This is a genomic window from Leptolyngbya sp. UWPOB_LEPTO1 (assembly GCF_017302695.1).
Classification (GTDB): Bacteria; Cyanobacteriota; Cyanobacteriia; order Leptolyngbyales; family Leptolyngbyaceae; genus Leptolyngbya; species Leptolyngbya boryana.
Map to the genome: position 1 here is coordinate 57672 of NZ_JAFLCJ010000005.1, position 55912 is coordinate 113583.

Genomic DNA, 55912 nt, shown 5'->3' on the forward strand with positions numbered 1-55912 from the left:
ACTCGCGATTCTGCTGGTTGTTTCGTCCTGGTTGGGAATCGCATTCGCCCGATCCGGGCTGGACGTGCGATCGTTCCAAAAAGAAGGAGTTCCTCTGCTATATCTCGCTCCTCAAGGGGCAAAGACAATTCCAGGAGTCCTTGTGGCACACGGGTTTGCAGGTTCTAAACAGTTGATGCTCGGCTATGGGCACGTCTTGGCTCATGCGGGTTATGCGGTCATGCTCTGGGATTTTGACGGGCATGGCGCAAATGGAACGCGCTTAGAGCGGTATGAGCTGCAGCAGAATCTGGAGAGGGCGTTGCAAGCTCTCCTGGAACAACCCCAGGTTGACCCAGGTCGTCTGGCACTGCTAGGGCACTCGATGGGCAGCGGGATTGTGATGAATGCTGGGATTCGCGATCGAGAACGCTTTGCTGCAACGGTTGCAGTTTCTCCAACGGGAGCGAATGTTAGTCCCCAATCTCCGCGAAATCTGCAACTACAGGCAGGGAGTGGAGAGGGGCGATTTGTGGGTAATGCCGAACGATTGCTGGCACAAGCTGGGGGAGAAAACACGAATCTGGCAACAGGGCAGGGGCGGGAATTAGTTGTGATTCCGGGTGTGGAACATATCACCATCTTGTTTAGTGATGGGAGTCATCAGTCAGCCCTCCGTTGGCTGGATGCAGCATTTGGCAGAACCAATAATAGCCAGTATCGCGATCGCCGCATGGCATGGTACGGACTACACCTGTTAGGTTGGTTAATCGGATTAGCCGCAATCTCACCTCTTCTAACTCACCCTCCATTCATCCCCACAAAAATAGCTCCTATCCGACAATGGACAGGCTTGATCGCTGCACCACTGGCGGCAACGGCAGGGTTAGTACTGCTGAGTCAGCGGTTTGACCTCCAGAACTTGGGTGGCGTTCAAGTTGGTGGAGCGGTTGGGGTCTGGTTTTTGATTGCCGGGTTAACCTGGCTGGGAATACTGGCGCGTCTACCTCGCCCTACCCTGCGTGCCGTTGGGCTAGGAATTATGCTGTTTGTCATTCTCTGGATTGCCTTTGGTGCAATGGCGCAGGTGGTTTGGCTTCAATGGTGGCTGATCCCCATTCGGCTAAGAGTGTGGTTGCCCGTGGCGATCGCCTGTTTCCCCTGGTTTCTGGCAGCGGGAATTGTGCAAGAAAATATTGGGGTAGGTAAACGCCTTCTCTGGTGGCTGGGGCAGAGCATCGTTTTGATTGGCGGCTTTGTGTTGACGCTCAATTTCTTACCTCAATTAGGATTTATGTTTTTGCTGTTGCCACTATTTCCGCCACTGATGGGGATCTTGTCTCTGCTTGCTGGTTTGTTCAACCAAGTATGGGTCTACGCGATCGGCTCTGCTTTATTCTTCGGTTGGTTATTGGCAGCGGGTTTTCCTCTTTCTGCCTGACCTGTATACTTTCAAATTCTCCCTTGAAAGCCAGTCTCTCTTGCAGCGATTTGGTTACAGTAAGAAAGAAAGTTATTCTCGTATCCCAATGCAGTCTTTAACTGGACTTGTCGTTCTTATGTCCCTGCTACAGGGCTGTGCTTCCGCCCAGCCTTTCATTGCTATGAGTGATTCACCAAACCCTTTTCATTCTCAGTCACTAAAGGCAGCCAATGTTGCAGCAAACCCCGATCGTTCCCAAAGAATTGAATTTAAGCTGAGCGACTATCAATGGCAAAACCGCATCTTGCTGGTCTTTGCCCCCTCAACCGATTCATCTCAGTATCGCCAACAAATGCAGGTATGGCAGGCGGATGAAGCAGGGACAGGCAATCGCGATCTGAAGCTGGTGCAAATTTTGGGAACTGGAGAGAGCCAGGTTGATGGGCGATCGCTCAATTCAGCATCGGTGGAAAAACTAAGACAACAGTTTGGGATTACCCCTGAGGAGTTTGCAGTGATTCTGGTGGGTAAGGATGGTACGGAGAAGCAACGGAGCCAAACTCCACTTGATTTAGCAGGGCTGTTTCGCACGATCGATGCGATGCCCATGCGTCAGCAAGAAATGCGTTCTCGACAATAGCCATTGGCAGGAATGCTGTTGCGATGTTTGATCAGTCTTCTGCCCGTCCCTAGGATGTTGTCCTTTACAGTGTCAGTGGCTTTGTCGGCTTCCATCAATGATCCCTGCGACAATACTAACCCTTTGTTTTCCTGTTCAATGCGTTGTTCTAAGATGGCTTCAATTTCGCTATCTGCCGGAAAAGATTGAGTCGTCGTCATATCCTCAAGCTCCCTTCCGCCAGGCATTTGAGAATTCGGCATAAGACATCTGCTGAGCGCAGTATGACAATAATTTGTGGCACTCATGCAGTTGCACTCTAGATTGATTGAAAATTGAAAGATCTATGTCTGTAAACAACAAGCTTAATTGATAGACGACATGGCTTAACTGGTTTTCCAACATGACTTCTTTCAAATCTTCGACAACTCGTTTATGGTGAGTTGGAATCTTCTCGTTCAAAAGAATTTGCAACAAGCAGTCGATCGCTCCAGGATGTCCAGGTTGGAGCGTTGCCAGTCGATAGGCAATTCGCCGCTGATTCGCCCAGTCTTTTGCTGTTAATAATCGTTGTTCTAATGTACTAATGAGGTGTTTTAGATCTTGCTGATTAGTTGTTTTATTTTGATGTTTTTGACTTGTTTTCTCAGACCTTCTCATTGGCTGAAGTACAGCATTTGCAACAGTGTTTTGTGGGTCAAGGATGATTAAGTTCTCTGCGGTTCGCAGTCGCAATGTGGCATTTTCAGTTGAGTGAATGATCTGCTTTAGAGTAGCGATCGCTCTCCCATGACCAGGATTGATTTTGCCCAGACTATAAGCGGCTCTCCGGCGAATATTGTCCTCCTGGGTTGATTCCAGAATCTCCTCCAGAGCAGTAAGCACAATCGGATGACTTGGCTCGATTCTGCCCAGGCTTTCAATTACTTGTAATTTCAGAGCTTCACTCTGTAGAGTGTCAATGAGTTGACGCAGGGCAGCGATCGCCATTGAATTACCTGGATCAAGCGTTTTACCCAGGGTGTAAGCTGCCTGCCAACGAGTAAAGGGATTTTCGGCAATCTGGACAAACTCCTCTAGAGCCGAAGTTGCAAGCTGGCGATCGGTTCGCAGCAACGCGATTCTGGCTCCTTCACAGAGGGAAGCAGGAAATACCCCAAATCGCCATTGGAGAAGTTGAGCCAGGATTTTTGAGGCATGACCAGATTGGGGAAACTCTGCCAACCCTGCCGCCGCCAAGCAGTAAGCTCGATGGGAATAAAAACCGCCACAGCGATCGTCAAAATTCATGAGAGCTGTGATGAACGCCTCTTTCTCAGCAACAGCAATATCCGTTCTCCCCAACCAGAGTAGAATCACCTCTCGCCAGGACGCATGAAAGACTGGAAAATCGTGAGCCGGATCAAAGAAAAACTGCCAATCTGAAATGGCTTGTGCGGCGAAATATTCCTGGAATGTGGTGTGGTAAAAGGCGTAAATCTTCTCGCCTGTGGTCACTGAAATTCCAACCTGGTTAAGCCAACCCAGTTGTAATGCCAGAGTCATTAAGTCTAATGACCCTGCAAATGCAATTTGAGCGAAGGAATGGGACAGTCGAAAGCGCGTTTCCCTTTGCAACAGTGCCCGCAGCGCAACCTGCCCTAATGCTTCATTGAGTTGCTGCCGCTGGGCGATCGTAGTGGGAAAGCGATCCTGCTTCCATTCATAGAGTGTTTCGACAAATTGCCGATAGAGCAGGGATTTTGTTTGCGGTAATGCTCCTTGAGCTAGTGACCAGGAGCGGCAAAGCAAGGCTAATCGGAGAGGATTTTTGACCGCATCCCTGACTCGCTTTCGCTGAGGGTTGTTCAATTCTTGTTGCAGGCGATCGCCCAACTCCAGATGATCCTGAAACCAGCGATCGATGAACTGACCCACCTGATCTTCATCGGTTCCAACTCGATAACTGAAACTGCGGTTGCAGTAAACTGTAAACCCATCAAGGGCATTTTTACCACTGTCCCAAACATTCGAGCGGCAGGTCAGCATGATATGAGCATTGGCAATCCATCCTCGCAGTTGACGGGCAAGGCTCGACAGTGCGGTTGTCGCATCCATCGCCATCTCATCGATCGCATCCAGCAATAGCCACACTCGCCCCTGCTCAAACTGTTGGGCAAATGCTTCTTGAAGCTCTAGAGGAACACTGATCTTCCCGGTTGCCTGCTTCAGCCAGTCCTGTAAGAGGTAGTTCTCCAATGTCGCTCCCTGCAAATCTGCCAGTGAAATCCAGATAGGCAGTACCCCCTGCTCTAGAAGCCAGACGGCGATTTTTTGAAGTAGCGTCGTTTTACCTGCACCCGGTTCACCTACGATCGCGATTCGTTGTTTTTCGAGCGATCGCAGACGGTCAAAAAACTCCTCTAAAGAGAGGGTGTCTTCTGGCTCGTCTCCGTCCTCAACAGGTGAACCGACTGATGAGCGATCAGCTTTGCGATGCCGCTGCTTGCGTTCGATCAAGCCTAGGGGAAGATAGAGTTCATCCAGGTTGAAGGTCATACCATCGCTGACCGTCAATGGATTAATCGTCAACCGTTCGTATTGCTGTAATTCCAGACTGTTACGGCAAAGTTGCCACCAGAAATCTTGCCTATCCGCTCCCGAAGCTTCTGGTTCTATCGGTTCCTCGCCTGTCACCTGCTTCGATTTCTGGGGGCGGCGTTTTTCCCATTCCTGCTCGAATTGACGCAGATTGGCTGGGCGATCGCTCCGCTTGTGCCAGAGGTTAAGGGTGAAGTGCCAAACTTCAGATCCACCCTTGTTGGGGCGATTGTCGTCTAGGATCTCTAGAAAATCCTCAAATCGCCGCAATGCCTCCTTGATCTGTTCGCCATTCAGCGGAGATTTCGCCAGGTTAGTCAAAGCCTCTAAGAACCGAACCTTTGTTCGCACCACTAACCGTTGCTCGGTCTGCCAGTGGGTCTGAATCTGCGATCGCAGCCCATCCAAAGCCACCTCATCACAGTCCAACTCGTCGTTTGCGTAGTCGAGCAGGGTTGTGAACAGGTGAAGCGATCGCTTTTTGGCTTCAGGTCCGTAACTGGGGCGTGCCATTGTTAGGAGAATCGGAATTTGGAGACAAATTGAGAATATCTCACGGTTCTAACTCACATTTTCCCCCAGAAGCCAGGGGAATTCCTCCGGTTCCACCATTCCCCTAACTTCAAGTCTTCTGTGGAGGAAGCCTTTCAGCCGTTTTTATGCCAATTCGCCTGGGGGAAGATGAACTGCCTATTCTGGATTCATCAAAGGGAAAGGAAACGAGAGAACGCTTCTCACCTCCTACCCTCGACTTTCAACCCTGTGGCGGCTAGCTCAATCATAGAGCGCCAACGATTGCCCGAAAGGGACGCAGATTGAGGGTTATCGCTTTGGACGACTTCCCCCTTAATCGCCGGAGATGCGGGTGCAACCCCCGCGCCGCTACACCAAACACTGGCAGGTAGTTTAACAGTAGAACGCCTAAAACATCCTTATTCACATCTTGCCCGAAAGGGACGACGAATGAGGGTTATCGCCTTCCAAGCGGGTGATATGGGTGCAACTCCCATCCTGCCAATTTCCAAATGTTGCCCTGACGGGCTGAAGGAGATTGTGATGACTTACAAGTTTTTTGTCCAGAACAAGACGCAAACACCGCAAAGCCAGCCGATTCCTGGTCGGGAAGCAGACATGATTCAGGGACGTTCCGATGGTTGGATGTTCAAAGCCGACCTCTGGAATGTGCTGCGTCGCTGCCTGTTGATTGGAACGGCTCAAGGGGCTTATTACGCAGGCAAGCAGGAGTTGACGGGTGAATTTGTCGAAGTCTTGAAACAGGCGATCGCTCTCAATCCCGATCGCGTTGCCTCAGAGATCCTGTATGCCAGCGATGGACGGGCAATCAATAACAGTGCGCCTCTGTTGGCACTGGTGTTGCTATCAATGGGTGAGACAGTTGAAGCAAAGCACGCTTTTCAATCGATCTTTCCCCAGGTGGTAAGAACGGGAAGCCACTTCTACGAATGGTTGAGCTACACCAAAGCAATGCGCGGGTTTGGAAAGATTGTCCGAGAAGCGGGTAAGTCCTGGTTATCAAACCCTGATGCAAAAGGGTTAGCATATCAACTGCTGAAATATCAGCAGCGCCAGGGCTTTTCTCATCGGGATGCGCTGCGGCTGTTTCACGTTAAACCTCCCACGGAAGACCACAACCAGCTATTTCAGTGGGTCATTCAAGGTTGGGAGAACCTACCGCAAGAAATTCCCTCGGATGCTCTGGCGCAAATCTGGTGGTACGAGTGGCTGAAGCGCAATCCGGGGAGAACTCAGGAGGCGATCGCCAAAGGTCGGTTAACGCATGAAATGGCAGCCCCCGTGGGCAAAATGGACAAGCGGGCATGGCAATTGCTGTTCAACGATATGCCGATCGGCGCAATGCTACGAAATCTGGGATCTTTAACCGAACTGGATGTGTTGACGGCTGACAACCGCGACAACCTGAAGCGAGTGGCAAAAGTCCTTAACAGTGCGGAACATTTGCGAAAAGGACGTATTCACCCGATCGATGTCTTGAAAGCCCTCAAGACTTATCAATCCGGTGGACAGTTAGGACGCAGTCAGAAAACCTGGCAACCTGTTCCCCGCATTGTGGATATTCTGGAGCAAGCTCTGGAACTCTCCTTTGAGGTGATGCAGCCAACGGGCAAGGTGTTTCTACATGCGATCGATGTTTCTGGTTCCATGTCTTACTACAGCGTGAGTTCGATCGGACTGACCTGCTGTGAGATTGCAACCACGATGGCACTGGCAACGGCAAAAGCTGAACCGCACTACGTCATTCGCGGATTTGCCAACGACTTCCGTGACCTGAAAATTACAGCACGGGATTCGTTTAGCGATGCGATCTCCAAAGCGAGCAACCAGAATTTTGGTGGGACGGATGCGGCAGTCGCGTATGAGTGGGCAATCAAGCACAAGTTCAAGGCAGACGTGTTCTGCTTCTGGACGGACTGTGAAAGCTGGGCAGGACGCAAGCATCCGAGTCAAGCATTAGCCGAGTATCGCCGTAAGGTGAATCCTGGGGCAAAAGCTGTTTACGTCACCCTGGCTCCCTACAATATCTCGCTGGTTGATCCAAAAGATTCAATGTCGTGGGATATTGCCGGATTTGATCCAGGAACACCTCGATTAATTCAAATGATTGCAGCAGGAGAGCTTTGACTTGCTTAAAGTTGGGAGTATTTTTTCAAGTGAAAGTACTCCCAATTTATGGTTCAAAATGATGAGAAATAGGGAAGCTAAGCAGATACTAGATTTTTAGTAATCTGCTCGAAAATTGACTTAAACTTATGCTTCGCGTTATCAAACTCTGGCACCTGCCAATCCGGGACACAAGCGCAATCCAGTTGTTTCGCATTCAGGTAAACCGGGTAGCGAACTTCAATTTGTAACGCTTCAACTTGCGGCATCTGACCGTAATGCCGTGTGATATGTCCACCACTAAACGCCTTATTGCGAACAACCTGATACCTCTGTGAGCAAAAAGCAGTTTCAACGACAGAAATGAAGTGTTCAGAACAGGTTGCCCCATTTCCGTTCCCCAAACAGACTTCATCCTCAATTAATCCAAGGAAACTGTGTAAATCCAGCAAATATACCTTGCCAAATTGCTCAATCTGTTCGTTCAGCAAAGTTTGAAGCTGTTGGTGATAGGGGCGATAGTATTGCTCCACTCGCTGTTCAACCTCTTCTCTTGAAGGCGGAGTTCGATAAATTGCGGTGTTGAACGCAGTCTTTTCAGCAACGACCGATTGCCAAAAGCTACCAAAGAGCGGTTCGCGGAGCGATCGATTGAGGTCAACTACGTAACGGCTATAGACAGCTTGCAGGACAGTAATGCCTAAACGGGGCAGAAAATCATAGAGTTTATCGAGATGCCAATCTTGATTGGGTAAATAGTGCTGGTAAGAAGCTTCTAAAGTGTTAGTAATCTCCTTCGGTATGAGCAATCCACTGTGAGGCAGACTGGCGATAACCGGAATGGTGTGAGCAGTAGGTAAGTGCAGGAGGAAAGGGTCTGGCATTGGTGGCTTAGTCAGTAGATAAATTGCTCGATCCTTAAATATGGGAAAACAGAGATCGCCACTTTTGTCTTTGAAAAACTCGCCGCTCTGGATTCAAACCATCTTTGATGGGAGACCCAGAGCATTCCTCCGTCATTGGCCACTATCAAGGTTGGAAGCACGCCTCGATGCCGCTTAAAGGGCAAGTGAGTTAGACCAATAGGCGGTGGCGGGTAAGCGATCGCTAATCTGTCCGGTGTTGTGCATCCAGGTCTGTAGTTGGTCGTAGTAGTCAGTGGTCATTGTAAAGTCGTAAGTGAAACAGGGAACGGTTGCCTGATAGATGGCTTGCCCGATCGCATCGTCAGCATAGGCTCCAGTGTGCTGGTTATAGATTGCCTGTGCAGCTTCGGGTTGCTGATGAATGAAGTCAATCCCGCGTCGGAATACCTTCAGGAAAGCCTGAAGTTCTTGCCGTCGCTGTTGCAGTAACTCTGGAGTCGTGATGAAAATGAGTTGACAGAAATCTGGAATGCCCCAATCCTTGAGGGCAAAAAACTGAGCATCGTAGCCCCGCAGCCGAGCTTCAATGACTTCAAAATTGTAGAAAACTAGCGTTGCACAGTCTGCTTTGTTTTCAACGAGTGCGTTCGTGTGGAAAAAGCCATTATCGACAGAGGTAATGGCATCGTCGGTAAACTGACCGCCATCCGCCTCGATCATCGTTTGAGCGATCGCCTTTCCTAAAGCCGAGGGTGCGCCGGGGTATTGCAGTCGCTTACCCAGCATATCTTTAGGGCGCTCAATTCCTTGTCCTGCGAAGTACATGACCCCACCATTGGTATGTAAAAATCGTGCCCAACCAATGACCGGATGACCGTTAGCGCGGTCTTCAACCAGATGTACTGGCTCCGTAATGGCAATATCGAGCGTTCCGTCCTGGATCTGGGCGATCGCATCAATGTGTTCAGATGGTTCAACCAGTTCCAAATCGATATTTACATCTGCAAACCATCCCTGCTTCAGCCCCACCAGCAGAGGCACATGATCTGGATTCAAAAACCATTCCAATCCCAAGCGTAACTTAGCCATTATCCGCCAACTTAAATTTATAAGATCGAAATTGTATTTCTAAAGCTTACCGTCTTCCAAACCCCTGATACCGTAGAACCTGTGACCGAGCCATCAACTCGTCATCCATCCAGCAGCAAGTTAACGGGCGATGTGTTGATGTATGCCCTAGAACTCGGGATGCCTGTGCATTATCTGTCTGGATTTGGCAAACACTTGGGATCGGCGTTGCCTGCTTACTCGCGCAATGGGCAACTTCGATTAGCGCAGTATCGACGGTATGAGGATCAGGCGCAGAAGTTGGAATTGATGAAAGCGATGGTCGCGACTAAAATCCACAATCAAGCGACGGTTTTGTATCGGCATGGGGTGAAAGAGCATCCGTTAAAGCAGCGAAAAGCGAGTGTGGCTGCTCAAAAGACGATCGATCAAGTGCGGGGGATGGAAGGGTTGGCGGCACAGGAGTATTTTAGTTATTGGTCGCAGATGTTGAAAGGGAATTGGCAGTTTTCAGGTCGAAATCGCCGTCCGCCGACTGATCCGGTGAATGCGTTGCTGAGTTTTGCTTATGGATTGTGATTAAAAATCGGCACAACTTCCTGAGTTTCGGCATCAATCCCAGCCACAAAGTTATATCGCCGCTCATTGCAACGCCGACAAGCCAAAGCTAAATTGCGGAGATCATCCGAACCGTTTAACGATCTCGGAATCACATGATCAACTGTAAAACGAGTTGCACTCAAGCGTTCCGGTGAATAGCAATACTCACACAAAAAAATTGCTCTCTCTCGAACAGCCTGCCGAACATCATTACTGATTGACATTCTGAGCCGCCATCATCGCATTGATATGAGTGAAAATTCGATCGAGTTCTGCGGACACGCTTCACGTGAGCCGAAGGCAACGCGTCCAATTCACCAATTTCCTCCACTGCTAGTTGGTCAGATTTCTGCTTCTCTAGCAATTCTTTCATCCGGAGCTGTAAAGCGTCGCTAAATTTGAACAAATTCCATTCCCCCTTTTTCTCAAGTCGGATCTCGTGCAGAAACGAGGATAGCTTAATAGAAAATAAGTCCGTATGCGCGTCATCTGAGTTATTCATAATGCGTCCACATCCGCAAAATTTTCACCGTATTCTCAGACTCGATGACTTCATATACTAATCGATGCTGAATATTGATTCGTCGAGAATATGCACCTTCCAAATCTCCGATTAGTTTCTCGTAAGGGGGTGGATTTTGCCACGGGTTTTCCTGCAAGATCTCAAGTAATTCCTGTGCCTTTTCTCGTAAGTTGCTAGAAGCAAGTTTTTTAGCGTCTTTCTGTGCCTGTTTCGTGTACACCAGCTTCCAGTTCACCACTCTAACTCTCGATCGCACTCTTCGATCGGGGTTGCCAATCCTTCCCGGATCGACTCTCGCATTCCTGGAACAGAGAGCAGATAGAGCGTCTCCTGCACTGATGCCCAATCTGCTTCAGAGAGCAACACAGCATTGTTGTTTTGCCCTGCAATCACGATCGGTTGATGGGACTTACTGACGGTATCAATCAAATCTTGCAATTGCTGTCGAGCATCATCAACTGGAATCATACGCTTTTCCCTCGATTTGCCAAGATGATATCTGCTCCATTTTAGTGCAGGTATTCGATTTCTTCGTCCGGTTGCTCAGATTCAGGTTCTTGTCGGATTCAGATTCTTGTCGGATTCAGATTCTTCTGGTACGCGATCGCCTTCCTGTGAAAAAATCCGCTCAATTTCTTGAAATTCTTCTACAGGAATGTGAATCACATTGCCTTCGGCACAGCGAAAAGCGATCATGTCTACCAAAAAATATTGAATTAGACAAATATCTAATCGATAGATCGATCTATCGATTAGATATCGCTTATCTTGGGAGTAGATATCGAGGCAATGGCATGGACATCAACAATACCTTGAATCAGATTAATGAGTTGAGTATTGACGATCGTATTCGCCTGGTTCAAGCGATTTGGGATGGAATTGCAGCGGAGCAGGGTTTTCCTGAATTAACACTGGAACAGGAGCAGGAACTCGATCGTAGAAGTGCGGCTTATGATGCAAATCCAGATGATGTCATGACTTGGGAAGAGGTCAAAGCCTCGATTAAGAAAAAGTCATGAGTTTTGTTTTAATTGTTCGACCAGAAGCGCGGCAAGAGTTGGACGAAGCTTATCAGTGGTATGAGGCACAACAAGAGGATCTTGGAGATGATTTTCTAGATTGTGTGGATGAGAGGCTGAATCAGATTTGTCAGATGCCAGAGTTGTATGAAGTGGTTCGCAGAGATATCCGACGGGCTGTTGTGCGGCGATTTCCTTATGTAATCTATTATCGCGTTGTTGTCGATCGCGTGATTGTATTAGCGATTATTCACGGCCGAGCGAATCCGAAGAAATGGCGATCGAGAAATTAAGCTGAGGTCGAAGCATTCTGTGGAAGAAGCGATCGTATTAGCCCGAAGCTATCGCGCATCAGATTACCCTGAACTTGAGCCATTTTCCCTGCTTGGTTACACTGTTCCTAAACGTCAATCAGGAAGCTGAACGAGTTGTGCAACTTCTTCTCCCAATCTGACAAAGTGCTTAACATTAAATGTTAAAAGCATATCTACATTTGCTTTGAGAGCAGCATAGGCAATGAGAGTATCGTAAATTCCACCACCTGAGATATTCATCTGAACTACTTTTCTGAGTACTGCTTGATAATCCTCAGCCGTTAAACTGATTCTAGTAAACTGAGTCAAATCTTCTGATAAAAGGCGTTCGGCGTTTGCCGGACTAATTCGATAAGGTGGTGGCAGTCGTGTCAGAATAGAATAAGATTCTGCAAAGCTATGGGTTGAGATGAAACCTTCAATAGTTCGATCGATTTGTACTTGTGCTAACCAGGGTCTAGCGCGATCGTGCATTTCGTGAGCTTCAGACAGAGCAGCGACAATAATATTTGTGTCGAACAAAACTTTTACCATCCACCAAGTTCCCGAATCCGTTCTTCGCGCATATCGTCCACGATCGAAGCAGGAATCTTCGTGCCCTGAGATTTGATGACCAAAATCCCGTTCACGTATTCCAGTTCTGCTTCCGGTTGATCGGACTCATCTTGTGAAATGGGTTGCGGAACGTTGCTAAGAAGTTGCTCAATCTGTCGAAATTGCTCAAGCGGAATTTGAACTGCGATCGCTTCTCCTTGCTCGTTGTAAACGTATTGCTTATCGACATCTAGCATTTCTGCAACCTCCAGACGATCGTGTATTGATCATATCTCGCGCTCGAATAAACTGCATAGAAGTACGATCGCTCAATTAGATGGAGAAAAGCGATCGTGTTAGCCCGAAGCGATCTCATCAGATTGCCCTGAACTTGAACCATGTTCCATTCTTTCAAAGTTCTCAGGTATGGAAGACTGAAGGAGAAGGGGTAGAGTGCGATTAAACACTTAGAGAGGCAAATCAATTGGTTGAATTGTTGACAGAATCTCCTCAGTAAGATTGTCTACAATTGCAATTCTGTTAGCTTGTTTTTCCAACGTCTTTTCAAAAAGATTTCTTACATCTCTTCCATTTCCAAACGTTTTAGTTCTGTTGACATACATTGTGTGCAACGTATGCTTCAAAATTAGCCTTGCTTCATGAGTGATTTTATAATGATTATCTTTGCAGCATTTCTCGAATAGCTGTAGTAACTCATCTGGCTGATAGTGATCGAATTTGAAAAATCGATTGAACCGAGATTTCAAACCAGGATTAGACTCAAGAAAATGAGCCATTTCATCAGGATAACCCGCTACGATCACAACTAATCTATCCCTATAATCTTCCATTCTTTTTAGTAAGATATCGATCGCTTCTTGACCAAAATCGTTAGAAGAATCAAAAGGCTTTAGGGCATAAGCTTCATCAATAAAAAGTACCCCGTCTAGGGCTTTCTGAATCTGTTCTTCAACCTTCTGGGCTGTTTGCCCAACATATCCAGCAACTAAGCCCGATCTATCTGTTTCAACAACATGCCCTTTAGCAAGAAATCCCAAGTTCTTGTAGATTCTGCCAAGTAATCGTGCAATAGTTGTCTTTCCGGTTCCAGGTGGGCCACAAAAAACAGTATGCAGAGATGTTTGTGTTTTAGCCATTCCTCTCGCTGAGCGAGCTTTCTGTACTGTGAGGAAGTTGGTTAGTGTTTTAACTTCCTGTTTCACCTCTTGCATACCAATTAACTCACTCAGCTCAGCAAGCACCTGCTCCAAACTATCTTCTTGGCAATCTAAATCTTCATCCTCTATGTCGTCGGTTGTAAAGGCATCATCATCAAAGGCATCTTGAAGTAACAACCTTTCAACGGCTGGCAAGACATCAACTTCATCCAATGTTACCTCTCCATCTGCTTTAATCATTATTTGAGCTAGACGGTACATAGCGTTGATGAAAGGTTCACAAAGTTGAAGCCCATGTTCCTTATCAACTTTTCTTAGAACTGTTGGAGTAACCAACTGATAATTGGTATGCTCTCCTTCAGCAGCAGCAGCATTAAGAATTTGAATAACAGATTGCCTGTAGGTATTTCTAACTTCCGCTGAGGAATTCCAATAGTTCAAGTGATTTAATGCAGTCTCATTGCCATTGATCATTGCATAAACTAAGGCACAGAAGAATGCTTCATTAGAGCTAAGCTCTCCATCACCAGCGGCAGATAAATATGCAATTTTTCCAAGATCGCGCAGTATGCAAGCCGTAACATTTTCACCAAGTTGAAGCAGAGGGGAAACAGCTTCAAAGAAAAGATTTGCCTCTTGCACTAATTCTGCATATTGCATAGATCAGAAATTCTACTCCGCGAATCTAGATATTAGAAACCTTGCTTTCGCCTCACATTGTACTGATGGATCTCTAAAAATACTAGTGCTTTATTACACTAATACTTATAAGCCCGGTATGGAGCCTGATCTAAGATCGAACAAATGGAAGGCTTCAAAGACCAACTCAGTTCAATCTTATTCAGTAATTTAAAAAATAAGTATTAAATAATACTGAGTTGGAAAATCTGGAATAGAGAGAAACAATTCATCAACACGACGAAAATTCTCTAATATGTGGCACCAAACAAAAAATCCCCACACTAGCTAGTGTGGGGATCTCTTAATTAACTAAATTTAGAACTTAAACAACTTCGCAAGTTCCGCCAGCAGCTTCGATCTTCGATTTAGCGCCTTCAGTAAACGCTGCTGCTTTCACAGTCAGTTTCACCGACAAGTCGCCATCACCCAAAATCTTCAACGGGCCATCATCCTGAGTCACAATTCCTACATCCAGCAGAGAAGACAACGAAACCTCAGTTCCGGCCGCCAACTCAGCCAAATCTCCAACATTGATCACCGTAAAGTGCTTACGATTGATCACCGTAAAGTATTTCAACTTCGGCAAGCGGCGATACAAAGGAGTTTGACCCCCTTCAAACCCCGGACGAGTCGGACGACCCGATCGAGATTTTTGACCCCGCATTCCAAAACCACCACTCGCACCTTGACCCGCAGAAATTCCACGGCAGATGCGACGTTTGCGCTTGGTTGAGCCTTTTTGAGGCACAGCATCTTCTAATCTCATCAATGCCTCCTAAACGCCGTAAAGTTTTTCAACCGGAATGTCACGCTCTTGTGCAACATCCGACAGCGTACGCAGCCCACTCAAAGCAGACACAGCCGCACGCGCATTATTCAGAGGATTACCCGAACCGAGTTGCTTAGCGAGAATGTTTTTCACACCCGCAAGCTCAAGCACAGTCCGAACCGCGCCCCCAGCAATTACCCCAGTCCCTGGAGCAGCCGGACGCATCATTACTTTCGCACCACCGCCAGAAGCAGTAGAAGGATGAGGAATCGAGTTCGCCTTAGTCAAAGGAACCTCGATCAGATGCTTTTTACCATCTGCTACACCCTTCTTCACCGCGCCGATGACATCACTTGCCTTGCCGACACCAACGCCGACTTGACCTTTTTCGTTGCCGACAACCACGATCGCTCTAAAGCTGAGTTTTTTACCACCCTTTACTACTTTAGTCACACGACGGATTTGGACAACGCGCTCTTGGAAATCAGATTCCTTTTCACGGGATTTCTTTTCTTTGCCTTTCGCCTTAGCCATATGTTTTGCTCCTAGAAGTTAAGACCAGCTTCACGGGCAGCATCCGCTAAGGTCTGGACGCGACCATGATACAAATTACCACCGCGATCGAACACCACTTGCTCGATGCCTTTTGCTTTCGCACGTTGGGCAATCAATTTACCCACTTCTGACGCGGCTGCACAGTTTGCACCCGATTCGATCTTGCCTTTCACTTCTGGATCAACAGTCGATGCAGAAGCAATGGTCGCTTGAGCGACATCATCGATTAACTGAGCATAAATATGCTGGTTCGATCGATAAACGGCTAACCGAGGACGTTCTGAAGTGCCAGAAACACGGCGACGAATTCGCTGGTGGCGCTGGCGTGTAGATTCTCGACGACTTACTTTGCTCATGGTTTATTTTTTCCCTTTACCGCCAGTCTTACCAACCTTGCGACGAACCTTCTCGCCTGCATAGCGAATCCCTTTACCTTTGTAAGGTTCAGGCGGACGGACTGCCCGAATCTTCGCGGCTGTGTTTCCAACGATCTCTTTATCGATGCCCGTGACCGTAACGTTGACGTTGTTTTCGACCTGGAATTGAATCCCGTCCGGCGGCTCAATTAGCACAGGATGGCTATAACCCATGTTCATGTTCAAGTTTTTGCCTTGAACAGCAGCCCGATAACCGACCCCTTGAATTTCGAGGCGGCGGCTAAAGCCTGTCGAAACTCCTTCAACCATGTTCGCAACGAGCGTACGGCACAATCCATGCCGCTCTCTTGCCATCCGAGAATCATTCACGCGATCGACATTCACCGTATCGCCTTCAGTTCTGATGGTGACTCCCGCAGGCAGAACTCTTGTGAGTTCACCTTTGGGTCCCTTAACCACGACTTCTTGACCGTTGATCGTGATCGTCACCTTAGCGGGAAGCGTAATAGGACGTTTTCCAATCCGAGACATAGCTAATTTCCTCTATCGTACAGATGCGTTAAATTCACATCTCTAACGTTGGGCAACCCAATCGACCAACAATTACCAGACGTAGCAAAGGACTTCTCCGCCAACTCCCGTTTTCCGGGCATCGCGATCGGTCATAATGCCGCTTGAGGTGGACACGATCGCAATTCCGATCCCGCCTAACACGCGAGGCAGGTCTTTACGGTTCGAGTACACACGCAAACCTGGGCGGCTTACCCGCTTGAGAGCGGTGATGATCGGTTTGCGGTTCTTGCCTTTGTATTTCAAGCCAAGAACTAGATTCTTTTTCGGAGCTTCGCCGACTTCTTCCACTGAAGAAATAAAGCCTTCAGAGACCAGTACCTCAGCGATACTGCGAGTCATACGAGTCGATGGAACTTCGGTGGTTTGGTGACGCGCTAAGCTTGCATTCCGAATGCGCGTCAGCATATCTGAAATAGTGTCATTCGCTGCCATAGTTGCCTCTGTGATTTGACTGCATTTACTGATCGCGGAAGGGCATACCCATTTCTTTCAGCAGGGCGCGTCCCTCTTCGTCGGTGTTTGCAGTCGTGATGATTGAAATGTCCATCCCCCGAATTTGATCGACACTGTCGTATTCGATTTCAGGGAAGATCAATTGCTCTCTCAGACCGAGGGTATAGTTTCCTCGTCCGTCAAAGCTTTTCGGGCTAATACCGCGAAAGTCCCGAATCCGAGGCAGCGCGAGGTTCATCAAACGGTCCAAAAAGTTATACATGCGGTCAGCTCTGAGCGTCACCATCACCCCAACTGGCATTCCTTGACGAATTTTGAAACCTGCGATCGCTTTTTTAGCGCGAGTTACAACAGGTTTTTGACCAGTGATGATTGCGAGTTCGTTGACAGATGCTTCAAGCGCTTTCGCATTCTGTGACGCTTCGCCCAGACCCCGGTTCACGGTGATCTTGACGACTTTAGGAACTTGGTGGACGTTGGTGTAACCAAACTGCTCTCTGAGTTTGGGAACGACTTTTTCTTCGTACGAGGTTTTCAGTCTGTTGGACATTGTTTTAGTTCCTCCCTGGGCTTGGTCAGGGCTAAGTTAAGTTCAAGGGCTAATCAATGATTTCGCCAGTTTTGATCAGTTTGCGAACCTTGCGACCATCTTCGGTGAAGGTGTAGCAAACTCTGGATGCAACTTTTTGCTTTTCGGAATACAACATGACATTCGAGCTATGGATCGGAAATTCATAGGTCTCAATACTGCCCGATTCGCCTTCGCCTTTTGGCTTAACATGCTTGGTTTTGATGTTTACGCCTTTGACGATGACTTTGCTGAGTCTAGGGAAAGTGCGAACAACCTCGCCCACTTTACCCTTGTCGTTTCCAGAAATCACTTGTACAGTGTCACCCGTTTTAACGTGCATTTTCAGTGCAACGGGGGACTTTTTCTTCTTAAGTGCCATCTACAGCACCTCCGGAGCTAGAGATACGATTTTGGTGAAGTTCTTCTCACGAAGTTCACGAGCGACGGGTCCAAACACACGCGTGCCTCTGGGATTTCCGTCTGCGTTGATGATGACCGCTGCGTTGTCGTCGAACCGGATGCTCATGCCGCTATCACGACGTAAAGTTTTCCGGGTGCGAACGATCACGGCTTTCACCACGTCCGACTTTTTCACTGCCATGTTCGGGGTTGCATCCTTCACGACAGCAACAATGACATCACCAATGCCGGCATAGCGACGATTGCCGCCCAACACGCGAATGCACATCAGTTTCCGTGCGCCGCTGTTGTCTGCCACATTGAGATAGGTTTCCTGCTGAATCATGTCCGTCTCCTAGTAGGGTTAGGCTTTGGTACTCAGGATCTCAAGCACAGCCCAGCGTTTGGTGCGGCTTAAGGGGCGAGTTTCTTGAATCCGAACGCGATCGCCTTCTTTGCACTTGTTTTCTTCGTCATGTGCTTTGTAGCGCTTGGTTCGGACTACGATTTTTCCGTATTTGGGATGCGCGGTACGGCTTTCGACCGCAACCACTACCGTTTTGTCCATTTTGTCGCTGACAATTACGCCAACTCTTTCTTTGACTGCCATTTGGGATTACTCACCTTTCAACTGTCGTTCACGTTCTACGGTCAAAAGCTGCGCGAGGCGGTGCTTAAGATGTTTGAACTGATGGGGTTTATCGAGTTGACGAGTCCCTTGCTGCATTCGGAGTTGAAATAGCTCTTTCTTGACAGCCAGAATTTGATCTGAGAGTTCCTCGTCTTTGAGTTCGCGTGCGTCCGCAATTTTTGGAAGTGCCATGATTTATGATTCCTCCTCGACGACTTGCTGACGGGTGATGAATTTAGTTTTGATCGGGAGTTTGTACTGGGCGAGTCGCATTGCTTCTCTTGCAGTTTCTTCGGGCACTCCTGCGATCTCGAACATGATCCGACCCGGTTTAACGACTGCAACCCAGTATTCAGGCGCACCTTTACCAGAACCCATCCGGGTTTCTGCGGCACGTGCAGTGACGGGTTTGTCAGGGAAAATCCGAATCCAGATTTGTCCACCCCGGCGGATGTAGCGCGTCATCGCTCGACGGCTAGCTTCAATTTGGCGCGATGTGATCCAGGTTGGCTCTAGGGCTTGTAAGCCGAAGTCACCGAAGTTGAGTTGACTTCCGCGTGTCGCCAATCCTCGCATCCGACCGCGCTGCTGCTTACGGAATTTTGTTCTTCTTGGGCTTAACATTGGTCGATACCTGTAAGGTCTGTGGGTGGGGAGTGGGGAGTGGGGAGTGGGGAGAGCAAGATTCCGCTTTGACAGTCTTTTTCTCCCTATTCCCTACTCCCCGCTGTTTCTACCCTTCATTCGATCGGTCTTCAAAACGCTGACGACGCTGCTGGCGACGACGGGGCTGTTGGTTCGGCGCAACGACTTCTGCTTCGCGCTCTTGTCCGGGTAGGATTTCTCCCTTAAATACCCAGATTTTGATCCCCAACGTTCCGTAGATCGTTTGTGCAGTGGTGTAAGCGTAGTCAATATCTGCTCTCAAGGTGTGCAGGGGAACTCGACCTTCGCGAGTCCACTCTGGACGGGCAATTTCAGCTCCGTTCAGACGACCACTCACTTGGATCTTGATTCCTTCAATGCCAGCCCGCTGAGCGCGTTGGATTGCTTGACGAACGACACGGCGGAACGAAACCCGACGCTCGAGTTGTTCAGCAATGTACTCTCCAATCAACATTGCATCGGCATCGACTCTCGCTACTTCCACCACGTTGATGCGGATTTGACGATCGCTGTTGCCCAATACTTGCTGAAGGTTTGTTCTCAACACTTCAATTCCAGCACCACCGCGCCCAACAACAACGCCGGGGCGAGAGGTACGAATTTCTAAATCAATCTGGTCAGCTTTCCGCTCGACTCGGATTTCGGAGATCCCGGGCTTCTTCAAGTTGTCCAGATTCTTCGGATTCTTCATAAAGAAATTCCGAATCTTGTGGTCTTCTTGCAGCAGTTCGGGATAGCGATCGGCTTCTGCAAACCAGCGCGATCGGTGTTCTTTAATCACACCCAGCCGAAATCCATTGGGGTTAATCTTTTGTCCCATTTTGGTTGTTCTCCCTTATGAATCTGCGCCTGGAGCAACACCGATCGTGATGTGACACGTCGGTTTGCGGATTTGATATGCCCGCCCCTGTGCTCTCGGTCTAAACCGCTTTAGCACAGGTCCTTGGTCAGCATAAGCCTGACTGACAACCAAGCTTCCCCGGTTTAATCCTTCGTTATGCTCAGCGTTGGCTGCTGCCGATCGTAGAACCTTCAAGACAGGCTCACACGCGCGATACGGCATGAATTCTAGGATAATCAGCGCTTCCCGATAGGAACGACCGCGAATTTGATCCAGAACTCGACGCACCTTAAACGGTGACATCCGAATGTACTTGGCTACTGCCTTAACTTCTCCTGGTGTTTGTGTCGCCATTGTTTCTATCTCCGCGATTTCTTATCGCCGCCGCCATGTCCCCGGTAAGTCCGAGTCGGCGCAAATTCACCTAGCTTATGTCCAACCATTTGTTCGCTCACATAGACTGGAACATGAGTTTTGCCGTTGTGTACGCCAAAGGTCATGCCAATCATCTGCGGCAAAATGGTGGACGCTCTCGACCAAGTTTTGATCACTTGGTTGTCTCCTTTTGCCCGTGCTGCTTCCACTTTCTTCATCAAGTGGTCTGCAATAAAGGGACCTTTTTTCAATGAACGTGCCATCGTTTATCGTCTCCTTAACTACGATTCGCGTCCGCCACGTCCGCGCTTAGAAGTCTTACGACGACGACGCACGATCAAGGCGCTGCTGAGTTTCTTCTTGTTGCGAGTCTTCGCACCCAAAGCGGGTTTACCCCAAGGTGTAACAGGACCAGAGCGTCCAATGGGCGCACGTCCTTCACCACCACCATGTGGGTGATCCACTGGGTTCATTACACTACCACGAACTTCAGGACGACGACCTAAATGACGTTTCCGACCTGCTTTTCCTAAGCTCTGGTTGCGGTGCTCGGTGTTGCCCACTTGTCCGATCGTGGCATAACACTCTTTGCGAACTTTGCGAACTTCAGTCGAAGGCAGTTTTAAGGTGACATAGTCGCCTTCTTTTGCAAACACTTGAGCCGCAGCACCCGCAGCACGAACGATCTGTCCGCCCTTACCCGGTTGAAGCTCAACGTTGTGAACGATCGTACCGAGAGGAATATTCTCTAAAGGCAATGCGTTTCCAACTTCGATCGGTGCATCTGCACCCGCTTGCACCTTCGTTCCAACTTGCAATCCGACTGGATGTAAGATGTAACGCTTTTCGCCGTCCGTGTAGTACAGCAATGCGATGCGAGCGTTGCGGTTCGGATCGTATTCGATCGCAGCAACGTTCGCAACGACTCCACGCTTGTCGCGTTTGAAGTCGATGATTCGATAGAGTTTTTTGTGACCGCCGCCCCGGTGACGACAGGTGATCACGCCTCGGTTGTTCCGTCCTTTCTTGCGGTGCTTGTATGTCACCAAAGACTTTTCGGGTTCCGATTTCGTGACTTCCGCGAAGTCAGTCACGCTGCGTTGGCGAGTGCCGGGGGTATAGGGTCGATAATTTCGGATGCCCATAACTTGCTCTCTTGGTGGTTATACTTGTTCGGGGAACAGCGTGATCGAGTCGCCTTCTGCAAGGGTGACGATCGCTTTTTTGTAGGTGGGTTTGTACCCGATGTACTTGCCGACCCGTTTCTTCTTGCGAGGAAGATTCATGGTGCTGATTCCAGTCACCTTGACATCGAATAAGTATTCGATCGCGGCTCTGATTTCAGGCTTGGATGCTTTGGGCATCACTTCAAACGTGTATTGATTCAGTTCTAGTAACCGAGTCGCCTTTTCCGTAATCAGCGGACGGCGAATCAGATCGGCTAGGTTGCGGGGATCAGTCTTCACCGTACACCTCCTGGATTTTTTCTAATGCGGCAGATGTCGCAACAATATGATCTGCGTGCAGCAAGTCATACACATTGAGGTTGTTTGCTGAGATCAGTCTCAGTCTTTCAACGTTGCGAGCCGAGAGATAAACATTATCATCGCGTTCAGCCACGATCATCAAGACTTTCGATCCAGCTTCAACACCCCAACGAGACAGCGCTGCAACTAATTCTTTCGTTTTCGGGCGCGGCAGCTTTGCTGCAAAGTCCTGCACGACGATCAAATCTTCTGCGCGTCCTTGGAATGCCGTTCTCAGCGCTAGACGGCGCTCTTTCCGGTTCATTTTGATCGAGTAATCTCTGGGTTTCGGTCCAAAGATCACACCGCCCCCTCTCCACAGCGGAGAACGGCTCGAACCTGCACGGGCACGACCAGTTCCTTTCTGTCTCCAAGGCTTGCGTCCACCACCGCGCACTTCCGATCGCGTTTTGGTTGAAGCATTACCTTGACGTACATTCGCCAACTGACGAACCACAGCACGGTGCAGAATGCCAGCTGCACTTTCGGGTCTTGCGGTTTTTAATTCGATTGCGGCAGTTCCCGACTCTTTGCCGTCCCAATCTTTTACTTTAAAGTCTGCCATTGTCTATTTGCTCCCGACGATCGTAGCGGGCACGATTTCTACCAGCGCACCGGGTTTTCCAGGAACTGCACCTTTGATCAAGATCAAGTTGCGTTCTGCATCGACGCGCACGATGGTCAACTTCCGAACTGTGGTACGAGTTCCACCTAAGCGACCTGCCATGCGCTTCCCAGGATAAACCCGTCCAGGAGTTGTACCTGCTCCAGTCGAACCTGGTTCACGGTGGTTTTTAGAACCGTGCGACATTGGACCTCTGGCAAAATTGTGACGTTTCTGATAACCGGCGAACCCACGTCCGATGCTAGTTCCAACCACGTCTACAATTTGACCTGCCTCAAACAAATCAGCTTTCAATTGCTGACCGAGGGTGTAGTCTCCTGCGTTATCGACTCGATATTCCATCAAGTGGCGCAGAGGCGGAGATTCTGATTTTTTCAGATGACCAAGCGCGGGCTTGTTCAATGCTTTCTCGGTACATTCGCCATATCCGATTTGGATTGCAGAATATCCGTCTGTTTCTTTAGTTTTTACCTGCGTCACGGGGCAAGGACCTGCCTGAATGATGGTAACGGGGATTGCTCTCCGCTGTTCATCAAACACTTGTGTCATGCCCAGTTTCGTGCCGACAATTCCGACAGCCACTGTTTTTCTCCTGTTTTACACGTTATGCAGAATCAGCGAACCCAACGATCGCCGCTCTGCGTCTCAAGTCACTCCAACGGATCCACGGTCGGACAACCAGAAGAATCTTGCCCCAAGGAGATTGGAGGCAGCGGATTCCGCGTTTTTAAGTTGGTTTCTTCAAGCATTTATCGAAAAGCTGATAGTGCATCTGCTCTGAAAATGCGATTTCCGATCGGACTTAAGTAGGGTTGCTACTCAGTTTCCAGGAGTCGGAATCTACTCGCGAAGAAAGACTGATTTGGCTCAGCTTCTTGCTTGAAGGGTTGCAAGTTCTGGGAGGCTTTACTGTGCGCTCAAGCACACATAAAAATGCTCTCGGAGTTTTATCCAGAGAGATTTCCCGGAAATTGCCCAACTGAATTTTAGCGACAATTAAACACTATAGGACACAATTGGCAAAACTGTCTAGAAAATTTTCAGAGTGGGAACGGGAGGAAAATTAAGAAGTCACCAACCGTAAATTAGAAGTGTCGCGAAAGTCTTTGATATTGTATGTGACTAGAGGTAAATCATGCCGGAGAGCTGTCGCTGCGATCCAGGCATCTTGGGGTGAAATGGGCCGTCCGATAACGTGTCGCTCAGCCCGAACTTTTGCCCATTCCTGACAAAGCAGTTCATCGCTTGGAATAATGATGTAATTCAGAAGAGACTGCTTTAGCTGCTCAAGACGACGTTCTCCCCACTGACGCAGAATTGCCCACTGATAGAGTTCAGCAACTGTCACAAATGAGATGGCTAAATCATGACCATTCAGAAGTGGAAGATATGGAGTAGCGTAGTCACTCGCCTTGAAGATGAAGGAAGCAATATCAGTGTCAATCAGAAGCAGGTTCATAGAACATTAGGTCGCTTGACGCTGTTGCTGTAAGAATGCGAGAAAGTCTTCAATCGAGTCTGCCTCAGGAAAGATACCTGTACCAAAAGCTTTCAAGTTACTCGCATTAAATGTTTGGGGGTTTTGACTCGCACGAAGTTGCTGAAGTGTCAGCCCTTGCCGAAATTGTTTGTCAAGTACTTTCAGATCAACTTGAGAGTCTTCTATCGTGTCATTTTGAAGAATTTGCAGGAGTTGTTGGCGCTCTGTAGGAGAGAGGGGTTGGATAGCCGCGATCGCGGCTTCGAGGTGTGGAGTCATGATGCAATTCTCCGTCAGTACTTAGGTCTATTTTAGATAAAGAGATAGCACTAGCCATTCTGTTGACCCTTGCAACGACAAACAGAGATTTGCTTTGCTTGAGCTAGACTACGATCGTTGTTGACGATCGCAATGTACCGTAAGTTACTCCCAGTTGTTTGAGCCATTTGCGATAGGCGAGAGAAGCGCGATCGCTCGGCAAGTGAAACTCTGTCTGACCATCCAGCGGCAACCGTTTTGGACGATGGGATTCTAAATTTCCGACATCTTGCAGCATGACCTCATCCTGAAACGCCTCCATCTCTGCTTCGGATAGGTGATGAGCATAGTTCAATGCTCCCCATACCCATCCAAGACATTCTTCTTCAGAAACAGGGGTCATGTAAGTTAAAAGCACCATCGTTTGACCATCTTCCCGTTTCTTCATCAGGGCAGCAGTTAAGGGACGGAGCGTCCAATATTCGTAAGTAGCAATACCTCCCTGTCCAGTTCCATCGGGATCGGGCTGCCAGACTTGGATATTCTTCATGTAAATGCCTGTATCGATCGAATGTACCTCATAGTCTTCGATCACAGGTTGACTAGGTTCTCCTAAAATTCCGGCATGGACAAACGGAAAATGAGCTACATCAAGAAAATTCTCAATGGCTCGCAATCCACTACAGCGACAGTAATGCCCACCGCTGAGGTAAGTCTGAAATGTCGGATCATTCCATTCAGGAAACGGAGCAACTGATGTAGGCGGGTTGCCGAGCGCAACGAAAACGACCCCATACTGTTCTTGTACCGCAAACGATTTCACACAGGCTTGTTTTGGTGGGACATAGTTAGGATGAGCCGGGACTTTAACACATTGTCCTGCTGAGTTGTAAGCTAAGCCATGATAAGGACAGACCAGCGTGTTATCTACTACAGTGCCATTGGAAAGTTGCACGCTTCGATGTGGGCAGCGATCTTCCCAAGCTATTGCGTCTGTATTCTGCCCGCGCCAAAGGACTAAATCGGTGCCGAGTAGCCGCGATCGCAGAATGGTTCCAGGTTTGAGATCAGCTGACCGAGCAACAGGATGCCAGTCATTCCACAGAATCGGATCAATCATAGGATTCGCTTCACTAATATGGTTCTTTGAGATGAGGAAATCCTGAATGCTATCAGTGTCTGACTAGCACCTTATCCACGACGGGTAGATTCGAGAGCCTTGGAATTGCTTTCATTGAGCACCGGGAATTTATGCAGGATGAAGTTACTAAAAGCAAATTTACTCTTTCCTCTGATTCTCTGTCTGTAAAGAAAGTAACGGGGGTCAGGCTTTGTTCTTGTTGGACAATCGTGCCTCTCGATAACTGATAGCACCCATTTGGAGGCTATCAGAGCAGCATAAATCCGCGCTAAAAAGTAAATTTCAGACTTCTGGTGGTGCTTCAGTGGGGGGTAGCTCCTCTTCACCAAAGGTTTCGGGCCAGGGGCGAGTTGTTGTCACATCTTCTTCGATCTCCATTGCAGCCGCAACAAAGAATTCTGGAGGGAGCGTTAATGTTGAAAGATTCGTCAGTTGAGCCAGATCCTCGATCGCGCTTTTTGCAGATTGATATCTTGATCGATAATCACGATGGACTAACTTCGACAGAATAGCAGCGAGGGAACCACTGACAATTGCGCGATCGCGCCAAGCAATTTCTCCTGTCTCTGGATCTTCTTGCAATTGGCTAGGAGGTAATCCAGTCAACGCCTGAATGCCAATCATTCCAACGGCATACAAATCACTGTTTAATCGAGGATTCCCTGCACATTGTTCGGGTGGCATATACCCTTGAGTCCCAATCCCGATCGTCGCTGTTGCAATATCGCCTTCAGCCAGTTGTTGATGAAGTTCTTTAACGGCTCCAAAGTCGATGAGGACGAGCTTTTTATCGCGCGATCGCACAATGATATTACTGGGTTTAATATCCCGGTGAATCACATTTCGACTGTGAACGAAATCGAGGATTTGTAAGAGATCTTGCAGCAAAGGAACAATGCGAGATTCCGGCAGATGTCGCCCGATTGTGAGATCTTCACTCAGCATCGAACCTGCAATGAATTCTTGAATGAGATAGAACTCTCCGTCCTCCTCAAAGTAAGCCAGCAATCGAGGAATCTGATCGTGTTCGCCTAATCGCTCTAAGCTTTGGGCTTCAGATCTAAACAAGCGACGAGCAAGCTGTAAATGTCGAGGATTGTTACTCGCTGGACGCAAATGTTTGACTACACAAGCTGGATTGCCAGGACGTTGACTATCTTCTGCAATGTAGGTTTCACCAAAGCCACCTGAACCGAGAACTTTAGTAATCTTGTAGCGCCCGCCAAGCTGTTTCCCTAAAATTTCTTGCTCGTGCTCTTGGAGTAGAGTCTGAAACTCTTCTTGATCTCGAATCAGTTCTTGCACTAAGGGTGCTCTGGCAAATTGTTTGAGCGTCTTGCGGAAAGCTAATTTGTTGCGGTACTCATGCGCTAGACCCGTCCCCAAGAAGGAAACTCCGGTGAGGAGCATAGCCGCGATCGGCACAGCGATCGGTAAAATCATCAAGCCCTGCGTGAATGTCGCATATCCGATTCCTGCCCAAAAGAGCGCAATTGCTCCTGCCCAACCGAGTCTTCCTGTTGGACGTTTGGTTTGCATTTGCAAAAATCCAGCACTCAGGACTAATCCCGCGATCGCGAGTCCAGCAAGACTGGAATTCGGAAATGCATTGCGAATCGATTTATTCTCCAGCAGAGTTGCGATCGCATTGGCATTCAGTTCAATTCCAGGCATCATGCCAACGGCAGTATTCAAACTAGGGCTGATATTGGAAGCGGTAACTCCAATTAGCACAATTTTGTCTTTGAAAACCTGTCCTCGTTTGAGAAAATCGCTATTCCAATTCTCTTCTGATAAAACATTCCAAAATGGAATCGTCGTCCGACTGAATGTGCCATCACCGCCATGCAAAAAGAGATTTTCTCCTCGTGCAGTTGAAGGCGGTAGGTTCGCCGATCGCAAAACCGCATCTGCAAACGGCAAAATCTTTTCCTCATCAAACAATGCCGCCATTTCAGGAGACGATCGCACCTTCTGCACTGCCGCACTGCCTAAGCGATGAATCTTCTCGTTAGCCTCTTTTGGATACTCAATCAATCCATAGGAAATATTCGCGGCTCGGAACGGACAAAATGGCAGCGATAGCCGCATTTGTTCACCTTGGCGATTATCTAGACGGCTGGTTTCGACCGCTAAAGTAATTCGCCCACCATAGCGTTGTAAAACTTGCTGGAGTTGGCGATCGTCTTCTGCAAGTTTCTGATTCGGCTCGGTACAATCTGTCGAAACCTCAGTTTCACCAAAGCTCGGCAAATCCAGAATTAAGTCCACCCCAACAGCTTTTGCTCCAGATTGCATGACTCGATCAATCGCTTTTGCATAGGCAGAGCGTCGAGGTAAGCGACCTGATCCTGAAAGTTGCAGCAGCGTTTCATCATCGATCGCCAAAATCACAATCTTATCCGGAGTCGCAACTGCTCCTCGGATACGCAACATAGCACTCTGAATCTGGCGCTCCCAGTATTGAGCAGATTCGGGTTCGATCGCAGTGACCAGACCTGCAACCAATGCCCACAAAACCAGGCAGCCCTGCCCCAATCGAATAAATTTGGTGTCCTTCTTAGTCGGCGATTCTGTTGGGGCGATTGCGCGATCGATTGAATCGTCCTCTAGCGGCATGGTCTCAGTCGTCAAGTCTCCTGGCTGCTTCACCGTCGTCTGCTGAAACAAACCAGACCGTAACCCTGATTTTAGGGTGAGCGTCAACGCCTGAAATAATCCAGCAGGAGAAACTTTCTTTGACATCTTAGATACAGTCGCACTCAACAAACCGGGACGTTTGATCAATCACACAAAATCGCTTAAGTCAGGACGGTTTTCGATCGAACTTGTTCTATCCCTAATCATACGAGTAGAAGCTAACGCCTCGTCGAATGCAATACTGATAATCTGACTGTTAAAATCTATCTAATTGCCGAGGAACTGCCGCGATCGCTCACGTTCACTAAAGTAAAGGTCTATTCCCTATTGCTGTATAAATCTAATTTAAAATGTTAGGAAAACTCCGCCACATCCAGATGAATCGTGTCAGCTGTCCCTCACTTTGGTTTTATCTGTTACTAAAACAAAGTGGATTTATTCAAGGACAACTGACGATTGAAGCCGATTAGAAGCTGCGACCTATCGCACTTGTAACGGAGAAATGTCAGTATTTATCCATAAATCGAGTCGCGCACTAAATCTGAATTCCGTGGAATTCTAAGTTTTTTTAGTCCGCTCTCAGTTTTCCGTTGCTAGAATTAATTATTCACATATCTTGCTTATACAAGTTCTACGTTCTCTAGCTTCTATGCATTACTCAATGAACCGTCTCTCTATTTTTGTAGACGGAAACAATATGTTCTATGCCCAACAAAAAAACGGCTGGTTCTTTGATCCAAAACGTGTTTTAGAGTATTTTACTTCTGAAAAGAACGTTGAGCTAATTAATGCTTATTGGTACACCGGATTGAAAGATCCCCAAGACCAGCGGGGCTTCCGAGATGCTTTGATTAGTTTGGGCTATACGGTTCGGACAAAGATTCTCAAGGAGTATTATGACGATACTTCGGGTCGATATTCGCAGAAAGCGAATCTTGATATCGAGATCGTTGTGGATATGTTTAACACGGTCGAGCAATACGATCGCGTGATTTTATTCAGCGGGGACGGCGATTTTGAGCGCGCGATCGAACAACTCCGCTCGAAAAACACCCACATTACGGTGGTTTCGACAGAAGGAATGATTGCGCGTGAGCTTCGGAATGTCACCGATCGATATATTGATCTCAACGACATTCGCGATCGCATCGAAAAGGCTGAATATTAGTCAACATTTCATCACGCGATTCATCGGCGTACTACAAAAAGCGCTACAATCACTACAGAAATTCTGACAGGATCTATGCCCGAAGGCTGAAATGCTATTCGGGCATCGGTTTTAGCAGAATTTGATTGTTTCTCTACAAAAAATACACTCCAAAAAACAGTCGAGCTATGAACGCATCTAAATCTGACGATCGCATTCTGATTTTCGATACCACCTTGCGCGATGGCGAGCAGTGCCCCGGCGCAACCCTTAACGTGGATGAAAAACTTACGATCGCGCGTCAGCTTGCTCGACTCGGAGTTGACATTATTGAAGCTGGATTTGCTTTTGCTAGCCCTGGAGACTTCGAGGCGGTTCAGAAAATTGCCCAAGCCGTAGGTACACCAGAAGGTCCGACGATTTGTAGCTTGGCTCGTGCGATTCCCGCAGATATCAAAGCGGCAGCCGAAGCGCTCAAACCCGCTGCAAAACCTAGAATTCACACCTTTATCTCGACCTCTGATATCCACTTGGAATATCAGCTCAAGAAATCCCGCGCGGAAGTTTTAGCGATCGCTGAAGAAATGGTCGCCTACGCGAAATCGTTTGTCGATGATGTGGAATTTTCGCCGATGGATGCAGCCCGTTCCGACCCTGAGTATCTGTATCAGGTGTTAGAACGCGCGATCGCAGCAGGCGCAAAAACCATCAACATTCCCGATACGGTTGGGTACATGACTCCGAGCGAATTTGGGGACATGATTCGCGGCATCAAAGAAAACGTTCCCAATGTCGATCAAGCGATTATTTCTGTGCATGGTCACAATGATTTGGGCTTAGCGGTCGCCTGCTTCCTCGAAGCGGTGAAAAATGGAGCACGTCAGCTTGAATGTACGATCAACGGCATTGGCGAACGGGCTGGAAATGCCTCGCTCGAAGAACTGGTGATGGCGCTGCACGTGCGGCGATCGTATTTCAATCCTTATCTCGGTCGTCCGGTTGAATCGGAAACGCCTTTGACTGGAATTCATACGCAAGAGATTTACAAAACCTCGCGTTTGGTTTCGAGTTTGACAGGAATGTTGGTTCAGCCGAACAAAGCGATCGTCGGAGCAAATGCGTTCGCGCATGAGTCGGGCATTCACCAAGATGGAATGCTGAAAAATCGGCAGACCTACGAGATCATGGATGCGAAAACGATCGGGCTAAACGATACTCTACTCGTCTTGGGCAAACACTCGGGACGGAATGCGTTCCGCTCTCGCTTGGGCGAACTGGGATTTGAATTAACCGATCAAGAACTGAACAAAGCATTTGTCCGATTCAAAGAATTGGCGGATAAAAAGAAAGAAGTCACCGATCGCGATTTGGAATCGATCGTCAATGACGAAGTTCAGCATGTGCCGGAGTTGTTCCGTTTAGAACTCGTTCAGGTTTCTTGCGGCGATTCAGCTTGTCCGACCGCAACCGTGCGCTTAATTACTCCGGATGGAGATGAGCTAACGGATGCAGCTACCGGAACAGGGCCAGTCGATGCAGTTTACAAAGCGATCAATCGAGTCGTAAATGTGCCGAATCAATTGATCGAGTTCTCGGTGCAGTCTGTCACCGCAGGCATTGATGCGATCGGGGAAGTTACGATTCGATTGAAATATGGCGATCGTGTTTTCTCAGGTCGTGCTGCGAACACGGATATTATCGTGGCATCGGCTCAAGCTTATGTAAACGCCCTGAATCGTCTGTATGCTTCCTTGCAAACTGCGGATAGTCAGCAGGTGATTGCATCTCAAACGACGGTCTAAACAGACAATTGATCTTTGAATCCCCTCAAGTCCTCTTTGAATCAGGAGACTTCAGGGGATTCTTTTCAAGTTTGGGTCAGCCAAATCCTTGAATTGGGTATCAATCGCCATACTCTGATTCTTTCAAAAACTTCCGCAAGTTCGCGAAATACTCTTCACGATCGCTTTCCTGATAAACCTGCCGTAACCGCTTCCAGCCGTCCTCTTGCTGACCAAGCAAATACTTATCTGCCAAGTAAGCTGCCAAAATCCCCCGCACATCGGCATCGTTCCCCTTCACTTCCTGATACGCTTGCCAGAGCCGATAGGCATGACTATGAATGAGCTTGGGATATGTGCGAGTCACATCGATCATCTTGCCATTCTCAAACCGCCAAATCTGAATCGGAAACGCTGAGGCTGCATAGCTCGTAAACGCATAGGCAAAGCTATCATTCGCGCTCATAAATTCGACTTTTCCATCTCCCTCCAAATCTTGCAGTTGATAGCCCAAATTCCCCCAAAATGCCCGTGACTCAACATATTGCTGCTGCTTCGCATCGTAGTGATAGATCAGCGAATACGTGCAGCAATGCGCGCCACCTGTAAAGAAATCGAGAATCACTTCAGGCTCTTGGTCGCCGTTGAGGTCACGCACCAGGAAACTATCTTGATCTTCTGCATTCCAATCCAGCAGGGGTCGATCGTATTCTTCAGAGCCAGGAGCCTTGTCAAAAACAGTTTGATTGGAGCGCTGAATTTTCAAGCGCAGATTTTGAACTTGCGGAAATTCGTCAGGCTTGCGATCGCGCTCATACGACAATTCTGCTTTCACATTGCCTTGCTGAACGGTCTTAGTGACCGTTTCTGCCCGAACCGAAGCCACCGCCATCCCAAACACACCAATTCCCGCCAACACGATCGCCCGGATAGTCATCATAAAAAAATGCAGTCTCAGAAACTGCATTTAACTACCATTCACGAGTTCGGAATTACGAATTGCGATCGTTCGGGTTGCGGACGAAATTTCCAGTAGTGTGACATCGCAAAATGCAGCGGTTTTACCAGCGCATACAGCAGAGTCAAAATGATGAACGTAATGACAATCGTGATCATCGGTTGTCGATCAAACACATCTCCAACCAGGCTAGATGCCACATCGTTCCAATGCGTCAAAATATTCCAGCTATTGAAGCGTAAAAAGCGCCCGAGAAAAATCCCGATCGCGCTCAGTGCATGTAAAGTTAATTCCATCGGGAAAACATAGTGTCTTAACCCGCGCTGTTTCAAATAATATCCAGCATTCATTAATGACATCACATACGCTTCAAATCCCGCTGTCAGGAATACAACAAACAACGGAACATAAATGAGGGTAACAACCCAAATCGAAGCACCTGCACGCACCCAGTTCACAAAATGAATAATATCAGTGAGAATATAGGGCGCATTGGGAAGAAATGCGACAAAGACTGCAACTCCAAGCCACCAGAATAAGGAGCGGTGACGATATTCGATCGCAGTTTTCACGATAGGTGTTCGTCGAAACAGAAACACGCTCAAAACCAAAGGGATAAATGCTAGGAAAAGGTTCCAGCCTATCCAATCTGCATGATTCACGACTGTCCGGATCGCTTCTGAAACCAACAACTTGATCGAAAAGTCCATAATTCAGTATTGAGAAATTACTTTTGATGCAAATTTAACGGCTCGATTTGTCGATCGTATGACAACCCCATAAAAAAACCCCGGAGATTTTCCGGGGTTCCTCTGAATGATTAGAGATTGAGTTGGTTTCCGCGACGATATTGGGTGTAAGCGGCAACAAACAAACCTGCTAACGTGACAGGCACTAATCCCAGCACGATGCCAAGCAAAATTGGCTCAACCATGTCTGAACTCTCCTCAGTTTGTAAGATTTTGAAACTTAAATCATGAAGGTTTCTTTATTCCTATCTTAGCCCCTCTTGTAGCTCCAACGCTGAAACACCTTTTATTCTCCAGAACTTTTGCAAGATTACAGATTTCGGTGCAGCAGGGGTTCCTGAAAGTTGTTAAAATCTGTTTAGTAAATGAGTGAATATTTTTTACAGTCCTTTTCCTTGATATCCTCTTTTGAACGAGCAACTTGTCAAATCTGAAGGGTTATCCCAAAGAATTATTACGATCGTGCTAGTGGTTTGTTTTGCGATCGTAGTGGCGCTTTTGGGTGCAACCCGATTGCACCGACCTGACCCCTATGTCCAGGAGGTGTTATCACTGCATGGGGATTCAGTTCAAGGTCATGCGATTTTTCAGATTAACTGTGCTGGATGTCATGGAATCATGGCAGATGGCAAAGTTGGTCCTAGTCTGAAAAATGTTTCTGATCGAAAATCTCCTCCCCGTCTGATCAAGCAGGTGATCAGCGGACAGACTCCTCCCATGCCCAAATTTCAGCCTAGCCCACAAGAAATGGCAGATTTGCTGAGCTATTTAGAGAGTCTCTAGCAAGCTGCACAATCAATTGGATAGGGAGATAGAGAGAAATCTAAAATCATGGTTCTCCCCACTCCCTACTCTATAAAGTTCCGGATCAGAATAAAAAGTACCGCTGCGCCATCGGTAACACCGTTGCAGGCTCACACGTGAGCAATTCTCCATCTGCACGCACCTGATAAGTTTCAGGATCAACCTCCATCTGCGGCATTGCATCATTTAATTTCATATCCCGCTTCGTCAAGCTCCGAATTCCCGACACCGGAACTAACTGTCTTTGCAGATTCAGCGAACCCAATCCGCCTTTCTTGAGCGAAGCTTGTGAAACAAAGGTAAGAGAAATCGGCGCGATCGCACCTCCAAAACTGCCAAACATCGGACGCATATGCACAGGCTGTGGAGTCGGAATACTTGCATTCGCATCTCCCATCTGTGCCCATGCAATCATGCCACCTTTGATCACCAGTTCTGGCTTCACGCCAAACATTGCAGGTCGCCATAGACACAAATCAGCCAATTTCCCAACTTCGACTGATCCCACATGGTCTGCAATGCCATGAGTGATCGCAGGATTGATCGTGTACTTGGCGACGTAGCGTTTTGCGCGGAAATTGTCATTGCGATCGCTATCTTCTGACAAAGCGCCGCGCTGAACTTTCATCTTGTGACCAGTCTGCCAAGTCCGAATGATTACTTCTCCAATCCGCCCCATCGCTTGCGAATCCGAAGACAACATACTGAAAGCACCGATATCATGCAGGATATCTTCAGCCGCGATCGTTTCTCGACGAATCCGAGATTCTGCAAACGCCACATCCTCTGGAATACTGGGATCAAGATGATGACAGACCATCAACATATCCAGATGCTCATCCAGCGTATTCAGTGTGTAAGGTCGGGTCGGATTTGTCGAAGAAGGCAGAACGTTTGCCTCACCACAGACTTTGATAATGTCTGGAGCATGTCCACCTCCTGCACCTTCGGTGTGATAGGTGTGAATGACTCGATTTTTGAACGCTGCGATCGTATCTTCGACAAAGCCCGCTTCATTGAGTGTATCCGTGTGAATCGCAACCTGCACATCATACTCATCCGCAACGCTGAGGCAGGTATCGATCGCGGCTGGAGTCGTGCCCCAATCTTCATGGAGCTTTAATCCCATTACACCCGCCTTAATTTGTTCTTCGAGCGCATCCGGTTGGCTCGAATTTCCTTTGCCCAAGAAGCCTAAATTCATCGGAAATGCTTCAGCCGCTTGCAGCATCCGATGAATGTACCAAGGGCCAGGAGTACAAGTCGTCGCATTCGTTCCCGCAGCAGGTCCAGTTCCACCTCCAATCATGGTCGTAATGCCAGATGCGATCGCGACTTCAATCTGTTGGGGACAAATGAAGTGAATGTGAGTATCAATTCCCCCTGCCGTGAGAATCATGCCTTCTCCCGCGATCGCTTCGGTTCCAGGCCCAATAATGATCGTGACATTGTCTTGGATGTAGGGGTTGCCTGCTTTGCCGATCGCATGAATTTTGCCGTCTTTGATGCCGATATCTGCTTTGACAATCCCCCACCAGTCGAGAATCAGCGCATTCGTAATCACGGCATCGACTGCACCATCGGCATTTGTGATCGGAGACTGCCCCATGCCATCCCGAATGACTTTTCCACCGCCAAATTTCACTTCATCCCCGTAAGTCGTCAAGTCTTGTTCGACTTCGATGATCAATTCAGTGTCAGCTAAGCGAACGCGATCGCCCACAGTTGGACCAAAAGTTTCAGCATAGGCGCGGCGATTCATGCGATAGCTCATAGGGCAACCTCAGACAAATTCTCGGTTGTTTATTATCAGGGCAATTTCTCTCAGTTCTGGATGCCTTTAGGATTTTGACGGATTTTGACGGATTTTGGGGGAGTGGGGAAAGGAGCATGACTTGCGGCTAGATCCAACCTGATGAGAGGGCTTGATAAATCGCTTGATATCGGGTTTTTGCTTGCAGCTTGCTCAGTACGTTGTTGATGTGAAACTTCACTGTGCTCTCACTAATGATTAAGTGTTCAGCGACATCGCGATCGCGGTTTCCTTGCGTGAGCAGCGTGAGAATCTCGACCTCTCGTTCTGACAAAATCGAGGGTGACACACTCGAAGTGTAAGGAACACTCAGAACAATCTGAATCAGTTTCTGGTCAGAACTTAATTGGGTTTGAATGTCGCGATGTTTAGAAGTGGGAAAAATGCGATCAAAGGATGCCGTTAACCATCGAACAGCATCCGGTTCAGCAATTTTTGCTGTGGGAACGGTTGCTTCGAGTGAAACCGCACTCTCACTGTAGATCAAGCGACCATAAGAGCAGTCCACAGTGCTGAGAACTTCGGCGGCTTTAAGAAACCCATAGACAATCGACGGTGCTAAACTTCGCTCTGTCCCTACTAGCGTCAATCGTGCTGTTTTCAATACAGTTACAAGTTGCTCAGACAGCATTAGTTCATTAGCTTGGCTAGTAGAACTAAACTGATTGTGCTGTGCTTGCTGATACTGAATTGCAGTATCTAAAGAAATGGTGACAATCGTGCAGAGGGTCTGTAAAACCTCCAAAAATTCGGGAGCTAGTACATGGCGGCTAAACATCGCGAGTACGCCAATCACGCGATCGTGGGCAACTAACGGGTAGCCTGCAAAGCCTTGAATTCGATTCTCGATCGCCCAGGCTCGATCGCCCACCCAGGACTCAGCAGGCAGATTATTACTCAAAAAAGCAATGCGATTTTGAGCAATTTTACCAACCTTGTAAGCACCGAGCGGAACTCTAGCAAATCTACCATCTGTGCGAGTGTGCAGCCCTGCTGATGCAACGAGTCGCAGCATCGCTTGATCGGGGTCGAGCAGCCACAATCGAGCCATTGCAAAATCGAATCGATCGATTAATCCGGTGGTGACTGTTCGCGCAATTTCTTCCGGGATCAGACAGCCTGAAAGCGTTTGAGCAATTTCATTGATCTGTTGTAAATCGAGCAAAATCCTTGCCGAATCAGCGATGCTTGGCGGTTGAGGCATTAGAAATCTCGATCGAAGAATCTAGTGACTCGATTATACTGCTGGAAACTCATCTGCTAAGGTTCAGTCACGCTCAAATCATTGGAATTTGCCATTGCATCATGCTCGACGGGAATCGGGATTAACTTCTCTCCAAAGCAATCTCTCAACAATCCCATCAATGCTGGCACAACTGTCGGAGTTAATATCGTTGAGAATGCTAATCCTCCCGTCAGGACAATCCCCAACCCTTGATACAGTTCTGACCCTTGTCCAGGTAAAACGGCAAGCGGCAACATTCCCAAAACACTGGTTCCTGCCGACATAAAGATTGCTCTCAATCGATCCTGCGTCGCACTGAATAATGAGGAATCGTAATCTTTTCCTTCCTGCTGAAGTTGTAAAGCGCGATCGACAATTAAGATCGCATTATTCACAACAATTCCAGTCAGAATTACAAATCCTACCGCAGTAATCATATCCAATGGAACCGACATGCCGGGAATTTGATTCACCAACACTAAGCTCAGTAATGCGCCACTCATTCCCATCGGAATCGTTGCCATAATCACAACTGGATAGAGAAACGATCGATACAACGCAACCAGTAATAGATAAGTAATCAGAATCGCAAATGCAAAAGCAGAAGATAATTGCGAAACGGTTCTTGCCAGTTGATCCGCCGTTCCAGCCAGTTCGAGGCGATAGCCTGAGGGTAAGTCTGCACGGGCTGGAGCTAATATTTCGCGATTGACTTGATCGACGATGGCTCCGAGAGATGCCGTGTCATTGAGAGATGCCGTGAGCGTAATCGATCGCTCTAAATCCGTGTGATTGATGACATCGGCTCCGGTAGTTTCTCTGACTTCCGCCACATCACTCAACTGAATTTGTCTCCCTCGCGCAAACAAGGGCAATTCTCGTAACTGCTGAGGCGTTTGCACGAACGCATTTTGCAGTTCGACAGTGACATCGAGTTCTTTTTTTCCATCGACAAACTTAGAAGCTAGTCTTCCCCCCAAAGCCGTCTCAACGATTGAGCCAACTTCAGATTCGGAGAGTCCAACTTCTGCCAGCCTTTCGCGATTGGGCACGACTTGTAATTCGCCTGCACCCAGCACAAAGTTCGATCGCACATTCCGAATGCCCTTCAACCCGCGCAACTTACCCGCGATTTCTCGATCGAGTTGACCCAACTGATTCAAATCTGTGCCAATAATGTCTACCTCAAATTCTTTGCCCGGATCGCGGAAGATCGATGGACGCACCGGAATCATAAATCGATAGCCAGCAAAGTTATTACTCGCACCGCGGAATCGGTTGACCATTTCTGCCAGTCCGCGAGTTGTTGCATATTCAGGCTTGAGAATCGCTGCAATTGCTCTCAACCCTCCGGGCCGATCGATAAACATCACACGATCGACTTCCGGCTGTGCCCGCACAAATGCTCGAACTGGCTCAGATTGCTTGATGGATTCTGTGATACTAGTTCCAGGTAATGGTTCGACTCGCCACTGAATCGTATTGCGATTTCCTTCAGGCAGATAATCCGCCGGAGGCAGCAGCAAAAAGCTCACGAATAGCAATGACACTGGAACAGCTAGCACAATCAAGCGTCGCCCGATTCTCCGTCGCCCCATTGACCAGCGGACTGTTCTGGCTAAAAAGCGTTCTAACTTCGCTTGAGCATGGCGAAACACCGCAGAAGTTTTCGCAATCGATCGCTCAAACCAATTGCCACCCCGATATTCTCCACCTTCAAACATCTGCACTGCTTCTGACTCTTTCAGAAACAATCCCGATAGCATGGGCACTAAAGTAATTGCAGCAAACAACGAGAATAGGGCAGCACAAGACATCGTAATTGCCATATCTGCATAAAGTTGTCCTGCTTCCCCTGTGACCATCAGCAATGGAACGAAAACGACAACATTCGTGAGCGTCGAGCCGAGCATTGCCCCCCAAACTTCTTGAGTTCCGTCGATCGCTGCTCGAAAGGCATTTTTTCCACGCTGCATGTGGGTAAATACATTTTCGATCACCACGATCGAGTTATCTACGACCATACCTGTCGAGAATGCAATCCCAGCAAGGCTAATAATATTCAGCGATCGACCCAACCACGACAGCACAATGAAAATTATCACTGAACTAATCGGAATCGTAATTGCAATCACAGCAACCGTTCGCATCGATCCTAAGAACAAGAGCAAAACGATGGTGGCAAGTAATGCTCCAGCAACCAGATTTTCCTGAACGAACTTCACAGATTGACCAACGTATTCGTTTTCGTCATAGTTAAAGACGAACTGAATCCCTTCTTTTTGCTCATCGAACTGGGCTTGAAGTTCAGCAATGGCTTCGCGAACCCCTTTAGAAATCTCAGGAACATTTGCCCCAACCTGTCGAATGATGCCAACTGCAACTGCGGGCTTATCGTTAAACAGAAAAGCACCGTCGCGAACCTTGCGCCCCATTGCCACCTGCGCCACATCGCGAATGTAGACGGTTCCTGCTGCATCTCGCCGCAGCACAAAGCCTGCAAGCTGTTCAATATCTTGTGTTCGACTAATTGTTCTCACACGATATTCCCGTCGCCCTAACTCCAGAGGGCCACCTCGAATATCGCGATTATTTTCCCGCAGCACTCGCACAACATCACCGATCGTTAAATTGCGATCGGCTAATGCCTTGGGATCTACTCGCACTTCGACTTCCCGCCGCTGTCCACCCGGAACAATAAACTGCCCAACTCCCGGAACCCGTCGCAATCGAGGTAAAACAATTTCTTCTGCTAAGTCCCGATAGTGATCAGGATTTGGCTCGAATCCGGGCTGTGTGTCTAAAGGAATCCACATCATCGGAGAACTATTGCCTCCGACCAATTCCACATTCGACTCTAATGCTTCCGGTGGCAAATTCCCAACCTGCTGCAATCGATTGATCACATCGACCAACCGACGTTCGACATCGGTTCCTTCCTGAAATTCCAGCGTGATCGAACTCGCGCCAGCTCGCGAAGCACTACTAATCTGTTTCACGCCCAGAACTTCTTCCATTTGTTCTTCGATCGGGCGAGTGATCAAATCTTCAACTTCTGTCGGAGCCGCACCTGGATAAGCTGTGCGAATCGTAATCTCAGGTCGATCGCCTCCTGGCTGCAATTCAAGCGGCAGTCGAAACAAAGAAAACACGCCAAAAATAGCAAGGAGGCAGAACAAAACAAATGTTCCATGTCTCCAGCGAACCGCAGTTTCGATCAATTTCATGAGGGGTCTCCGATAACTTTGACGGGTGCGCCTTCATTCAATCCATCTCCACCTCGCAGGACGATCTCTTGTCCCGATCGCAGTTCCGGACTAAAGATCGCGACTTGTTTACCCATATCCGTGACCAGTTCAACCGGGATCGGTTTTGCTTTGCCATCTGCGATCGTAAAGACCAACCATTCATTTCGCCGCCGCGTCAAGACATCGCGCGAAACCACAAAGCTTTCTCGATTCGTCGGCAGCGTCAAAGCGCCCGAAATCGCCATCCCAGGCAACATTCCTTGTGGTGGATTGATCTGAACCCTCACGCGTTGCCGCCGAGACGTTGTATCCGCAGAAGGCACAACGGCTGTGATCGTCGCTTGCTGTTTCCACTGCGGCAAAGCTCTAGCAGTTAACGCGATCGACATCCCCGGTGTCACTCTCCCGCTCAGATCCTCCGGCAATTCCAAAAACACATCGACTTGATTCCCGGAAACAAGGGTAACAATCTGCCCCGAACTTTGAACTAAATCGCCTCGGCTCACATGTCGGGTTTGGACAATTCCCGATTCGGTTGCGACAATCTGAGTCCGTTGCTGAGCCAGTTGAGCCTGATTGACCGTCGCGATCGCGGCTGCAACATTTGCTTTTTGTGCGTCAATCTCTTCTCGAATTGGACCTGCTTTTGCTTCTGCTAAGCTTGCTTCTGCTGCGAGTCGTGCTTCGGTCGCTTGATCGACGTTCGATCGCGCTTCGACTAACAATCGCTGCGAAATGGCTCCTTCCTTCACGAGTCCAGAGGTTCGCTTGAAATTATCCTGAGCTTCCTGCTCTCGTGCTTTTGCTGCATTCACTGTTGCTTGTCGCTGAGCAATGATCTCAGGTCGTGTTCCGACTTGTAAGCGAGCTAAATTGCTGCGTTGTTGAGCGAGTGCTGCTTGAGCTTGAGCAATCCCTAATTGTTGATCAGAATCATCGAGAACTGCGATCGCCATGCCTGCTGTGACGGGATCTCCAGGCTGGACTAGAATTTCCTCGACAATTCCACCTGTCTGTGCCCGAATCGTCGATTGCTGGCTCGCTTCAACCTGTCCGAGAAGTTGTACAGTTCGGGTGGGAATTCCAGGGGCGAGTCTAGTCGTTTCAACGGCTCTGGGAGGTTGCCCTTGAGGTTGAGCTACGGCAGGTTTTTCTCCTGCTGAACTGAACATTCGCCAAACCCCAAACCCACCTACGGCAACCAGCCCAACACAGAGCAACCCAATCCAAGGTTTGCGATTCGGGTGAGTCGGTTGAGCATCGAAAGTTTCAGGAGGATCGATCGAGGGCTGATGTTGAGAGTCGAGGGATTCCATAGTTCAATGCCGCGAAGGAGCAAAGCAGTCAAAGAGTAAGCGAGACAAACGACTGGTCGATCGTCGAAAACTCAGCGCTAAAGTTTTAAGAATTTTTAATAATCACTGAGGATTCTAACCGATCGATATCGAATTTGGAAGGAAAGGTAATGTCACAGAAAAGCCCTAGAAAAGAAATCTTCTAGGGCTTTTCCTCAATGATTTAGAACTCAGACGAAATGCTAGTGGTGAGCCAACTTTCCGCCCCCACTTCTACGACTCCGTTGGATTCACAGCATGTAATCCACATTCTTTCTTCGTTGCATCTTCCCACCACCAGCGACCTTCGCGCTCATGCTGATTGGGTAGCACAGCTTTTGTGCAAGGCTCACAGCCAATGCTGATAAAGCCCCGTTCATGCAAAGGATTGTAGGGAACTTCATACGCCCGAATGTATGTCCAAACTTGAGCAGACGACCAATTCGAGAGCGGATTGAATTTGATTAATTCGCGATCGCCAGAAGAAAACGCGCCATCAACTTGCACGATCGGCACATCTGAACGAGTCGAAGGGCTTTGATCTTTGCGCTGTCCTGTGATCCAAGCATCCAAACTAGACAGCTTGCGGCGCAGGGGCGCAACTTTGCGAATTCCGCAGCATTCTTTGTGTCCATCTTCGTAGAAGCTGAACAGCCCTTTTGCTTTTACAAAAGCTTCGAGTTGTGCAGCATCAGGAGAGAGAATGTCGATCGCAATTCCGTAGTGTTTTCTGACTTTCTCAATAAACTGATAAGTCTCGGAATGCAGTCGCCCTGTATCCAAACTAAAAACCTGAATGTCTTTCTTCAAGCGATGTGCAATGTCAATGAGTACAACATCTTCTGCACCGCTAAATGAAATTGCAATGTTGTCATATAAGCTCAGTGCCTTTGCCACAATTTTCTGAGGACTGAGGCTGGATAATTCCTCATTTAAGCTAGGAATATCTAGAGCAGGTTGCGCGGTACTTTGCGCCATGATTGTGTTCTCCGGATCTTCGTCAGCATCCATTATCTAACTTCAGGGGACGGATTGTGCTGAGTTAAACTGGAGCATCTTGATGGAATTGAAAAATGACACAAGCGAAATCGAGATTTAGTACGATCGAGGATTATCTGGCATATGACGATGGAGCGGACATCCCCTACGAATTGGTTGATGGGGTGTTAGTTGAGATGGGCGCAGAAAATCCGGGTAATGTTGCGATCGCAATTTTTTTAATCTCTGTCTTCCTCCAACTTTCAGTTCCTCACTATCTCATTCATCGCGGAACTGAAATCGTGGTTCCGAGTCAAAGTGTGACCAGTCGATATCCCGATTTGATCGTCTTGACGGAAGCATGTTGGTCGGCACTTTCTGGAGCAAAGCGATCGCTAATCACACCAGAGATGCCTGCTCCTGCCCTAGTGATCGAAATCGTTTCGCCTGGTGAGCCAGGAGAGAAAAAATACGACAGAGACTACATCGATAAGCGAAAAGAATACGCAGCGCGAGGCATTCCAGAATATTGGCTGATCGATCCGTCTCGAAGTGTCATCATTGTTTTGCATTTGAGCGGACAACTCTATCAAGAAATTGGACGTTTTCAGGGTCAAGATCAGATCGTTTCTCCTACATTTCCAGGGCTAACTCTAATCGCAGAACAAATTTTGCAAGCAGGTGTTTAGCTCAAAGGCATCCCAAGTTGACTCAAATTCAAAACATGTCCTCCTACGACTAAATAAACGGTATCCGCGATCGCGCCCAACCGCCGCGTTAAATTCCCCAAGCGATCGCGAAACACTCTTCCTATCGGATAAGCCGGAACTACACCCCAGCCTGTTTCTTCTGCCACAAAAATGAGCAAGCTTTCTGTTTGTTCAAAACTCTGAAACAGATCGGCAATTGTCTTCTCCCATTCCGTTTCAGACTGGTCTAAAAGATTCGCCAACCAAGTTCCTAGCGAATCAATCAATAGACAATCCGATGAATTCGCGATCGCATCACTTAGCTCGACTGGAACAGATTGAGTCTGCCATTCCAAAGGACGACGTGATCGATGTAACTCAATCCGCGCCTGCCATTCTGGATCGTCAGAATTTTCTTGAGCTGTTGCAATATAAATAACAGATTGACCGGAATCCTTTGCCAGTTTTTCTGCCCATTCACTTTTGCCCGATCGCGCTGCCCCCGTCACCAAAATCACTTGTGCCATAAATTTTTCAGATAAAATCTTTGCTGAATCTGAATTCCCCGCTACAATTAGCCTTACTTCAACCTAAGACAGAGCAGCAATGAAGAAAGATCTGCGGCGAATTGAAGACACCTTACTTCAACTCAATAAACGAGTCCCTACGCTCGACACTGCTCCGACCCCAGAACCTGAACCTCTGCAAAAACCAGTCTCATTTGATCTTCACACAAAGCCGCCTAAAGTCGTTGAACCTGAAATCGCTGTACCTCCGAGTGTTAAACCCGCGCCAAGTTCAGACCCCAAGCCGCTCAATCTCCCTAAACTCAAAACACCTAATTTCTCCAGCCATCGCAACGCCGCAAATCCTGCTTTGGCATCCAGCCTGCTCGCTGAAATGCAGGTGATCACAGAAAGCTGGCACACTGAACTGAACCAGATTTTACGCCAAATCCAGGATCTCTATTTAGAAGGACCCATTGTCGATGGCTGGCTCGAATCCCACACAGGTGAACCCCTCGGTGATCTTTCCACTCTTCGTCATGCCGAAGTCGATCGCTTAATGAGCTACATCGAAGAAATCTGCGCCACCCCAATTCCAGGGACAAAAGACGCACCCAAAGCTGGATATCGCCTCTGTGGCATTAATGCCGACGGTCAGCGCTGGTCATATCCCTGTCCGACTGAGCAAATTCCCAGCCTCAGTCTTGCGATCGCCCGATATCACAAACTTCGCCAACTGCTCGATCGCAAACAAACCTTAGAAAATCGTCTCACGGGACTAGCTGAAACGCTCGTAATCATGCACGGACAGATGCAAGATTAGGCGTTTCGGGCACTCTAAAGCTTGACTTGATTCAAGCCTGAGGTATGGTTGTGCCCACACTCCCCATTTCCGCCATCATTTGCACCCACAATCGCGATCGCTATCTCGGTTTAGCGATCGATAGCCTGCTTGCCCAGGATTTCGCAGACTTTGAAATCATCGTCGTCGATAACGCCTCCACCGATAGCACTCGTCAAGTCGTCGAAGCTCGATTAAAGAACCCGAAAATTCGCTACATTCATGAACCTGAAATCGGCTTATCCGTCGCCCGCAACACAGGTGCAAGAATTGCCCATGGTAAGATTTTGGCTTACTTAGATGACGATGCGATCGCCTCTCCGCACTGGCTCACCACCCTTTATAACGCCTACCTTCATAATCCAAACCTCGCGATCGCGGGTGGCAAAGTCACTTTAATCTGGACAGATGACATGACGGCTCCAGACTGGCTCTCGGATGGACTTGCCGGAAATTTAGGGGCATATGATTTAGGAGATTCGGTCGTTAACATCGATCGCCCCGGACTGACCCCACGCGGCTTGAACTACTCCATCCGGAAAACCTTTCTCAATCAGATTGGCGGCTTCGATCCGAATCTAGGACGAGTTGGTAAAAATCTTCTTTCTAATGAAGAACTTCACATGACCAATCGCGCCCTGCAAATGGGCTGGGAAGTTGCCTATATTCCGGATGCTCATGTTGCGCATCATGTCGCTCCGGAGCGCGTCAAACGACAGTGGTTTCTCAATCGCGGTTGGTGGCAAGGCATTAGCGAATGTTATCGCGAACAAATTGCAGGCGAAGCTGGAATCGGTCAATTTCGTCGTGGGGGAGAACGCTTAATTCGTGGACTGTACAAGTCCGTCAAATTTGCGACGAACCCAACTCAGCGGTTTGAAAATCTTGTTTACAGTTACGGTCAAATTGGCTATTTAATCAAAGCCTTGCAAGGACTTGTCTTTTCTTCTAGATCTGTAAAGCGATCGTAAAACTTATCCGTATAGCACTGACAGCAGTGTTTTCATTCGGCAAGAATATTACGTAGATTCCACATCTGTAAAAATCCTGATCGTAAGAATGTGGATCAGGACGTACCCTTTCTCGTCACAGCTTTAGAAATGACTGCTACTCAGGTATCTTCCACAACACCTCAGACCGCAGCCTCGGTTCGCGATCTCGTTCAGGACGCTTATCATCAGGGGGCTTCCAGTCTCTATATGCAAATTGGTCGCGCTCCTTTTTACCGACTACAGGGCAAACTCATTCCTCAAGATCACTTTGCGCTGATCACACCCGATCGCTACAACCATTACATCCAAGAAATTTTATCGCCATCGCAGCTGAAGCAATATCTCGAAACTCAAAAGCTAGACACGAGTGTGCAGATCCAGGGGTTCATCCAAGCCCGGTTAAATTGTGGTCTGACGACACAGGGCGTTCCAGCAATGAGTTTGAGTGCGATCGAGTTGGATCAGCCGAGCGAAGATTTGAAAGAATTTGGAACCATTCGCCGCATGGTAAAAGATGCATTAGAACAAAACGCATCCGACATTCATCTGCAAGTTGGCGAAACTCCGAGATATCGCATTCAGGGACAGATGCACTTGCAAGCGCAATACGGAACCATCACATCCCGCCAGTTTGAAGAATTTCTAGAAGAAATCCTCTCCCCTGAGCAACGAGAAGCTTTTCATACCAAGCAAGAATTAGACACTGCCATTTTCTATCCAAATCTTGTGCGATGCCGAGTTAATTGCGCTCAATCGTTGATGGGTGGCGTGATGGTGTTACGGCTCATTTCCCTAGAAGTGCCCACAATCGCGAAACTCCGACTTCCCGATCGTTTAGCCCAACTCGTTGAAGAACGCCAAGGATTGATCCTCGTCACTGGACCTGTCAACTCTGGAAAATCCACGTCACTCGCGGCAATGCTGCGTCATGTCAACGACACGTTACCTCGCAAAATTGTCACGATCGAAGATCCGATTGAATATGTTCATGCCTCCAATCAATGCTTGATCACGCAGCGAGAAGTTGGACTTCATACCCAGGAATTTAAAGAGGCACTCCGCGCAGCCCTACGGCAAGATCCAGATATCTTGCTGATTGGAGAGATGCGCGATCGCGAAACCGTCGATACAGCAATCCGCGCAGCACTCACCGGACATTTAGTTCTCGGAACACTCCATACCAAAGGAACCGTCAACGCCGTGAAGCGGCTCCTCAACTTCTATACCCCCGAAGAACAAGACTCGGTTCGCATTCAAATCGTAGAAGCTTTGAGAGCCGTCATTGGACAAGCCCTTGTCCCAACGATCCAAGGCGGTCGAGCAGCAGCACTTGAAATCATGCTCAATACCGATACCATTCGCGATTATCTACAAAAAGGCTGCATCGACGAAATTTATCAACTGATGGAAGAAGGCACAGACGGCTCTCAAACTCTGAACCAAGCGTTATTCGATCTCTATAAAAATGGTGAGATTACCGATGAGAATGCGCTATCAGCATCGCTTCATCCAGACGACTTAAATTACATGATCAAAAACGAATCGCGTCGATCGAGCCGCTCTGGATTGATGAGCAAGGCTTACTACAATCAATCGCCACTCTAGGACAGGGTTGTTTTCAGCTAGAAAAAATGATTTGATTCAGCGCGTTGTGACTTGGCTCAACTCTCTAGCCCAGGATCTCGATGGGTAGAGGAACGTTGAATGTCAATCCTTATGGAGGATGCAAAATCATTCATCGCCTGAAAGTTAAATCTACCGACTTTAGTTCGATCGCGAATTCAACCGCCAGAAGTCACGGAATTCCGTGACTTTTTTATTAAGTTCTTGAAAACCTTTGCTATGTAAGTACTTCAGCCAATTATTAAATTTTTGTCATATTTAACAGCGGCTTACTATAATGTGAACGATTGTAAAGGTTTCAGAAAGGCAACCACTTCAATCCGAAAGTGCTCTGAATCATTGAGAAGATTCAGAATGTTCAGTTGATAAATCTCTTTAGATAGAGGGATTCTATGTTCCACCATCTGATAGTCCAATCCAAAAACCTCTACATTCTGTTGTTTAAGTTCACTTTACTTAATAAAACCGGGGTAGAATGATTCCAGTAGGTAGAAATCCTCATTGGACATTCCTCCCTTCTACAACTTGATCCGCCAAGCACCTTACAAGTGTTTGATCGTGGGAATTGTGACCGCCGCCTCACTATTGAGACATTACCCCGCCGCCACGACTCCCGCCGCCCGTAGCCTCGCTTTTTGAATCGGGCAACTTTAGCGGATTGAGTCTAAACGGTTTAAAGCACCGATCCCCCTCTGATCTCTCTACAAACTGGTCACTGATGTCATGGTGAGTACTTCATTTCCTTGGTTAACGGCCATTATCGCCCTACCTCTTGTCGCTTCCTTCATGATTCCCCTTGTCCCTGATAAACAGGGTAAAACGGTTCGTTGGTATGGCTTAGGTGTCGGTTTGGCGGATCTCGTTCTCGCAATCTATGCTTTTTGGAAGCACTACGATTTCCAAAATCCGGATTTTCAGCTCGTCGAAAATTACGCCTGGATTCCCCAAATCGGTGTGAACTGGACACTGGCAGTCGATGGCATTTCAATGCCGCTCGTCATTCTAGCGGCTCTGGTCACAACACTCTCCATGCTGGCAGGCTGGAAAGTTACCAATAAGCCTCGCTTGTTCTACTTTCTGCTGCTCATTATGTACAGCGCACAAATTGGGGTGTTCTGTGCTCAAGATATGATTCAGTTCTTCCTGTTATGGGAAGTTGAACTGGTTCCCGTCTACATCCTGATTGCTATCTGGGGTGGGCCTAAGCGTTTGTATGCTGCAACTAAATTCATCCTCTACACCGCATTAGCTTCGATCTTTATTCTAGTTTCGGCACTGTCGATGGCATTCTACGGTGATAACTTCACCTTCAACATGCAAGAGCTAGGACTGAAAGACTATTCTCTGACCTTTGAATTACTGGCTTACGTTGGATTTTTGATTGCGTACGGTGTCAAACTGCCCATTTTCCCACTTCATACTTGGCTACCGGATGCTCACGGTGAAGCTTCTGCTCCAGTTTCAATGATTCTGGCGGGTGTACTTCTGAAGATGGGTGGGTATGCGCTGATTCGGATGAACATGGAGATGCTGCCTCATGCTCACGTTTACTTCGCTCCGATTCTGGCGATTCTCGGAATTGTAAATATTATCTACGGTGCATTGGCTTCCTTTGCTCAAAGAAACTTGAAGCGTCGGATGGCGTACTCTTCGATTTCGCACATGGGCTTTGTGTTGTTGGGGATTGCATCGTTCACCGAACTGGGTATGAGCGGAGCAGTTCTGCAAATGGTTTCCCACGGTTTGATTGCTGCGGCTCTCTTCTTCTTGGCTGGGGTGACTTACGATCGGACTCACACCTTGGATATGGATGAAATGGGTGGACTCGCGAAAAAAATGCCTTCGACCTTTGCCCTGTTCACGATTTGTTCGATGGCATCTCTCGCTCTGCCAGGAATGAGCGGATTTGTGGGTGAGTTAGCTATCTTCCTCGGTTTCACCAGCAGCGACGCTTATACTTCAGCATTCAAAGTCGTTGTGCTTTTACTCGCTGCGGTAGGCTTGATTTTGACTCCGATCTATTTGCTCTCAATGTTGCGTGAAATGTTCTACGGCAAAGAAGGCAAAGCAGTCAAAGAGATTTTCTTAGATGCGAACCCTAGAGAGTTGTTTATTACCGCTTCCTTGATTGTCCCCATCATTGCGATTGGTCTGTATCCAAAACTGATTACGCAGACTTACGATGCGAAAACGGTTCAGGTCGCTCAGAATGCTCGCAATGCGGTTCCGGTTGTTGCACAGCAAATGGTTTCCTTACCTGGATTAGCAGCACCGCAAATTCCTGCTGCTCAGCCCAAACTGTTGGGCATGATCAAGTAAGAAAGAGTTCCCTCAAAGAATGTTCGTTGCCTGGGTAAAAACCCAGGCTTTTTTTGTCGCTATTGTTTGACCTGATGCGCTGAACCGATCGCGGACTTTAAATCTGCAAATCCCGATCGCTGAAGTTTTTCTTCTAATCCCTGCAAGATCCGCTTTACCATGGTTGGACCTTCATAAATCCAGCCTGTATAGACCTGAATCAAACTTGCTCCAGCCGTGATTTTCTCCCAAGCGTCTTCTGCTGAGAACACACCACCGACTCCAATAATCGGTAAGCTGCCCTGCGTTTGTTCCCAGATCAAGCGAATCACTTCCGTCGATCGCGCTTTCACAGGTGCGCCGCTAATTCCGCCTGCTTCATCTTGAATCGCATTGCCTCGAATCGTTTGAGTCTTCAGACCGTCTCGTCGGATCGTGGTATTCGTTGCGATAATGCCAGCTAATTGATATCGCTGAGCGAGTTCAACGATCGCAGCAATATCTTCTGTTGCTAAATCTGGTGCAATCTTGACCAGCAAGGGTTTTTCCGATTGATTCTCAGTTTGCAGCGCCGACAGAATTGGCTCTAACTGGTCGGTCGATTGCAGAGATCGTAAGCCTGGTGTGTTCGGAGAACTCACATTCACGACAAAGTAATCACCTAGACTTTTGAGTAAGCGAAAACTACTCAGATAATCTTCTGCTGCGGATTCTAGTGGAGTAATTTTCGACTTACCCAAATTGACTCCGATCGGGATGTTAGACACTCGATCTTGCAACCGTTCTTGTAACGCTGCGGCTCCTTGATTGTTAAAGCCCATGCGATTGAGAACCGCCAAATCTTCGACTAATCTGAACAATCGCGGCTGCGGATTTCCCGGTTGAGCGTGAAAGGTGACGGTTCCCACTTCTACAAACCCGAAGCCAAAGCTAGGTAAAACATTGGTTGCAACGCCATCTTTATCAAAGCCTGCCGCAAGTCCGATCGGATTTGGAAAATTTAACCCCCAAAGCGTTTGAGATAGCTGAGGCGAGGTATATCCATACAGGCGTTCTAAATACGATCGCAACCAGCTTTGCTCCGGTGAACTGAGCCACGAGAGCGATCGCATTGCCTGAGAATGAAGAAATTCCGGATCAGCTTTCAACCCAGAAAACAGCACCGGACGCAGCATCGATCGATAAAAATCTGACACGGTAAAAAAATCAGTTCTTACAAGAGAGCAAGGCTACAGTAGCGCATTTTGAGCGTGGAATATCGTGCAAAACCAATTCGCTCCGGGCACTCTAAAGAGCGAGTAGGCAACTGTGCCTGTCCGTGTTATCCCCCGACAGATCGCTCATGGGTTACTCGAAAGAGACAACACAATCCCAACATCAATTACTTGCCCTCAGCCGTGTATTGCAACAATTACGTGAGGGTAATACTGTCGCGATCGAAACGATTTATCTCTATCTCAATACTTGTTTCATGTTCGATCTCGTTTGGATCGGACTTTACGATCGTACCGAACATCGTTTAATTGGTAAAGGGGGAAAAAGCCCGATTTCAGATTCGCCGCTGCTCAAACAGCGATTTTCACTGACAGCAGGCGATATTCTTGAACAGGCAGTGATCCAGCAAAAACCTCTGACCCTTCCAGATCTCAGAGAAGAGCAGCGAGCAAATGAATGGCGTAGATTTGCTGAAAAAGCAAATATTCAAGGCACGATCATTTTTCCAATTACGTTTAAAGATCGGTGTCATGGAGTTGCCATTTTAGGCTCGCGGCTATGGGGAAATTTTCCAAAAGCTGACGAGCGATCGCTGATTTCGATCGCATTAGGTGAGTTTGCTGCAACGCTAGAAACCGCAGAAGTAGAACTCAAAAAGCAGCAAATTAAACCCATTGATCGCCCAGTTCTGGCAATGCTAGAAGAACTGCGACTTCTTAAAAACTTTGACCAGCGATTGGATCGGGTGATCGATCAGACGCAGCAATTCATTCAGCCTGCGCGAACGAGTGTGTATTGGTTTGAAAGAACTCATCGGTGTTTTTGGCGCAGAGCAACGAGTCAAAAAGGGACACGTTTGAGCGATCAAACCACAGGGTTAACAGTCCAAGAAATGAGCAGCTTTTATCAGGCACTCAAAGCAGATCAGGTGATTGCGATCGGTGAATCGATGGGAATGGTCAAAGCTCACCTTACCATGCGTGTCATGGAATATATTCGAGCACGATCGCTAATTGCTGCGCCGATTTTGTACCAAGATGAACTCTTAGGATTTCTTGCCGCAGAAAGTGATGAACCGAGAGTGTGGCAGGATGCAGAAAAACAGTTGATTCGAGCAGCCGCACAACTGATCGCGCTGGTCTCTCCACTCGAAGAAATGGAAGCTACGATCGAGCAAATCAAACTCGATCAGGCGTTGACCGCAAAAGTTGCTCAAGCAATTTACAGCATCAGCGATGGAAAAACGGCTCTACAAAATGCTGCGGCTCTACTGATTCAACGCTTGAAAATTGATCGGGTGCTGGCTTTGAGCTATAGCGCTGATCACGATGCATTTGAAGTTCACTATCAGATCCAGCCGAAGTATAAGAAAACATTACCCACTTGGTTCGCATCATTAAGTCCGATTGATTGGCAAATGTTAGAGAAATCGACCGATGCGATCGCGATTGAGAATTTAGAAGATGATTTGCGATTTGCAGCTTGGAGAACGCCCCTCCTCGAAATGGGAGTACGATCGCTGTTAGTTTGTAATACAGCACCCGGTCAATCTATCCAAGGACTCGTGATTTTGGCACATGAAGCTCCCAGAGTCTGGAGCCAAGTAGAAAGCGAATTAACCAAGATTGTTGCTCAGCAGATTGGGATTGTCCTGAGACAGTGGAAGTTGCAGCAGCAAAATGAACAACAGCAGAAAATTTATCAAACCATTCAATGGGGATTGACCACGATTCAGCAAACCCAGCATCTGGATTTGCTGGAAAAGTCAGCTTTGCAATACATTGGTCAGACGTTAGAAGCGCCATTAGCGATTTTGGTGGCTTGGTCAGCAGGGCGACGGGTTGGACGAATTGTGCAATCGAATCAGGAGCGCAAATTCAATCTTGATCCGGTGATGAAAGTCTCGGTCGAGACGGATACCTTTCTTCACCGCGTCCTCGCTCATGAGGGAGTTCTACCAGTCTCGATCGATGAAATTCCCATTGAAACTCGCCAATGGTTAAATGCTCCCGGAATCGGTCAGCTCCTCGCCATTACACTCCGCACTGCGCCAGAGCATGAGCCGACCGGAATTTTACTGGTGGCGGATAGTTTGGGGCGGCAATGGATTGATCGAGAACATCAAGTACTGAATACGCTGGTCGCACAGCTCGCTTGGTCACGTCGCCATTTGATGATCTCGGAAAGTTTAAAGCGCGATCGCGAACGGCTAGAACGTCTGAGCTGGTATAAGCATCGGCGTTTAGAAGACATGTATCGCACGGTGAAATTTAGCGCGTCCAAGCTAAGCGAACTCCCAGAAACAACTCCACGCCATACCCAACTTGTGCGTCAAATCGAGGACGCGATCGAACCTGCACGCCAAGTCATCCGGGATGAACAGTGGCAATTAACCGTGAGAAACGAAACCGTTCAAATGATTGGATTAGTTAGACGCGCCCTCGATCGCGTCGATCATCTGATCAAACAACGTCAACTCTGGTCACAAGTTCATCATGAAATTAATCCGATGGTCTTTGGAGACATTACTAAGATTGAATTGGTCTTGTATGAATTGCTCCTAATTGCCTGCCAGCGAGCCAATCTAGGAGGACGGATTGACATTTGGTGTCGGCCGATTGACGCACAGTGGTTAGAGATTGCAATTACCGATGATGGCACGGTCGAGCCGCGCCTCGTCGAAGATCTAGAAGCTGGACGGGCTGTAGACTTACTTGCTCCTTCGACTTTAGATAAAGTCCCTGGATTGCATCTAGCCATTTGCCAATCTTTGATGCAGCAAATGGGATCGGAATTCAACCTTTACAAATTGGAAGATGGGCGCATTATGAGTCGATTAGTACTATCAATCGGGTAGGATTACGGAATTTCATAGACTTTAGTCTTCACAAACTAAAACTCCCGATACAATGTTCGCTGTAAGGCTTGAATTGAGTTCGACCTAAAAGACTTTTGACTTGTGAGGGTGGTATGGCTACGGCACTGAATTCTAGACGATCAAAAAAATTAGGTTCGGTGTCCCATTCATCTCTGCGGCAATTACCGAATCAGGAAAAACCCCCTCAATGGTTGCGATCGCTGCTTCTAGCTCAACAGGCTTCAGTGATTGCCACATTTGTTTTGGCAGGTTCAGTACTTGCTGTTTATGGCTGGACAGTGTATTCTCAGCAACTCTGGGGTAGAGAATACAGCAAACTGGAACAATTACGCCGCAGTGAACGCCAAATCACTGAAAGTGGAGAAGTTCTTAAAAATCAGATTGCTGATCAGTCGGCTCGTCCCGGTGCGGGTCTGGTGCCTTCTAAACCGGAAAATATGATTTTTCTCAAAACGGCTCCGATGCGTCCCGATAATGCTGTTGCTCCCTCTTCGCAAGCTTCGCCCGTTGCTCCCATAGGATATTAGTCATGTCAAAACGAGGAAAGCCCACCTCCTCACCTCATCGTCCCCCAACGCCCAACCCACGGAGATCGAAACTGCCGTTGATGGTGGAACAAGCCTATGAACGTGTTTTTGACTCTTCTGCAACCGCACAAGCATTCGGGCGATTTGCGGATCATTGGGTAGAACGATTCCGGACGGCTCAAGCAAAACCCAGCGCACGTCGCCTCTTTATCGTCTGGGCAATTCTCGTCGGTGCAACAGGACTATTAGCCTTAAATCTCGTTCGACTCCAGGTGTTTCAGGCTCCTGATTTGTTGGAGCAAGCGCGATCGCAACAAACGACGTTTTTACGTCCCTTTGTCCCCCGTCGCCCGATTAGCGATCGCAATGGCAATACGTTAGCGATCGATCGTCCGGTTTATACCCTCTACGCACACCCGATCGCCTTTAAAGCTCCGAAAACGGAAATTGCCACCCGACTCTCTAGTGTTCTCGGAACGACCCCGGGCGAATTATTGCAACGGTTTAATTCAGCAGAAAGTGGGGTTCGCGTCGAATATGCGATTTCTGAAGCGGCAGCCGATCGCATTCAAGGGATGCAAATCGACGGATTAGAACTTGCTCAACAGCAGCAGCGCCTTTATCCACAGCAAAATCTCACAGCCGATGTCGTTGGGTATTTGGACATCGATCGCATTGGACAGGCAGGTGTTGAATATACGCATAGTAATCTTTTAGAGCGATCGGTAAAATCGGTGCGATTGAGCCGGACAGGGGCTGGTGTGATGATGCCAGATCGGATTCCGGGCGGATTTTTACAGTCAGATAATTTGCATTTGCAATTAACGATTGATAGCCGAATTCAACGCGCTGCGCTTGTAGCCCTGCAACCGCAGTTGAAGAAATTCAAGGCAAAGCGTGGGGTCGTGATTGTGATGGATGCCAGAGATGGAGGGATTCGGGCATTAGTGTCTGATCCGTCTTATGACCCGAATGAATTCTACAAAGCAAAAGTTGAGCAGTTTAAGAACTGGGCATTGACGGATTTGTATGAGCCAGGATCAACGTTTAAGCCGTTGAATGTTGCGATCGCGCTAGAAGCAGGTGCGATCCAGCCGAATCAAGTGATCAACGATGAAGGGGCAACCCAAATTGACGGATGGCCGATTCAGAATTTTGACTACTCCAGCGCAGGGGCACGCGGACCCAGCACGATTACTCAGATTTTGGAGCATTCGAGCAATGTTGGCATGGTGAGAATTGTGCAGCAAATGCCTCGCCCCACCTATTACGCTTGGTTGGAAAAAATTGGTTTAGGAAAACCGACCGGAATTGATTTGCCATTTGAAACAGCAGGACAACTTAAAGATCAGAAAACTTTCTCTGAATCTGCGGTTGATGCGGCAACCAGTTCTTTTGGTCAAGGATTTTCGCTCACCGCCATGCAGCTTGTGCAACAACAAGCCATTCTTGCCAGCGGCGGCAAGTTGTTAACGCCGCATGTGGTGCAAGGGTTATTTGATGAGAATGGACAACCTTACTGGCGGGCAACCTTGCCTGAGCCGAAGCAAGTCTTTTCGCCGCAGACCACGCAAACCGTACTGCGAATGATGGAATCGGTTGTGCAAAACGGAACCGGGAAAGCCGCGCAAATTCCGAATTATCGGATTGGTGGGAAGACGGGAACCGCACAGAAGGCAGGCCCGAATGGTGGATATATTGAGGGCGCGAAGATTACAAGTTTTGTGAGTATTTTTCCGATCGATGCGCCGCGTTATGTAGTAGCAGCAGTCATTGATGAGCCAAAAGGAGAAGATGCATTTGGTTCGACAGTGGCAGCCCCGATTGTGAAAGCGGTGATGGAGGCGTTAATTACAGCGGACAAGATTCCTCCAAGTCAGCCGGATGCACCTGCGCCGAATGCGATTCAGAATCCTGTGCCGAATCCAGCGGCGACACCGTAGTCGTCAACTCTATGAATTTTGGGGAGTGGGGAGTAGGGAGAACCAGACTCAGATTGTGCCCTATCTCCCTATCAGATTGATTGTGGCAGCCGATGCAATCTGCTTACTCTTCCGGTTTTACCTGGGGAAGACCCATGCTGTAGTTCAATACGCGGCTTTCTAGGTTGTAGGAGATTTCGCCTTTTTGAAGCAGCGATCGCACTAAATGCTCCAAATCTGACCCAATTCGGCGCAAATTGTAGTCCGTTAGGGATTCGCCGCTGTAAGATTCAACCAGTTCATCAAACTTGCTGTAGATCTTTTGCAGTGCATCTTGATTCCACAGCAGCTCATTGTCGGGATCAACGTCTAGTGTCAGAACCTTATCGCTCTCAACTAGCTCATTATTTTGCACTTCTGCCGTAAAAATATGAATGTGGCGAGTTGTGGATTTGAGTAACATAGGCTGACCTAAGATTC

The 55912-nt window shown here is 48.0% G+C and carries 62 protein-coding genes (1 of these 62 running past the window's edge); 17 read left to right on the forward strand and 45 right to left on the reverse strand.

Going from position 1 to position 55912, the window contains the following annotated elements; translation table 11 throughout:
- Both J0L70_RS09590 and J0L70_RS09595 read left to right on the forward strand, forming a co-directional pair.
- On the forward strand, positions 1 to 1420 hold the 3' portion of the coding sequence (locus J0L70_RS09590; RefSeq protein ID WP_287454232.1) for an alpha/beta fold hydrolase. It extends 35 nt beyond the left edge of the window; only the last 1420 of its 1455 coding nucleotides appear in the window; its start codon lies off the left edge, out of view; it ends in the stop codon at positions 1418 to 1420.
- Positions 1421 to 1538: 118 nt separating this feature from the next.
- On the forward strand, positions 1539 to 2042 hold the full coding sequence (locus J0L70_RS09595; RefSeq protein WP_287454233.1) for a DUF4174 domain-containing protein: 504 nt from the start codon (positions 1539 to 1541) through the stop codon (positions 2040 to 2042).
- Here the strand turns inward: J0L70_RS09595 and J0L70_RS09600 are convergent.
- Positions 2015 to 2284 (reverse strand): hypothetical protein, encoded by a 270-nt coding sequence (locus tag J0L70_RS09600; RefSeq protein WP_287454235.1) that lies wholly within the window; start codon positions 2282 to 2284, stop codon positions 2015 to 2017. The genes J0L70_RS09595 and J0L70_RS09600 overlap by 28 nt on opposite strands.
- Positions 2247 to 5114 carry an NACHT domain-containing protein gene (locus J0L70_RS09605; protein ID WP_287454237.1) on the reverse strand — a complete coding sequence of 956 codons (2868 nt, stop codon included), beginning with the start codon at positions 5112 to 5114 and terminating at the stop codon, positions 2247 to 2249. The genes J0L70_RS09600 and J0L70_RS09605 overlap by 38 nt, the downstream gene beginning before the upstream one ends.
- Before the next feature lie 450 nt (positions 5115 to 5564).
- Between J0L70_RS09605 and J0L70_RS09610 the strand changes: the two genes are divergently transcribed.
- Positions 5565 to 7262 (forward strand): TROVE domain-containing protein, encoded by a 1698-nt coding sequence (locus J0L70_RS09610; RefSeq protein ID WP_287454239.1) that lies wholly within the window; start codon positions 5565 to 5567, stop codon positions 7260 to 7262.
- Positions 7263 to 7339: 77 nt separating this feature from the next.
- Here the strand turns inward: J0L70_RS09610 and J0L70_RS09615 are convergent, their stop codons facing one another.
- Both J0L70_RS09615 and J0L70_RS09620 read right to left on the reverse strand, forming a co-directional pair.
- Positions 7340 to 8125, reverse strand: a complete 786-nt coding sequence (locus J0L70_RS09615; protein WP_287454240.1) for an N-formylglutamate amidohydrolase — start codon at positions 8123 to 8125, stop codon at positions 7340 to 7342.
- 174 nt (positions 8126 to 8299) lie between these two features.
- Complete coding sequence (locus J0L70_RS09620) at positions 8300 to 9196, reverse strand: ABC transporter substrate-binding protein (RefSeq protein WP_287454241.1); 897 nt, start codon at positions 9194 to 9196, stop codon at positions 8300 to 8302.
- Positions 9197 to 9277: 81 nt separating this feature from the next.
- Between J0L70_RS09620 and cas1 the strand changes: the two genes are divergently transcribed.
- Positions 9278 to 9754, forward strand: coding sequence for a CRISPR-associated endonuclease Cas1 (cas1, locus tag J0L70_RS09625; RefSeq protein ID WP_287454242.1), 477 nt, complete (start codon positions 9278 to 9280; stop codon positions 9752 to 9754).
- On the opposite strand, the gene J0L70_RS09630 is transcribed toward cas1, so the two are convergent.
- The 4 genes from J0L70_RS09630 to J0L70_RS09645 form a co-directional block, all read right to left on the reverse strand.
- Positions 9742 to 9999: an HNH endonuclease gene (locus J0L70_RS09630; protein WP_081614722.1), complete on the reverse strand. Its 258-nt coding sequence runs from the start codon at positions 9997 to 9999 to the stop codon at positions 9742 to 9744. The two genes, cas1 and J0L70_RS09630, sit on opposite strands and share 13 nt — an antisense overlap.
- A gap of 270 nt (positions 10000 to 10269) precedes the next feature.
- Complete coding sequence (locus J0L70_RS09635) at positions 10270 to 10533, reverse strand: Txe/YoeB family addiction module toxin (protein WP_287454244.1); 264 nt, start codon at positions 10531 to 10533, stop codon at positions 10270 to 10272.
- The gene (locus J0L70_RS09640) at positions 10530 to 10766 is read right to left on the reverse strand and encodes a type II toxin-antitoxin system Phd/YefM family antitoxin (protein WP_017286237.1); all 237 of its coding nucleotides are present in this window, start codon (positions 10764 to 10766) and stop codon (positions 10530 to 10532) included. The genes J0L70_RS09635 and J0L70_RS09640 overlap by 4 nt, the downstream gene beginning before the upstream one ends.
- Before the next feature lie 81 nt (positions 10767 to 10847).
- Positions 10848 to 10994 carry a hypothetical protein gene (locus tag J0L70_RS09645; protein WP_287454246.1) on the reverse strand — a complete coding sequence of 49 codons (147 nt, stop codon included), beginning with the start codon at positions 10992 to 10994 and terminating at the stop codon, positions 10848 to 10850.
- Positions 10995 to 11092: 98 nt separating this feature from the next.
- On the opposite strand from J0L70_RS09645, the gene J0L70_RS09650 reads away from it, so the two are divergent.
- Both J0L70_RS09650 and J0L70_RS09655 read left to right on the forward strand, forming a co-directional pair.
- Positions 11093 to 11317 (forward strand): addiction module protein, encoded by a 225-nt coding sequence (locus J0L70_RS09650; RefSeq protein ID WP_017286239.1) that lies wholly within the window; start codon positions 11093 to 11095, stop codon positions 11315 to 11317.
- The gene (locus J0L70_RS09655; RefSeq protein ID WP_268183174.1) at positions 11314 to 11610 is read left to right on the forward strand and encodes a type II toxin-antitoxin system RelE/ParE family toxin; all 297 of its coding nucleotides are present in this window, start codon (positions 11314 to 11316) and stop codon (positions 11608 to 11610) included. The genes J0L70_RS09650 and J0L70_RS09655 overlap by 4 nt, the downstream gene beginning before the upstream one ends.
- A 114-nt stretch (positions 11611 to 11724) precedes the next feature.
- Here the strand turns inward: J0L70_RS09655 and J0L70_RS09660 are convergent, their stop codons facing one another.
- The 26 genes from J0L70_RS09660 to J0L70_RS09785 form a co-directional block, all read right to left on the reverse strand.
- Positions 11725 to 12165: a type II toxin-antitoxin system VapC family toxin gene (locus tag J0L70_RS09660; protein ID WP_268183177.1), complete on the reverse strand. Its 441-nt coding sequence runs from the start codon at positions 12163 to 12165 to the stop codon at positions 11725 to 11727.
- Positions 12159 to 12422: a RelB antitoxin-like protein gene (locus J0L70_RS09665; RefSeq protein WP_268183179.1), complete on the reverse strand. Its 264-nt coding sequence runs from the start codon at positions 12420 to 12422 to the stop codon at positions 12159 to 12161. Before J0L70_RS09665 ends, J0L70_RS09660 begins: the two co-directional genes overlap by 7 nt.
- A complete protein-coding gene (locus J0L70_RS09670) occupies positions 12416 to 12565 on the reverse strand; it encodes a hypothetical protein (RefSeq protein ID WP_287454251.1) in 150 nt (49 codons plus the stop codon). The genes J0L70_RS09665 and J0L70_RS09670 overlap by 7 nt, the downstream gene beginning before the upstream one ends.
- Positions 12566 to 12632: 67 nt before the next feature.
- Positions 12633 to 14003, reverse strand: coding sequence for an AAA family ATPase (locus J0L70_RS09675; protein ID WP_287454253.1), 1371 nt, complete (start codon positions 14001 to 14003; stop codon positions 12633 to 12635).
- A 343-nt stretch (positions 14004 to 14346) separates the two neighbouring features.
- Positions 14347 to 14790: a 50S ribosomal protein L15 gene (gene rplO, locus J0L70_RS09680; RefSeq protein WP_287454255.1), complete on the reverse strand. Its 444-nt coding sequence runs from the start codon at positions 14788 to 14790 to the stop codon at positions 14347 to 14349.
- Positions 14791 to 14799: 9 nt separating this feature from the next.
- Positions 14800 to 15327 (reverse strand): 30S ribosomal protein S5, encoded by a 528-nt coding sequence (gene rpsE, locus J0L70_RS09685; RefSeq protein WP_017286245.1) that lies wholly within the window; start codon positions 15325 to 15327, stop codon positions 14800 to 14802.
- Positions 15328 to 15338: 11 nt separating this feature from the next.
- Entirely contained in the window at positions 15339 to 15704 is a 366-nt protein-coding gene (gene rplR, locus J0L70_RS09690) for a 50S ribosomal protein L18 (RefSeq protein ID WP_287454258.1), read from the reverse strand.
- Between the two features lie 3 nt (positions 15705 to 15707).
- Positions 15708 to 16256: a 50S ribosomal protein L6 gene (gene rplF / locus J0L70_RS09695; RefSeq protein WP_017286247.1), complete on the reverse strand. Its 549-nt coding sequence runs from the start codon at positions 16254 to 16256 to the stop codon at positions 15708 to 15710.
- Positions 16257 to 16328: 72 nt separating this feature from the next.
- The gene (gene rpsH / locus J0L70_RS09700; RefSeq protein ID WP_017286248.1) at positions 16329 to 16730 is read right to left on the reverse strand and encodes a 30S ribosomal protein S8; all 402 of its coding nucleotides are present in this window, start codon (positions 16728 to 16730) and stop codon (positions 16329 to 16331) included.
- Positions 16731 to 16755: 25 nt separating this feature from the next.
- Positions 16756 to 17301 carry a 50S ribosomal protein L5 gene (gene rplE / locus J0L70_RS09705; RefSeq protein ID WP_017286249.1) on the reverse strand — a complete coding sequence of 182 codons (546 nt, stop codon included), beginning with the start codon at positions 17299 to 17301 and terminating at the stop codon, positions 16756 to 16758.
- A gap of 49 nt (positions 17302 to 17350) precedes the next feature.
- Positions 17351 to 17701 carry a 50S ribosomal protein L24 gene (rplX, locus tag J0L70_RS09710; RefSeq protein ID WP_017286250.1) on the reverse strand — a complete coding sequence of 117 codons (351 nt, stop codon included), beginning with the start codon at positions 17699 to 17701 and terminating at the stop codon, positions 17351 to 17353.
- Entirely contained in the window at positions 17702 to 18067 is a 366-nt protein-coding gene (gene rplN / locus J0L70_RS09715) for a 50S ribosomal protein L14 (RefSeq protein WP_017286251.1), read from the reverse strand. It abuts the gene before it with no gap.
- A gap of 18 nt (positions 18068 to 18085) precedes the next feature.
- Positions 18086 to 18331, reverse strand: coding sequence for a 30S ribosomal protein S17 (rpsQ, locus tag J0L70_RS09720; protein WP_017286252.1), 246 nt, complete (start codon positions 18329 to 18331; stop codon positions 18086 to 18088).
- 6 nt (positions 18332 to 18337) lie between these two features.
- On the reverse strand, positions 18338 to 18544 hold the full coding sequence (gene rpmC / locus J0L70_RS09725; RefSeq protein ID WP_017286253.1) for a 50S ribosomal protein L29: 207 nt from the start codon (positions 18542 to 18544) through the stop codon (positions 18338 to 18340).
- A gap of 3 nt (positions 18545 to 18547) precedes the next feature.
- Positions 18548 to 18976, reverse strand: coding sequence for a 50S ribosomal protein L16 (gene rplP / locus J0L70_RS09730; RefSeq protein WP_026148407.1), 429 nt, complete (start codon positions 18974 to 18976; stop codon positions 18548 to 18550).
- A 109-nt stretch (positions 18977 to 19085) separates the two neighbouring features.
- On the reverse strand, positions 19086 to 19838 hold the full coding sequence (gene rpsC / locus J0L70_RS09735) for a 30S ribosomal protein S3 (protein WP_017286255.1): 753 nt from the start codon (positions 19836 to 19838) through the stop codon (positions 19086 to 19088).
- 15 nt (positions 19839 to 19853) lie between these two features.
- On the reverse strand, positions 19854 to 20213 hold the full coding sequence (gene rplV / locus J0L70_RS09740) for a 50S ribosomal protein L22 (protein ID WP_287454265.1): 360 nt from the start codon (positions 20211 to 20213) through the stop codon (positions 19854 to 19856).
- Positions 20214 to 20218: 5 nt separating this feature from the next.
- A complete protein-coding gene (rpsS, locus tag J0L70_RS09745) occupies positions 20219 to 20497 on the reverse strand; it encodes a 30S ribosomal protein S19 (protein WP_017286257.1) in 279 nt (92 codons plus the stop codon).
- A gap of 18 nt (positions 20498 to 20515) precedes the next feature.
- Positions 20516 to 21379 carry a 50S ribosomal protein L2 gene (gene rplB / locus J0L70_RS09750; protein WP_017286258.1) on the reverse strand — a complete coding sequence of 288 codons (864 nt, stop codon included), beginning with the start codon at positions 21377 to 21379 and terminating at the stop codon, positions 20516 to 20518.
- Between the two features lie 18 nt (positions 21380 to 21397).
- The gene (locus tag J0L70_RS09755; protein WP_017286259.1) at positions 21398 to 21700 is read right to left on the reverse strand and encodes a 50S ribosomal protein L23; all 303 of its coding nucleotides are present in this window, start codon (positions 21698 to 21700) and stop codon (positions 21398 to 21400) included.
- On the reverse strand, positions 21690 to 22325 hold the full coding sequence (rplD, locus tag J0L70_RS09760) for a 50S ribosomal protein L4 (RefSeq protein WP_017286260.1): 636 nt from the start codon (positions 22323 to 22325) through the stop codon (positions 21690 to 21692). The genes J0L70_RS09755 and rplD overlap by 11 nt, the downstream gene beginning before the upstream one ends.
- Before the next feature lie 3 nt (positions 22326 to 22328).
- Entirely contained in the window at positions 22329 to 22967 is a 639-nt protein-coding gene (rplC, locus tag J0L70_RS09765) for a 50S ribosomal protein L3 (protein ID WP_268183196.1), read from the reverse strand.
- 481 nt (positions 22968 to 23448) lie between these two features.
- Positions 23449 to 23844, reverse strand: a complete 396-nt coding sequence (locus J0L70_RS09770; RefSeq protein WP_287454270.1) for a type II toxin-antitoxin system VapC family toxin — start codon at positions 23842 to 23844, stop codon at positions 23449 to 23451.
- A 6-nt stretch (positions 23845 to 23850) separates the two neighbouring features.
- Positions 23851 to 24144, reverse strand: a complete 294-nt coding sequence (locus tag J0L70_RS09775) for a hypothetical protein (RefSeq protein WP_287454272.1) — start codon at positions 24142 to 24144, stop codon at positions 23851 to 23853.
- Between the two features lie 103 nt (positions 24145 to 24247).
- Positions 24248 to 25243, reverse strand: a complete 996-nt coding sequence (locus J0L70_RS09780) for an aromatic ring-hydroxylating dioxygenase subunit alpha (RefSeq protein WP_287454273.1) — start codon at positions 25241 to 25243, stop codon at positions 24248 to 24250.
- A 303-nt stretch (positions 25244 to 25546) separates the two neighbouring features.
- A complete protein-coding gene (locus tag J0L70_RS09785; protein ID WP_287454274.1) occupies positions 25547 to 28009 on the reverse strand; it encodes a protein kinase domain-containing protein in 2463 nt (820 codons plus the stop codon).
- Between the two features lie 556 nt (positions 28010 to 28565).
- On the opposite strand from J0L70_RS09785, the gene J0L70_RS09790 reads away from it, so the two are divergent.
- Together J0L70_RS09790 and J0L70_RS09795 are read left to right on the forward strand one after the other, a co-directional pair.
- On the forward strand, positions 28566 to 29072 hold the full coding sequence (locus J0L70_RS09790; protein ID WP_239741285.1) for a LabA-like NYN domain-containing protein: 507 nt from the start codon (positions 28566 to 28568) through the stop codon (positions 29070 to 29072).
- A gap of 167 nt (positions 29073 to 29239) precedes the next feature.
- The gene (locus J0L70_RS09795) at positions 29240 to 30853 is read left to right on the forward strand and encodes a 2-isopropylmalate synthase (RefSeq protein ID WP_017286267.1); all 1614 of its coding nucleotides are present in this window, start codon (positions 29240 to 29242) and stop codon (positions 30851 to 30853) included.
- A gap of 100 nt (positions 30854 to 30953) precedes the next feature.
- Here J0L70_RS09795 and J0L70_RS09800 read toward each other — a convergent pair whose 3' ends face one another.
- From J0L70_RS09800 to petG, 3 genes are all read right to left on the reverse strand, one after another.
- Complete coding sequence (locus J0L70_RS09800) at positions 30954 to 31772, reverse strand: hypothetical protein (RefSeq protein ID WP_287454275.1); 819 nt, start codon at positions 31770 to 31772, stop codon at positions 30954 to 30956.
- A gap of 38 nt (positions 31773 to 31810) precedes the next feature.
- A complete protein-coding gene (locus J0L70_RS09805; RefSeq protein ID WP_287454276.1) occupies positions 31811 to 32500 on the reverse strand; it encodes a DUF1361 domain-containing protein in 690 nt (229 codons plus the stop codon).
- A 110-nt stretch (positions 32501 to 32610) separates the two neighbouring features.
- Entirely contained in the window at positions 32611 to 32724 is a 114-nt protein-coding gene (petG, locus tag J0L70_RS09810) for a cytochrome b6-f complex subunit V (RefSeq protein WP_017286270.1), read from the reverse strand.
- 223 nt (positions 32725 to 32947) lie between these two features.
- Between petG and J0L70_RS09815 the strand changes: the two genes are divergently transcribed.
- Complete coding sequence (locus tag J0L70_RS09815) at positions 32948 to 33322, forward strand: c-type cytochrome (RefSeq protein ID WP_017286271.1); 375 nt, start codon at positions 32948 to 32950, stop codon at positions 33320 to 33322.
- Positions 33323 to 33407: 85 nt separating this feature from the next.
- On the opposite strand, the gene ureC is transcribed toward J0L70_RS09815, so the two are convergent.
- The 5 genes from ureC to J0L70_RS09840 form a co-directional block, all read right to left on the reverse strand.
- Positions 33408 to 35117, reverse strand: coding sequence for an urease subunit alpha (gene ureC, locus J0L70_RS09820; protein WP_287454278.1), 1710 nt, complete (start codon positions 35115 to 35117; stop codon positions 33408 to 33410).
- A 127-nt stretch (positions 35118 to 35244) separates the two neighbouring features.
- Positions 35245 to 36360 carry a LuxR C-terminal-related transcriptional regulator gene (locus J0L70_RS09825; protein WP_287454279.1) on the reverse strand — a complete coding sequence of 372 codons (1116 nt, stop codon included), beginning with the start codon at positions 36358 to 36360 and terminating at the stop codon, positions 35245 to 35247.
- A 56-nt stretch (positions 36361 to 36416) separates the two neighbouring features.
- The gene (locus tag J0L70_RS09830; RefSeq protein ID WP_287454281.1) at positions 36417 to 39608 is read right to left on the reverse strand and encodes an efflux RND transporter permease subunit; all 3192 of its coding nucleotides are present in this window, start codon (positions 39606 to 39608) and stop codon (positions 36417 to 36419) included.
- A complete protein-coding gene (locus J0L70_RS09835) occupies positions 39605 to 40945 on the reverse strand; it encodes an efflux RND transporter periplasmic adaptor subunit (protein ID WP_287454283.1) in 1341 nt (446 codons plus the stop codon). Before J0L70_RS09835 ends, J0L70_RS09830 begins: the two co-directional genes overlap by 4 nt.
- 252 nt (positions 40946 to 41197) lie before the next feature.
- A complete protein-coding gene (locus tag J0L70_RS09840) occupies positions 41198 to 41941 on the reverse strand; it encodes a phosphoadenylyl-sulfate reductase (RefSeq protein WP_287454285.1) in 744 nt (247 codons plus the stop codon).
- A 95-nt stretch (positions 41942 to 42036) separates the two neighbouring features.
- Here J0L70_RS09840 and J0L70_RS09845 point away from each other — a divergent pair, with 95 nt between their 5' ends.
- Positions 42037 to 42630, forward strand: a complete 594-nt coding sequence (locus J0L70_RS09845) for a Uma2 family endonuclease (protein WP_287454287.1) — start codon at positions 42037 to 42039, stop codon at positions 42628 to 42630.
- On the opposite strand, the gene cobU is transcribed toward J0L70_RS09845, so the two are convergent.
- Positions 42627 to 43157 (reverse strand): bifunctional adenosylcobinamide kinase/adenosylcobinamide-phosphate guanylyltransferase, encoded by a 531-nt coding sequence (cobU, locus tag J0L70_RS09850; RefSeq protein ID WP_190647092.1) that lies wholly within the window; start codon positions 43155 to 43157, stop codon positions 42627 to 42629. The two genes, J0L70_RS09845 and cobU, sit on opposite strands and share 4 nt — an antisense overlap.
- A gap of 79 nt (positions 43158 to 43236) precedes the next feature.
- Here cobU and J0L70_RS09855 point away from each other — a divergent pair, with 79 nt between their 5' ends.
- The 4 genes from J0L70_RS09855 to J0L70_RS09870 all read left to right on the forward strand — a co-directional run bounded on the left by J0L70_RS09855 (position 43237) and on the right by J0L70_RS09870 (position 48911).
- Positions 43237 to 43959 (forward strand): hypothetical protein, encoded by a 723-nt coding sequence (locus J0L70_RS09855; RefSeq protein ID WP_287454290.1) that lies wholly within the window; start codon positions 43237 to 43239, stop codon positions 43957 to 43959.
- A gap of 44 nt (positions 43960 to 44003) precedes the next feature.
- Positions 44004 to 44948: a glycosyltransferase family 2 protein gene (locus J0L70_RS09860; protein ID WP_287454292.1), complete on the forward strand. Its 945-nt coding sequence runs from the start codon at positions 44004 to 44006 to the stop codon at positions 44946 to 44948.
- A 90-nt stretch (positions 44949 to 45038) separates the two neighbouring features.
- A complete protein-coding gene (locus tag J0L70_RS09865; protein ID WP_268183232.1) occupies positions 45039 to 46574 on the forward strand; it encodes a type IV pilus twitching motility protein PilT in 1536 nt (511 codons plus the stop codon).
- A 741-nt stretch (positions 46575 to 47315) separates the two neighbouring features.
- Positions 47316 to 48911 (forward strand): NAD(P)H-quinone oxidoreductase subunit 4, encoded by a 1596-nt coding sequence (locus tag J0L70_RS09870; RefSeq protein WP_190647095.1) that lies wholly within the window; start codon positions 47316 to 47318, stop codon positions 48909 to 48911.
- Between the two features lie 59 nt (positions 48912 to 48970).
- Here the strand turns inward: J0L70_RS09870 and J0L70_RS09875 are convergent, their stop codons facing one another.
- Positions 48971 to 50086, reverse strand: coding sequence for a quinone-dependent dihydroorotate dehydrogenase (locus J0L70_RS09875; RefSeq protein ID WP_239741287.1), 1116 nt, complete (start codon positions 50084 to 50086; stop codon positions 48971 to 48973).
- 146 nt (positions 50087 to 50232) lie between these two features.
- Between J0L70_RS09875 and J0L70_RS09880 the strand changes: the two genes are divergently transcribed.
- The 3 genes from J0L70_RS09880 (at position 50233) to J0L70_RS09890 (ending at position 55453) form a co-directional block, all read left to right on the forward strand.
- Positions 50233 to 52962 (forward strand): GAF domain-containing protein, encoded by a 2730-nt coding sequence (locus J0L70_RS09880; protein WP_287454296.1) that lies wholly within the window; start codon positions 50233 to 50235, stop codon positions 52960 to 52962.
- Positions 52963 to 53120: 158 nt separating this feature from the next.
- Positions 53121 to 53510 carry a hypothetical protein gene (locus tag J0L70_RS09885; protein ID WP_017286286.1) on the forward strand — a complete coding sequence of 130 codons (390 nt, stop codon included), beginning with the start codon at positions 53121 to 53123 and terminating at the stop codon, positions 53508 to 53510.
- Positions 53511 to 53512: 2 nt separating this feature from the next.
- On the forward strand, positions 53513 to 55453 hold the full coding sequence (locus J0L70_RS09890) for a peptidoglycan D,D-transpeptidase FtsI family protein (RefSeq protein WP_268183239.1): 1941 nt from the start codon (positions 53513 to 53515) through the stop codon (positions 55451 to 55453).
- A gap of 103 nt (positions 55454 to 55556) precedes the next feature.
- On the opposite strand, the gene J0L70_RS09895 is transcribed toward J0L70_RS09890, so the two are convergent.
- Positions 55557 to 55895, reverse strand: a complete 339-nt coding sequence (locus J0L70_RS09895; protein WP_017286292.1) for an NAD(P)H-quinone oxidoreductase subunit M — start codon at positions 55893 to 55895, stop codon at positions 55557 to 55559.
- Positions 55896 to 55912 lie beyond the last annotated feature (17 nt).

What these genes read in the sequence shown, in the direction of transcription:
- rplV (WP_287454265.1), bottom strand. Translation starts at nt 20,213, where the DNA reads ATGGCGACACAAACACCAGGAGAAGTTAAGGCAGTAGCCAAGTACATT.
- J0L70_RS09770 (WP_287454270.1), bottom strand. Translation starts at nt 23,844, where the DNA reads ATGAACCTGCTTCTGATTGACACTGATATTGCTTCCTTCATCTTCAAG.
- rpsC (WP_017286255.1), bottom strand. Translation starts at nt 19,838, where the DNA reads ATGGGACAAAAGATTAACCCCAATGGATTTCGGCTGGGTGTGATTAAA.
- rplO (WP_287454255.1), bottom strand. Translation starts at nt 14,790, where the DNA reads ATGAGATTAGAAGATGCTGTGCCTCAAAAAGGCTCAACCAAGCGCAAA.
- J0L70_RS09605 (WP_287454237.1), bottom strand. Translation starts at nt 5,114, where the DNA reads ATGGCACGCCCCAGTTACGGACCTGAAGCCAAAAAGCGATCGCTTCAC.
- rpsE (WP_017286245.1), bottom strand. Translation starts at nt 15,327, where the DNA reads ATGGCTAAGGCGAAAGGCAAAGAAAAGAAATCCCGTGAAAAGGAATCT.
- cobU (WP_190647092.1), bottom strand. Translation starts at nt 43,157, where the DNA reads ATGGCACAAGTGATTTTGGTGACGGGGGCAGCGCGATCGGGCAAAAGT.
- J0L70_RS09630 (WP_081614722.1), bottom strand. Translation starts at nt 9,999, where the DNA reads ATGTCAATCAGTAATGATGTTCGGCAGGCTGTTCGAGAGAGAGCAATT.
- J0L70_RS09805 (WP_287454276.1), bottom strand. Translation starts at nt 32,500, where the DNA reads ATGGACTTTTCGATCAAGTTGTTGGTTTCAGAAGCGATCCGGACAGTC.
- J0L70_RS09835 (WP_287454283.1), bottom strand. Translation starts at nt 40,945, where the DNA reads ATGGAATCCCTCGACTCTCAACATCAGCCCTCGATCGATCCTCCTGAA.
- J0L70_RS09640 (WP_017286237.1), bottom strand. Translation starts at nt 10,766, where the DNA reads ATGATTCCAGTTGATGATGCTCGACAGCAATTGCAAGATTTGATTGAT.
- J0L70_RS09595 (WP_287454233.1), top strand. Translation starts at nt 1,539, where the DNA reads ATGTCCCTGCTACAGGGCTGTGCTTCCGCCCAGCCTTTCATTGCTATG.
- J0L70_RS09800 (WP_287454275.1), bottom strand. Translation starts at nt 31,772, where the DNA reads ATGATGACTATCCGGGCGATCGTGTTGGCGGGAATTGGTGTGTTTGGG.
- rpsH (WP_017286248.1), bottom strand. Translation starts at nt 16,730, where the DNA reads ATGGCAGCGAATGACACTATTTCAGATATGCTGACGCGCATTCGGAAT.
- J0L70_RS09840 (WP_287454285.1), bottom strand. Translation starts at nt 41,941, where the DNA reads ATGGCGCAAAGTACCGCGCAACCTGCTCTAGATATTCCTAGCTTAAAT.
- rplF (WP_017286247.1), bottom strand. Translation starts at nt 16,256, where the DNA reads ATGTCTCGGATTGGAAAACGTCCTATTACGCTTCCCGCTAAGGTGACG.
- J0L70_RS09675 (WP_287454253.1), bottom strand. Translation starts at nt 14,003, where the DNA reads ATGCAATATGCAGAATTAGTGCAAGAGGCAAATCTTTTCTTTGAAGCT.
- J0L70_RS09880 (WP_287454296.1), top strand. Translation starts at nt 50,233, where the DNA reads ATGGGTTACTCGAAAGAGACAACACAATCCCAACATCAATTACTTGCC.
- J0L70_RS09845 (WP_287454287.1), top strand. Translation starts at nt 42,037, where the DNA reads ATGACACAAGCGAAATCGAGATTTAGTACGATCGAGGATTATCTGGCA.
- J0L70_RS09780 (WP_287454273.1), bottom strand. Translation starts at nt 25,243, where the DNA reads ATGATTGATCCGATTCTGTGGAATGACTGGCATCCTGTTGCTCGGTCA.
- rplN (WP_017286251.1), bottom strand. Translation starts at nt 18,067, where the DNA reads ATGATTCAGCAGGAAACCTATCTCAATGTGGCAGACAACAGCGGCGCA.
- J0L70_RS09610 (WP_287454239.1), top strand. Translation starts at nt 5,565, where the DNA reads ATGAGGGTTATCGCCTTCCAAGCGGGTGATATGGGTGCAACTCCCATC.
- rplR (WP_287454258.1), bottom strand. Translation starts at nt 15,704, where the DNA reads ATGAGCAAAGTAAGTCGTCGAGAATCTACACGCCAGCGCCACCAGCGA.
- J0L70_RS09895 (WP_017286292.1), bottom strand. Translation starts at nt 55,895, where the DNA reads ATGTTACTCAAATCCACAACTCGCCACATTCATATTTTTACGGCAGAA.
- rpsS (WP_017286257.1), bottom strand. Translation starts at nt 20,497, where the DNA reads ATGGCACGTTCATTGAAAAAAGGTCCCTTTATTGCAGACCACTTGATG.
- J0L70_RS09870 (WP_190647095.1), top strand. Translation starts at nt 47,316, where the DNA reads ATGGTGAGTACTTCATTTCCTTGGTTAACGGCCATTATCGCCCTACCT.
- ureC (WP_287454278.1), bottom strand. Translation starts at nt 35,117, where the DNA reads ATGAGCTATCGCATGAATCGCCGCGCCTATGCTGAAACTTTTGGTCCA.
- J0L70_RS09665 (WP_268183179.1), bottom strand. Translation starts at nt 12,422, where the DNA reads ATGCTAGATGTCGATAAGCAATACGTTTACAACGAGCAAGGAGAAGCG.
- petG (WP_017286270.1), bottom strand. Translation starts at nt 32,724, where the DNA reads ATGGTTGAGCCAATTTTGCTTGGCATCGTGCTGGGATTAGTGCCTGTC.
- J0L70_RS09615 (WP_287454240.1), bottom strand. Translation starts at nt 8,125, where the DNA reads ATGCCAGACCCTTTCCTCCTGCACTTACCTACTGCTCACACCATTCCG.
- J0L70_RS09600 (WP_287454235.1), bottom strand. Translation starts at nt 2,284, where the DNA reads ATGCCGAATTCTCAAATGCCTGGCGGAAGGGAGCTTGAGGATATGACG.
- J0L70_RS09775 (WP_287454272.1), bottom strand. Translation starts at nt 24,144, where the DNA reads ATGACTCCACACCTCGAAGCCGCGATCGCGGCTATCCAACCCCTCTCT.
- J0L70_RS09670 (WP_287454251.1), bottom strand. Translation starts at nt 12,565, where the DNA reads ATGGTTCAAGTTCAGGGCAATCTGATGAGATCGCTTCGGGCTAACACG.
- J0L70_RS09660 (WP_268183177.1), bottom strand. Translation starts at nt 12,165, where the DNA reads ATGGTAAAAGTTTTGTTCGACACAAATATTATTGTCGCTGCTCTGTCT.
- J0L70_RS09825 (WP_287454279.1), bottom strand. Translation starts at nt 36,360, where the DNA reads ATGCCTCAACCGCCAAGCATCGCTGATTCGGCAAGGATTTTGCTCGAT.
- rplE (WP_017286249.1), bottom strand. Translation starts at nt 17,301, where the DNA reads ATGTCCAACAGACTGAAAACCTCGTACGAAGAAAAAGTCGTTCCCAAA.
- rplD (WP_017286260.1), bottom strand. Translation starts at nt 22,325, where the DNA reads ATGGCAGACTTTAAAGTAAAAGATTGGGACGGCAAAGAGTCGGGAACT.
- J0L70_RS09830 (WP_287454281.1), bottom strand. Translation starts at nt 39,608, where the DNA reads ATGAAATTGATCGAAACTGCGGTTCGCTGGAGACATGGAACATTTGTT.
- rplB (WP_017286258.1), bottom strand. Translation starts at nt 21,379, where the DNA reads ATGGGCATCCGAAATTATCGACCCTATACCCCCGGCACTCGCCAACGC.
- rpsQ (WP_017286252.1), bottom strand. Translation starts at nt 18,331, where the DNA reads ATGGCAGTCAAAGAAAGAGTTGGCGTAATTGTCAGCGACAAAATGGAC.
- J0L70_RS09855 (WP_287454290.1), top strand. Translation starts at nt 43,237, where the DNA reads ATGAAGAAAGATCTGCGGCGAATTGAAGACACCTTACTTCAACTCAAT.
- J0L70_RS09795 (WP_017286267.1), top strand. Translation starts at nt 29,240, where the DNA reads ATGAACGCATCTAAATCTGACGATCGCATTCTGATTTTCGATACCACC.
- J0L70_RS09860 (WP_287454292.1), top strand. Translation starts at nt 44,004, where the DNA reads ATGGTTGTGCCCACACTCCCCATTTCCGCCATCATTTGCACCCACAAT.
- rplX (WP_017286250.1), bottom strand. Translation starts at nt 17,701, where the DNA reads ATGGCACTTAAGAAGAAAAAGTCCCCCGTTGCACTGAAAATGCACGTT.
- J0L70_RS09620 (WP_287454241.1), bottom strand. Translation starts at nt 9,196, where the DNA reads ATGGCTAAGTTACGCTTGGGATTGGAATGGTTTTTGAATCCAGATCAT.
- J0L70_RS09785 (WP_287454274.1), bottom strand. Translation starts at nt 28,009, where the DNA reads ATGTCAAAGAAAGTTTCTCCTGCTGGATTATTTCAGGCGTTGACGCTC.
- J0L70_RS09890 (WP_268183239.1), top strand. Translation starts at nt 53,513, where the DNA reads ATGTCAAAACGAGGAAAGCCCACCTCCTCACCTCATCGTCCCCCAACG.
- J0L70_RS09650 (WP_017286239.1), top strand. Translation starts at nt 11,093, where the DNA reads ATGGACATCAACAATACCTTGAATCAGATTAATGAGTTGAGTATTGAC.
- J0L70_RS09790 (WP_239741285.1), top strand. Translation starts at nt 28,566, where the DNA reads ATGAACCGTCTCTCTATTTTTGTAGACGGAAACAATATGTTCTATGCC.
- rpmC (WP_017286253.1), bottom strand. Translation starts at nt 18,544, where the DNA reads ATGGCACTTCCAAAAATTGCGGACGCACGCGAACTCAAAGACGAGGAA.
- rplP (WP_026148407.1), bottom strand. Translation starts at nt 18,976, where the DNA reads ATGTTAAGCCCAAGAAGAACAAAATTCCGTAAGCAGCAGCGCGGTCGG.
- J0L70_RS09655 (WP_268183174.1), top strand. Translation starts at nt 11,314, where the DNA reads ATGAGTTTTGTTTTAATTGTTCGACCAGAAGCGCGGCAAGAGTTGGAC.
- J0L70_RS09645 (WP_287454246.1), bottom strand. Translation starts at nt 10,994, where the DNA reads ATGATCGCTTTTCGCTGTGCCGAAGGCAATGTGATTCACATTCCTGTA.